Genomic DNA, 56047 nt, shown 5'->3' with positions numbered 1-56047 from the left:
GATGATGACGTACAGCCCGGCGGCCGTGAGCGCGACCTTATCCACGGCGCCTCACCGCTCCCCCGCCACGGGCCGCCGCGACGGGTACGCGGCCGAGTCCGGTCTCCATGCCTCACCTGCATCCGCTGCCGGGCCCGTCCCCGGGGCGGGCCGACTCCGTTTCCGTGACGGAGCGCCGCCACGTCCGTGTCCGTACGGGCAGGGCACCTCGGCGGGACCGCCCGTACCGGCCAGGTTATGCGAACGTCCGTATCGCGCGGTGACCAGCCCCGGCCCCGGGCGCCCGGCGCCGGGTCCGGGCGCAGGGGGGAGGCTCCGGTCACCGGACGTCCGTGATGCGGTGCGACGTAGGATCGTTGCCTGGTTTCCCGGCCGACCGGAAAGGCGTGAGAGGCTCGATGCCCGAGCAGGAACTTACTAATAAATCGGTCCTCAAGGGGGCAATGCTCCTGCGGGAACTCGCGCGGCACGATTCCGGGGCCACCGTGACGGAACTGGCCGGCGCCGTCGGCCTTTCCCGGCCCACCGCCTTCCGCATCCTCAACAGCCTGGAACAGACCGGATTCGTCGACCGCACGGACGCGAAATACTCATTGGGCTGGGAGTTCTCCCGGCTCGCCCGGCGCGCAGATCCGTACGGGCGTCTGGTGGTCCGCATCCAGCCGATCCTCGACGAACTCGCGGAGACAGCGCAGGAGACGGTCACCCTCTCGGTGCCCACACCCGGCGGCGACCTCGACCTGATAGCGGCGGCCAAGGGTTCCCACGTCGTGGGGGTGTCGGTGAGTTCGCTGATCGGTCAGCGCTGGGCTCTGCACGCCAGTTCCACGGGAAAGATCCTGCTCGCTGACATGACGCCCGAGCAACTGCGGGAGCAGCTCCCCGAAACGCTGGAGCGCTTCACCCCGGACACCATCACCGACCGCAAGGCGCTGTTCAAGGAGCTCCAAGAGGTACGCGAGCAGGAATACTCCATCCTCGACAACGAGTTGGAGGAGGGGCTGCTCTCGCTTTCCCGGCCCATTCGCGATTCCGCGGGTTCCCTGGTGGCCATCCTCACCGTGGACGCGCCGCGTTACCGGTTCGGCAGGGACAGAATCCCCGCCACGCTCCAGCAGATGCAGGCCACCACGGAAAAGCTCATGCGGCTGATGTGGCCGGGGTGGGAAGAGCAGTGAGCGGTGCCCCGCGGGCCGTGACCCGGACAGCGGCTCAGGCCGCGGCGGCCGGAGCGCGGTAGCCGCCCAGCCGCCCCTTGTGGAAGACCAGGGGTTCGCCTGGCCCCGCGGCCATGCGCCGCACCCGGGCGATGACGATCACGTGGTCACCGCCGTCGAGTTCGTGCTCCCACCCGCAGTCGATCCAGGCCACGGCGCCGGCGATGCGCGGCGCGCCCTCCGGCGACCCGTGCCACTCCACTCCGGCGAACTTGTCGCCCGACTTACGCGACAGCGCCCGGCACACATGGTCCTGCCCCTCCGCCAGCACGCTGGCGCTGAACCCCGCGCCGGTGCGGATCCTGGGCCAGCTCCCCGAGGTCCGCGCGACGCTGAACGCGACGAGCGGCGGGTCCAGCGACAGGGACTGGAAGGTGCCGACGATCATCCCGGCGGGCGCCCCCGTGGCCGCCTCGGCGCCGGCCACCGCCACCACTCCGGTGGGCAGATGGGACATGACGTGCCGGAAGTCCGACGGGTCGATGTGAGAGAGCTGGGCGGATTGCTGCGGTGCCTGCTGTGCGGCGGCGACGGTCCTCATGAGAGAGCTCCCCTCGAAGTCGTACGGCATGAAGCGAAGTCGGGCGCGCGGCGCGGCACTCGGGCTCAGCCCCCCTTGGCGATGTCGCGGGACACCCGCAGCCCGCGCTCGATCGCGCCGTCCACGAAGCCGCCCCACAGGTCGGCGTTGTCGCTGCTGGCGAAGTGCAGCACCCCCTCGCTGCGCTGCATCCCGCGCAGGTAGGAGGTGAGCTGCCCCGGCCGGTGCATCATCCACGTCTCGCCCGCGTACGGATCGGCCATCCAGTCGTGCCCGGTCACCTCCAGCACCTCCAGGTCGTCCCGCCACACGCGCAGCGCCTCCCGGACGGCTGCCGTGTCGTGCGGGCCGATGCGGGTGTGGTCGGCGCCGAAGGAGACCAGCACGGCGTCGCGCGTACCGGCGTACTCGGTGCGGACCACGGACAGCGGGTGGTGGGCCGAGGAGTAGGCGAAGAAGGGGCGGACCGGGCCGCGTACGCGGATCCAGATCTTCACGCCCCGGGAGGCGGTCTTCTCCTTCGCGGCCGCCCGCTTCTCCTCGCACAGCGGCGGCGAGACCTCGATGCTGTCCAGCAGGTTCTGCGGCAGCGTGACGACGACGGCGTCCGCGGTGATCGCCGTGCCGTCTCCGAGGCGTACGAGGGCCTGCCGTTCGCCGTGCTCGACGGCGCGTACGGGGCTGCCGGTACGGATGTCGGCGCGGGCGTTCGCGGCGATCGCGGACACCAGGGCGCGGGTGCCGGCGGTGAGGCGGAAGACCGCCGACGCCTCGTGCATCAGATGCCAGTGCCCGGCGGCCGCGGCGGTCCAGCGCAGCGCGCCGGAGAAGCCGCCCTCGGTGAGCGGCGCGTTGAAGTGGCCGACCCAGGCGGCCTCGTTGGCGTGGTACTCCTCGGGCGGCAGCCGCAGCGCATCGAGCCTGTCCTGCACGCTCCAGGCGTCGGCGGCGGCCAACTCCGGGTTGCCCGCGGGGTCGTCGGGCCGCGGGATCCACTCCGTCGTGCCCTCCAGCATCCGCCGCATGCCCGGGTCGATGAGGTCCATGAACTCCTGCAGCGAGCCCTTGCGCACCTCGCCGCCCGCGAGCCAGTACGCCTCCTCGGGCCGCGGACCGCGGGTCACCTTCAGCCCGTAGCGGGTGACCTCGGACCACACGTGCGGCTGCGTCCAGTGCAGCCATGTGCCGCCCAACTCCAGGTCGCGGCCCAGGCGGCGGTCGGTCCACACCCTGCCGCCGAGCCGGTCGCGCGCCTCCAGCAGCACCACTCTGCGGCCCGTCGCGCCCAGTTCCCGCGCGGCGATCAGACCCGCCACTCCGCCGCCGACGATGACGACGTCAGCATGTTCGGCCATTGCGCTCGCTCCTCGTCTCTTCCGGGTCCCCCGGCGGTATCCCGGCGGGTGTCAGTGGGAAGCGGCGGCGGGGACCTGCTCGGCAGGTCCCGTCCCCGGATCGCGTACGAGGTCCGACCCCGCCCTCGCGCGCAGCTCCTCGCGCACCCGGCTCGCGGGGTGGTCGTCGAGGGTGCGGCGCCGGCCCGCGCCGTAGAAGGTCTCGCGCAGGGTGGCGGCGCCCTCGTCGTACTCCTCGCGCGCCAGGCCCCTGCGGCGCAGTTCGGGCAGGGCGAGTTCGATGAAGTCCTCCCAACTGCCGGGCTTGGTCCCATAGCTGAGGTTGAAGCCGTCGACCCCGGCCACGTCCCGCCACCTGCGCAGCTCGGCGGCCACCGTCGCCGGCGACCCGACGACCACCGCGCCGGTGCCGCCCACGCCGATGAACTCGGCGATCTGCCGGACGGTCCACGTACGCGAGGGGTCGGCCCTGGAGAACATCTCGACCATCGAGCGCGAGCCGTCCACCTCCACGTATTCCAGCGGGGTGTCCGGGTCGACGCCGCTGAGGTCGATGCCGGTCCAGCCGGCGAAGCGGGCCAGCGCGCCCTCGTAACTGACGTTGCGCACGTACCGCTCGCACTTCTCCTGCGCCTGCGCGTCGGTCGCCGCGACGACGACCGTGAGCAGGGCGAGGACCTTCACGCCGCGCGGGTCGCGCCCGGCCTCGGCGACCGCGGCGCGGATCCTCTCCACGCCGCGCCGGGTCGTCTCCGGGGTCATGGTGTTCACGAACACCGCCTCGGCGTTGCGCGCGGCGAACGTCAGGCCCCGCGAGGACGCGCCGGCCTGGAAGAGCATCGGGGTGCGCTGCGGCGAGGGCTCGCACAGGTGCATGCCGGGGACGTCGAAGTAGGTGCCGCGGTGTGCGATGCCGTGCACCCGGCGCGGATCGACATAGGCGGCGGCCGCCGCGTCCCTGATCACCGCGTCGTCCTGCCAGGAGCCCTCCCACAGCTTGTAGCAGACCTCCACGTACTCATCCGCCAGGTCATAGCGCCTGTCGTGCGGGATCTGGGCGCCGAGCCCGAGGTTGCGCGCGGCCGACTCGTTGTAGGAGGTCACGATGTTCCAGCCGACGCGGCCCGCCGTGAGGTGGTCCAGGGTGCTGAACTTCCGCGCCAGCGCGTACGGCTGCTCGTACGTCAGCGAGGCGGTGACGCCGAAGCCCAGGTGCCGGGTGGCGGCGGCCATCGCGGAGATCGCCAACGAGGGCTCGTTGATGGGGAATTGGGCGGCATCGCGCAGGGCGGCGTCGGGCGAGCCGCCGTACACGTCGTGGTAGCCGACCGTGTCGGCGAAGAAGATGCCGTCGAAGCGGGCTTCCTCCAGCATGCGGGCCGTGCCGGTCCAGTACGACAGGTCCGTGTAGCGCGGCCCCTCATCGAGGGCGTCCCGCCAGGAGCCCGCGGTCAGATGCCCCGGGGCGCACACGTCGAAGGCGAAGAACTTCAGGGGCTGGTTGCTCATGCTGCCCTCCTGATCAGAGTGGCGCTGTGCGGTGATCCAGGCTGCGTTCACCTAGCGAACGTAACGTTCATATTCAGAGCGCCTTGAGGGCATGTCAAGGGGTCACCATTCGGCACTCCTCCGTGGCGGCAAACCGCCCAATTACCCACTCAGCACCCACTCTTGACGGCCTCGCACCCCGTCCGTAGCTTGACTGGCTCCCGCTCATTGAACGTGCCGTTCTCATAGTGAACGGCACCGGAGGGAGAGTGCCGAATGCCGTCGCAGCTCAGCGGTGTGCTCACCGCCCTGCCCACCCCGTTCACGCGGGACGGGACGATCGACACGCACACGCTCGACCGGGTCGTCGACCGCGCCCTCGACGGCGGGGTCGACGGCCTCGTCGTGTGCGGATCCACGGGCGAGTTCGCCGCCATGACCGCGGCGGAGCGCCGCCTCGCCGTCGAGACCGTCGTCGAACGGGCGGCGGGCCGCGTCCCGGTCGTCGCGCAGACCGGCGCGGTGAGCACGACCGAGGCCATCGGCCTCTCACGCCACGCGCAGGACGCCGGGGCCTCGGTGCTGATGCTGGTCACGCCGTACTACGAACCGCTCACCGAGGACGAGACCCTGCACTACCTGCGCACCGTCGCGGACAAGGTCGACATCCCGGTGATGCTCTACAACCTGCCCAGCGCCACCGGGGTCAGCCTGGCGCCCGACACGGTGGGCCGGCTCGCGCGCGAGGTCGAGAACATCCAGTACATCAAGGACACCAGAGCCGACATGTCGCAGGTGCGCCAACTCATCCACCACCACGGCGACGCCGTCTCCACCTTCGGCGGCTGGGACACCCTGATGCTGGCCACCCTCACCGAGGGCGCCGCCGGCATGGTGGCGGGCAGCGCCAACCTGATACCCGCCGAACTCGTGTCGATCCAGCGCGCGTTGAGCGCGGGCGAGCTGGAGCGGGCGCGCCGCGAGTGGTCCCGCGTCTATCCCCTGCTGGACACCCTGATGTCCGTCCCCTTCATCCCCGCGGTCAAGTCCGTACTCACCGCCCTCGGCCTGCCCATGGGCGGTCCGCGCAAGCCGCTGCTCGACCTCGATCCGGCGACGGCGGAGAAGGTCACCTCGCAGGCGCGCGAGGTGCTGTCGGGGACGCCGGAGCCACTGGCCGTCGCCTCGACTTCCCCCGCGGCATGCTCGGTTCGCCGCCGCTCCGCGGGCGCGCGCCCGCTGTTCGCCGAGGCGGACCTGCCCCCGGCCCGGCACTTCATCGACGGGCGGTACGCCGACTCCTCCTCGGCGCAGGTGCTCGACGTGGTCGATCCCTGTACGGAGAAGGTCCTGTGCCACGCGCCCGACGGCACGGCGGCCGACGTGGACCGCGCGGTCACGGCGGCGAAGGCCGCCAAGGAGGCGTGGGCCAAGCGCACCCCCAAGGACCGCTCCGACCTGCTGCACGCTGTCGCCGACCGGGTCGCCGAGCACGCCGGGCTGCTCGCCGGACTGGAATCGGCGAACACCGGCAAGCCGCTGGACGTCTCGCGCGACGACCTCGCCGGGACCGTCGACACGTTCCGCTTCATGGCCGGCGCCGTCCGCGCGACCACGTCCATGGCCGGCGGCGACTACTTCGAGGACCACCTGTCGGTCATCCAGCGCGAACCACTCGGCGTGGTGGGTGTGGTCACGCCCTGGAACTACCCGCTGATGATGGCCGCCTGGAAGATCGCCCCGATCCTCGCCGCCGGCAACACGCTCGTCCTCAAGCCCTCCGAGCAGACCCCGGTGACCACCCTGAAGTTCGCCGAGCTCGTCGCCGACCTGCTGCCGCCCGGGGTGCTGAACATCGTCACGGGACGCGGCGACGTGGTCGGCGCGCGGCTGTCCTCGCACCCCGACATCGACATGATCGCGCTGACCGGTTCGGTGCCCAGCGGCCGCGCCGTGGCGCGCGCCGCCGCCGAGGACCTCAAGCGCGTACACCTCGAGCTGGGCGGCAAGGCCCCGGTTCTGGTCTTCGAGGACGCCGACCTGGCGGCGGCGGCCGGGGCGCTGCGGGTGGCCGGCTACTGGAACTCGGGCCAGGAGTGCGGCGCCGGCTGCCGCGTACTGGTCCACGAGTCAGTTGCCGAGCGCTTCACCGAGCACCTGGTGCGCGAGGTCGGCACGCTGGTCGCCGGTGAACCCGGCGCCGACGGCGTGGAGCTGGGCCCCGTCGTCTCCAAGGCGCATTACGAGCGCGTGCTCGGCCACCTGGAACGGGCACGCCGCGCGGGCGCCCGGGCCGCACTGGGCGGCGGAGCGCTCGACGGGCCCGGCTACTTCGTGGCCCCGACCGTGCTCACCGGGGTGCCGGAGGGCGCGGAGATCACCCGCGAGGAGGTGTTCGGCCCGGTCGTCACCGTGGAGACCTTCCGCGACGAGGAGGAGGCGGTCCGCCGCGCCAACGCGGTGCCGTACGGCCTCTCGGCCTCGGTGTGGACGGAGGACGCCCGCCGTTCGCACGCCGTTCCCGCGCGCATCGACGCCGGCACGGTCTGGGTGAACGCGCACCTGGTGCTCGCCAACGAGGTCCCCTGGGGCGGCTTCAAGGGCTCGGGCTACGGCCGCGACCTGTCCCTCTACGCCCTGGACGACTACTCCCGTACGAAGCACGTGATGCACAACCACGCCCGCTGAGATCCCGTACGCCGCGAGGGGAGGCGCGAGGGGTGAGGGGCAGTCGCGTACTCCCCTCGCCCCGCCCCGGGGCCGGCCGGGCCACGGCAGGGCCCACGCGGCCGTCGGCAGTCCCCTCCCCCCCCCGGCAGCCCCTGGCCGTCACCCCGCCGCGGCCCCGGCGCCGCCGTCCCCACTCGTGGAGCTCCGGCCCGTGCCGCAGCATGGTGGGGCACGGCGTAGTCGTACGCGGGACAGGGCACAGGTCAGGCACAGGGCGTGCTCGTACGCAGGGCCTTCGGCACCGCTGCGGAGGGAGCTGGAGGATGGTCGACAACGGTTCGCCTCCAGCGGAGGGAGCGGACGGGGCGGAGGGCGCTGATCCGCCCGGGCCGCCCGTGCCGCCCGGCGGCCTGCTCGACCTGCTGAGCGTGTCCGCCGTGGTGCTGGACTCGGACGGGCGGATCGTGTTCTGGAGCCCGCAGGCCAACGACGTGTTCGGTTACACCGCCGAGGAGGCGCTGGGCCGCCCCGCGGCAACGCTGCTCGTGCACGAGGAACACCGCGCGCTGGTCAGGCGCCTGTTCGACGAGATGATGGCCAGCGAACGGGGCTGGGCCGGCGCCTTCCCCGTACGGCACAAGGACGGCAGCACGCGGCTGGTGGAGTTCCGCAACATGCGGCTGCTGGACGACCTCGGCGACGTCTACGCGCTGGGCATCGCGGCCGACCGCGCCACCCTCCAGCGCGTGGAGACCAAGCTGGCGCTCACCGAGCACCTCGTCTCGCAGGAGCCCATCGGCGTCGCGCTGCTCGACACCGAGCTGCGCTATCTGATGGTCAACCCCGCGCTGGAGCGGATCAACGGCGTACCGGCTGCCGACCACCTCGGCCGCCGCCCGCACGAGGTGCTGCACCACCTCGACACCGACGCGATCGAGGCCACCCTGCGCGAGGTGCTGGCCACCGGTGAGCCGCAGATGGACCTGCACCACGTGGGCCGCACCGAGGCCGACCCGGACAACGAGCACGCCTGGTCGGTCTCCTTCTACCGCATCGAGGGCGCGGGCGGGCAGGTCATCGGCGTGGCCAACTCGGTCATGGACGTCACCGAGCGGCACCGCGCCACCGCAGAGGCCGAGCGCGCGCGCCGCCGCCTCTCACTCATAGCCGACGCCTCCGCACGGGTCGGCACGACGCTCGAAGTACGGCGCACCGCACGGGAGTTGGCGGAGGTCGCGGTGCCCGGTCTGGCGGACGTCACGACGGTGGACGTGCTGGACGCGGTGCTGGCCTGCCGCCGCTTCCCGCGCCGCGCGGAGGGGCCGGAGATCTTCCGGGCGCTCGCGGTGGCCGCCGCGCGCCCCACGGAGGTCACCTCGGCGGTCGACCCGGTGGGCGAGGTCGCCGCGTACAGCACGGACCGCCTGATCACCCAGTGCGTCCGTACGGGCCGCCCTGTCCTCGTACCGCATACCGGCGAGGACGATCTGCGGCACATCGCCCGCGACACGGAGGCGGCCGGAGCCCTCGCGCGCGCCGGGGTGCACTCCTATCTCGCCGTACCGCTGATCGCGCACGGCGAGGTGCTGGGCGCCTTCGGACTGCTGCGCTCCGGCAACGCGCTGCCCTTCGACGAGGACGACGCGCTGCTCGCGGGGGAGCTCGCCGCGCGCGCCGCCGTGGCCATCGACAACGCGCGCTGGCACGAGAGCGTCTCGAACGCGGCCGAGACCCTCCAGCGCAGCCTGCTGCCCTCCCCGCCGCCGCACCTCACGGGGCTGCGGGTCGCCTCGCTCTACCAGCCGGCGCAGGCGACCAGCGAGGTCGGCGGGGACTGGTACGACGTCATCCCGCTCACCGAGGACAAGACCGCGCTGGTGGTCGGCGACGTGATGGGCAACGGCATCGCGGCGGCGGCGACCATGGGGCGGCTGCGCACCGCCACCCGCGCGTACGCGGACCTCGACCTGCCGCCCGAGGAGGTGCTGCGGCACCTCGACAGGATCACCCGCGGCCTGGACGACTACATCGCGACGGGCCTGTACGCGGTGTACGACCCGCGCGGCGGGCGGTGCCGGATCGCCAACGCGGGCCATCTGCCGCCCGTGCTGCTGCGCCGCGGCCGGTCGCCCGCGCTCCTGGAGATGCCGCCGGCCGCGCCGCTCGGCGTCGGCGGCGTGGACTTCCGCACCGTCGCCTTCGACTTCGTACCCGGCGACCGCCTCGTCCTCTACACCGACGGCCTGGTCGAGACCCGCCAACACTCCATCGACGAGCGCCTCGACACGCTGCTGCACGCCCTGGACTGCCCGCAGCGCCCCTTGGAGACCACCTGCCAGCACCTCCTCCACACCCTGCGCGAGCCGGACGACCACGACGACGTCGCGCTGCTGGTGGCGGAGGCACAGGAGTTGGGCGTCGAGTTGGGCGTGGAGCTGCCCGGGGCTTAGCCCGTGTGCTCCTGTCTTCCGCGTCGCGGTTCGCTGCGTTCCGCGTCTCGGTTGGCGCAGCATCTCCCGTCCCGCGCGGGCCCGTTGAGGGTCGGGATCCGCGCGTGGGCAGCCGCCGCCGCGTTGTCAGAGCCTCCGCGTAGGGTTCTGAGGAACCGCAGCCGAGGACGGAGCACAGCACATGACCGGGACAGATGCGTTGGCGCAGCCCTTCGACGAGGCGTTCGCCGCGGCGCCGTACGAGGTGTACGGAAGGCTGCGCGAGGAGGCCCCGGTGCACCGCGTCGCGCTGCCCGACGGCTCACCGGTGTGGCTCGTGATGCGCGACGAGGACGTGCGCGCGGGCCTGGCGGACCCCAGGCTCTCGGTCAACAAGGCGCACTCCGCGACGGGTTACCGCGGCTTCTCCCTGCCGCCCGCGCTCGACGCGAACCTGCTCAACATCGACCACGAGGACCACATACGCCTCCGCCGCCTGGTCTCCCAGGGCTTCACGCCCCGCCACACCGAGAAGCTGCGCGCCAGGACGGAGGAGGTCGCGGAGGGCCTGGCCGACCGGCTGGCCGAGGAGTTCGCGCGGAGCGAGCGGGGTGGGCGGGCCGAGTGGGATGAGCAGGGTGAGAGGGGTGAGCCGGGCGCGGGGCGGTCCGTCGACCTCGTGGCGGAGTACGCGACCCCGCTCCCCCTCACCGTGATCGGCGACCTCTTCGCCGTGCCCGAGGCCGACCGCCGGCCCTTCGCCGGGTGGGTGCGCGCCATGCTCGCGATGGAGAGCGCCGCGCAGGTCGGCGAGGCGATCCAGCAGATGCACGGCTTCCTGCGGAATCTGGTGCGGGAGCGCAGGCAGTCCCCAGGCGACGACCTGCTCTCCGACCTGATCGCCGCGCGCGACGCGGAGGACCGGCTCACCGAGGACGAGCTCTGCTCGCTCGCCTTCCTCCTCCTCGGCGCCGGGATCGAGAACGTCCAGCACGTCATCGGCTCCGGCCTGCTCACCCTGCTCGACCACCCGGAGCAGCGCGCCGAACTCGCCGCCGACCCCGGGTTGCTGCCCGGCGCCGTGGAGGAGCTGCTGCGCTGCACCCACCCCAACCTCGCCGCGATACGCCGCTTCCCCACCGAGCCGGTGGACTTCGGCGGCGTACGGATTCCCGCGGGCGACACCGTGCTGCTGTGCCTCGCCTCCGCCAATCGGGACCCCGCGCGCCACGCCGACCCCGAGCGCTTCGACATCCACCGCGGCGACCCGACGCATCTCGCGCTGGGCCAGGGCATGCACTACTGCCTGGGCGCCCCGCTGGCCCGCATGGAGATAGGCATCGCGGTGGAGACCCTGCTGCGCCGCTTCCCCACCCTGCATCTCGCGGTGCCGGCAGGGGAGTTGGAGTGGCAGACCACGTTCCGCTCCCGGGGCCTGCGGAGCCTGCCCGTACGCCGCTGAGCCCCTCCCGCATCTCTCCACCTCTTCCGCCCCGCCCCTCAACCACCCATATACAGACGGGACATCGGCAGGTGGAATGGGCGCCTCACGATGCGGCTGCCGGGCACACGCACACCCCTCGCGTGCGCCCGGCAGCCACCCCCCACCACCATCGGAGCGCGCATGAGACACACAGGCACCGCCCTGGCAAGAGTCCCGGCGGTCGTGGCAGGGGCGTTCGGCCTGGTCCTGGCTCTGCCGGGCATCGCCCTCGCCGACCCGCCGCAGGCGCTGCCCGCGAAGGCGAGCGACCTGGAGAACACGTTCGAGCCCTCCTACGACTACGACACCGACGGCTGCTACGCCACGCCCGCCATCGGCCCGGACGGCACCGTCGCCCCCGGCCTCAAGCTCGGCGGCGACGTGAACGGCAACTGCCGCGACGCCTCCGACCTGGACAACGTCAACGTCTACTCCCGCAGCAAGTGCAACAACGACTGGTGCGCGGTCGTCTACGCCTCGTACTTCGAGAAGGACCAGGTCTCGCTCGGCCCGGGCAGCGCCGGGCACACCCACGACTGGGAGCACATCGTGGTCTGGGTACACGACGACAAGGCGGAGTACGTCTCCACGTCCCGGCACGGCGGGTTCGACGTGCACAAGAAGTCCGACCTGCCCTTCGAGGACTCCCACCCGAAGGTCGTCTACCACAAGGACGGCGGCAGCACCCACGCCTTCCGCGCCGCCAAGAACGACGGCGGCGACGAGCCCCCCGAGAACCACAAGGGCACCTGGCAACGCCCCGCCCTCATCGGCTGGGACGGCTGCCCCGACACCCTCCGCGACAAGCTGACCAGCGCAGACTTCGGCTCAGCGACCCTGGGCATCAAGGACGACACCTTCACCAAACACCTGACAGACGCAAAGCCGGACGGAATCCCCTTCGACCCGGCGGCATGAACAACGACGGCCCCGCGCACGCGAGGAAGCGTGGGCGGGGCCGTCGCGTGGAACAGGCGCTCACCGCGGCAAGTTGTCCGCCGTCTGCTGCAGGGAACCGAACGCGTCGGTCAGGGCCGCTGTTTCGTGGGCCACCGTGTTGGCCGGGCCCTGGGGGGAGGCCGTCACGGTCGGGATGTCGTCGGCGGCTGCCGCGCAGGCGCCGGTCAGGGCGGCTGCGACGGTGGCCGCCGCTGTCGCGAGGGTGGTCAAGATGTTGCGGATGCGCACGTTTCTCTCCTGTCGAACGGGGCCCCGCGCCGCGTGCCGTCGCCGGTCGCCCCTTGCCCACCAGGAGCAACGCCGCGGACTTCCGGCGGGTTACTCCGGCCCCGCCGCGGGCCGCGGATGCGCGGCGCCCTCCCCCATCGCACCCTGGGCAGCACGCACCCCGAGGGAAGGGGCTGGTCGTGGAGCACAGCGGCCCGTTCGACGAGCGGCACCACCGGAATCCGATGCGCCCGAACCCCGCCGCCCGCAGCGGCGGCCAGGCGCACACCCGCGCGGCCCTGTCGGGGATGCGGGCGCGGCGGCGGCTCAAGGACGTACCGGAGGTGAAGCGGCGGGAGCTGACGGACCGCAGCCTGGACCTCGGACTGACCGCGGCGCCCTCGGTCAACGACCGCGACATCTCGCTGTTCTCGCGGGGCCAGGACCCGATGTTCGCCGGCATGAACACGTTCCTGAAGTCCCCGTACGTGGAGAACGTCCGGGACATCGGGCGCTACGACGTCGCGGTCGTGGGCGCGCCGTTCGACATGGGCACCACGTACAGGCCGGGCGCCCGCTTCGGGCCGCAGGCGGTGCGGCGGATCTCGGCGCTGTACGACCAGTACAGCCCTGACCTCGGCATGGACCTGCTGGAAGAGATCACGATCGGCGACGCGGGCGACATCTTCGTGATCCCCGCCAACATCGAGAAGACCTTCGACCAGGTCGACCGGGGGATCTCGCACCTCCTCGACGCCGGCGCCTTCCCCGTGATCATCGGCGGCGACCACTGCATCGGCTACCCCGACGCCAAGGCGCTCGCCGCGCACATCGACGGCCGGCTCGGGATCATCCACTTCGACCGGCACATCGACACCGCCGTCACGACCATGGACGAGCGGATGCACACCACGCACTGGTCGCACGCCACGGACCTGCCCAACGTGCCCCCGGCGAACCTCGTGCAGATCGGCATCGGCGGCTGGATCGGCAACCACTCGGGCGTGCGGGTGGCCGAGGAGCGGGACACCACCGTGATCTCGATGTTCGACGTCGAGGAGCTGGGCGTCGCGCACGCCATGGAGATCGCGCTGGAGATCGCCTGGAAGGACGCCGACGCCGTCTACCTCTCCTTCGACATCGACGTGGTCGACCCCGGTTACGCGCCGGGCACCGGTACGCCGGAGCCGGGCGGCATGTCGCCGCGCGAGGCGCTGAAGGCCGTGCGCATGGCGGCGCAGGAGGGCCTGATCGGCATGGACCTGGTGGAGATCTCGCCCCCGTACGACAGCGCCGACACCACCTCGCAGCTCGGCGCCCGCGTGATCATGGACACCCTGGCCACGCTGGTCGAGAACGGGCACCTCGGTACGCGGCTGAGCGCGGAGGACCGCGCACGTGCCGAGGCGGAACGGGACCGCGCCGCCGGTCTCTGACCCGCCCCCCTCCGACCGCTCCGACCGCTCCCCGGCGTGGCGCCGCCCGTTCCAGGAATCGAACATTTATTCTGTCCGGGTGAGCGAACCCTCCTTCTCCTTCCCGGACGACCTCGTCGCCGCGCAGCGCGCGCTGCACCGGGCCCGCCATGAGCTCTCGGTCCACTACCGCTCGCTGCCCGCGCTCCCCCGCGAAGCCAGGCGCGAGCAGACCGCGCTGACCCGGGAGCTGGAGGCGCGGGTGGCGGAGCTCGCCGCCACCCTGTTCTCGCACGCGTACTGGTCGAGCCTCAGCGGCCCCGACCTCGTCCAGGCGCGCTCGGCGATCCAGCACATCGAGGAGACCGGCGCGGTGGACGCGGGGCCCGCCCCGGAGCCGGCGCCGAAACCGGACCCGGAGAGCCCATCGGAGGAGACGGCGTGACCCGATACCGCGTCACCCTCCGCTTCCACCCCGGCGGCCCGCCGGTCGTGGGCGAGTGGGACGTTCCCGGACCGGCGGAGCGCACGTACTCCCAGTGGGTCGGACTGCACGGCAGCAACCCGGAGGCGACCGTCGAGCTGGCCGAGGAGGGCGAAGGGGAGGCCCGCAAGGTGCTCAAGCGCTGGCCGCACAACGGCGGTTGACCACCCCGCGGACCCCGGACGCCCCGGGACTACGACGCCGCGCTCGGCACCCGCAGCCGTCCGTCGTACACCTCGGCGACCCGGTCCACCGCGTGCAGATGCGCGCGGTCGTGGGTGACCAGGACCGTCGCGGTCGCGCGCTGGTGGGTGAGCCGGGTGATCAGGTCGAGGACGGCGGCGCCGCGCTCGTGGTCCAGGGCGCTGGTGGGCTCGTCGATCAGGAGCACGCCGGGGTCGTTCATGAGCGCGCGGGCGATGTTCACGCGCTGGCGCTGCCCGCCGGAGAGCTGGTGGGGGCGGCGCCCGGCGTGATCGGCGAGGCCGACGGAATCGAGCAGTTCGAGGGCGCGGGGACGGGCCTTCGCCGGGGAGCGCCCGTCCAGGTGGGCCATGACCTGGAGCTGTTCGGCCGCGGTGAGCGCGGGGACGAGGTTCGGCTGCTGGAAGACGATGCCGGTCGTACGGCGGCGCAGCGCGGTCAGCTCGGCGCGGCTCATGCCGGTGGTGTCGGTTCCGTTCAGGGTGACCGTGCCGGAGTCTGGGGTGATCAGGGTCGCGGCGACGGCGAGCAGGCTGGACTTGCCGGAGCCCGAGGGCCCGATGACGGCGGTGAGGCTGCCGGCCGGCACGTCCAGGCTGACGCGGTCGAGTGCGGTCAGACGGCTGTCGCCGTCGGGGTAGGTCAGGGTGATGTCGCGCAGGCGCAGGCTCAACGGGTGCTCCCCAGGGCGGTCAGCGGGTCGACGGAGGTGATGCGGCGGATGGACAGGGCAGCGCCCGCGGCGCCGAGCACGATCATCACGGCGGCCGGTACGAGCACGGTCGCGGGCGTCAGCAGGAACGGCACGGCTCCCCCGGACAGCGCGGCGCCGATGCCCGCGGCGAGCGCGGTGCCCAGCAGGGTTCCGCCGCCCAGCAGCAATACGGCCTGGCCCAGCGCGTCGCGGAGCAGGTGCGGCGTGGAGGCGCCCAGCGCCTTGAGCACGGCCACGTCGCCGCTGCGCTGGATGGTCCACACGGTGAAGAAGGCGCCGATGACCAGCGCGGATATGGCGAACAGGAAGCCGCGCATGGTCTGCAGCGAACCGTTCTCCGAGCTGTAGGAGCCGATCGCGGACAGCGAGTCCGCCTTGGACACGGTCTCGGTGCCCGCGGCGGCGTCCGCTGCCCGTACCCCGGCGCCGGAGACGCCGGGGTCCGTACGGAGGGCGATCACGGTCGCGGTGTCGGACGCCCCCTTGGAGTCGCCGGTGGGCGGCGCCGTCTTCTGCCACGTCGCGAGGCTCGTGAAGACGACCGGCGTGTGGCTGAAGTAGGCGTCCCCGCTGACGGCGGCCACCGTCAGCCGCTGCCCGGCGAGCGTGAAGTCGTCCCCGGTACGCAGGCCGAGGTCCTCGGCGGCCGGGGCGGAGAGCACCGCGGAGCGGTCGTCGAGCTCACCGCCGTGCGGGGCCAGCGACGAGCCGGGCCGCACGCCGAAGGCAGAGACGCCGGTGCTGGTCTCCCCCGCCGCGGCCTTCGTCGTGGAGATGCCCAGCGGCTCGGCGCCGCGCACGCCCGGCGTCCGCGCCCAGTCCCGCCACTGCTCGCGGGTGACGGTGGAGTCCGCGTACGAGAGGTCCTGGCCCTTGCCCGGCGCGGCGAACGCGATCCGGTCCGCGCGCAGGCCGCTGATCGCGGAGATGTTCTGCTGCCCGAGCCCGCCGGTCAGGCCGGACAGCAGTCCGACCAGCAGCGTGATCAGCACGATCACGGTCCCCATCAGCGCGAATCGCCCCTTGGCGAAGCGCACGTCCCTCCAGGCGACGAACATGTCCTGGCCTGTCCTTTCTCACGACCGGATGCGGAAGGACTCCACGGTCGCCGCCGGGACCGGCCTAGGACATCGCGCCGGGGATGGCACTTCGCGCGGCGAAAGGGAGCCGCGCGCTTGTAACTTTCGGCTGATGCCGCGCCGGGTGCCGCTTCGTAGGCTTGGGTGATCGTGAACAAGCTGACCCCCACCCCCGCGGCCCTGGTCTGGTGCCTGCACCTGCTGGTGCTCGGCCTGCTCGCGCTGCCCGCCGTGCGCGCGGCGGCCGACGGCGCCCCGCACGCCGGGTGGGTGCTCGCGGCGGCCGCCGCGACGGCCCTGGTGTACGCGGCCGGGCCGCTGCTCCCCGCCGTACGGGGTTCCCGCGCGGCCTCCGCCTGGTGGCTGTCGGCGCTCGGGCTGGTGTGGCTGGCGCTGCTGGCCGTCTCCCCCGACGGGGTGTGGGCGGCCTTCCCGCTCTACTTCCTCCAGCTCCACCTGCTGCCGCGGCGCAGCGGGCTGGTCGCCGTGGTGGCCACGGCGCTCGCCGCGATCACCGCGTTCGCCGCGCACCAGGGCGCGCTCACCCCCGCGGTCGCCATCGGTCCGGCGCTGGGCGCGGCCGTCGCGGTCGCCGTGGTGTGGGGCTACCAGGCGCTGTACCGCGAGAGCGAGCACCGCAGGCGCCTGATCGAGGAGTTGAAGGACACCCGCGCCGACCTGGCCGAGGCCCAGCACACGGCGGGCGTGCTGGCCGAGCGCGAGCGGCTGGCCCGCGAGATCCACGACACCCTCGCGCAGGGGCTCTCCAGCATCCAACTGCTGCTGCGCGCCGCCGAACGCGCCCTGCCCGAGCGCACCGACGCCGCGCTCACACACGTCGGCCAGGCCCGGCAAGCCGCCGTCGACAACCTCGCCGAGGCGCGCCGCTTCGTCGCCGCGCTCGCGCCGCCGGCCCTGGAGGACACGAGCCTCGCCGGCGCGCTGGAGCGGCTGTGCGCGACCACCTCGGCGCGCCATCCGCTGACGGCGCGCTTCCACGAGACCGGCACGCCGGTGCCGCTGCCCACCTCGTACGAGGTCGCCCTGCTGCGCATCGCGCAGTCGGCGCTGGCCAACACGGTGCAGCACGCCGGAGCGACCAGCGCCGAGGTCACGCTCAGCTATCTCGGGGACCACGTGGCCGTGGACATCACCGACGACGGGCGGGGGGTCCCCGAGGAACAGCAGCCCACTGGGCCCGGCGCCGGCTCCGGCTCGGGCAGCCCTCGTACGGGCTTCGGGCTGGCCGCGATGCGGGCGAGGATGCAGGCGCTCGGGGGCACGTTCGCGGTGGAGTCGGCGCCGGGCGAGGGGACGGCTCTGGCCGCCCGGCTTCCCTTGGACGTACGCCCTGACCAGCGGGTTTCGGAGGCGGACCGTGACTGACGCGCCCCTGCGGCTGCTGCTCGCCGACGATCACCCCGTGGTGCGGGCCGGGCTGCGCGCCGTGCTGGAGACGGAGCCCGACCTGACCGTGGTCGCCGAGGCCGCCACCGCCGAGGAGGCCGTGGCGCGCGCCGCCGAGGGCGGGGTGGACGTGGTGCTCATGGACCTCCAGTTCGGCGCGGGCATGAACGGCGCGCAGGCCACCGCGGCCATCACCGCGCGGCCCGGAGCGCCGCGGGTGCTGGTGGTGACCACGTACGACAGCGACGCTGACACCGTTCCGGCCATCGAGGCCGGGGCGACCGGCTATCTGCTCAAGGACGCGCCGCCCGAGGATCTCGCCGCCGCCGTGCGCACCGCGGCCGCCGGGCGCACGACCCTGGCGCCCGCCGTCGCCGACCGCCTCATGCACCGCATGCGGGCCCCGCACACCGCGCTGACCCGCCGCGAGACGGAGGTGCTGATGCTGGTGGCCGACGGGTTGTCCAACCAGCGCATCGGGCAGCGCCTGCATCTGACCGAGGGCACCGTGAAATCACACCTGGCCCGCATCTACGCCAAGCTGGACGTGGAATCGCGCACCGCTGCGGTGGCCACGGCCACGACGCTGGGGCTCATCCGCAGGGCGGGAGGCACGCGGGGGCCCTGACCAGCGTCTCCCCCTCACACGGGGTCTGACCAGCGCGTTCCGCTCAGCGGAGCTCGGCGGCGTCAGGGCAGCTCGGAGCCGTCGGAGTAGCCCGGAGCCGTCAGGGCAGCTCGGACCCGTTGGCCGCGCCCGCCAGGCGCGGACGGGCCCAGTCCTGCTCGGGGATCGGGCCAGGGGCGTCCGGCTCGCAGGGGGCGAGGGTCGCCCACACCAGCTTGCCGCCGTCGTGGGCGTCGCAGCCCCACTCCCTGGCGACGGCCTCCACCAGGAACAGGCCGCGCCCGGACTCCGCGTCGACCCCGGGAACGTCGAAGGGCCCGGGGTGGAGCTGCCGGGATGAGGTGTCCTCGAGCGTGAGGGTCACCTCGCCGTCCGGCGTCACGGCGATCCCGCACATCGCGGTGTCGGCCCAGCGCAGAGCGTTGGTGGCCAGCTCGCTGGCGATGAGTGCGGCGTCATCGCGCAGCCCCTCCGGCACCATCTGCCGGACGCGGGCGCGTACCAGGGCTATGTCAGCGGGCGTACTCACGGGGATGTCACTGCGCATGGGCCTCGTCCTCTACGAGTGCAATGCATCCATTTCTTCACGCACCTGGCACACTATGCAACCCAACACAGTGCGATACCGCACACAGGTGCGCTGTGCTGGGGGATGCTGAGTACGGCAATACCGGGAGGGCAGGGCATGAGCCGACCCCGCAGCGGGCCCACAGCCGCGCTCCGGCTGGTCGCGCAGGCCCTGCGCGAGAGCCGCGAGGCGGCCGGGATGTCGATCGCGGCCGCAGCGGAGGCGCTGCACGTGCACACCATGACGATCTCCCGGATGGAGCGGGCGCAGACCGTCCCCAAGCGGGCGACCGTCGCGCTGCTGATGAGCCTCTACGACGTCGGCGAGTGGGAGCGCGACGCGCTGCAGGAGCAGCTCGACCGCGCGCTGGAACCGGGCTGGTGGCACCCCTACCGGCACCTGATCCCCTCCGACATGAACGGCCTGATGGACCTGGAGACCGAGGCCGAGCTGATCCGCGTCTACGCCCCCGCCGTCATCCCCGAGCCGCTGCGCGCCCCGGGCTACGCGCGCTGCCTGCTGGCCATGCGCCACCCGCACGCCGGCGCCGAGGAGATCGAGCAGCGCATAGAGCTGCTCCAGGAGCGGCAGCGGCATCGCTCGGGGCACCTGTGGGTACTGCTGGAGGAGGCGGCGCTGCACCGCCCCGTGGGCGGCAAGGAGATCATGGCCGAGCAGCGCGCCCTGCTGGAGCGGTACGCGGCGGGGCCGCAGCACGACGGGGTCACGCTCCAGTGGATCTCCGCGAAGGCCAGCCCGCACCCGCTGATGCTGTGCGGCCCCGTGGAGATCTACCGGCATCCGCACCCGCGCATCCCCGACCATCTGGTACTGCGGGGGCTGACCGAGCAGACCGTGACCGACAGCGCGGATACCGTGCTGACGCACACGGCCGCCATGGACACCGCCGCGGCCCATGCCGAAACACCCACCACGCCACTTCCCGGGAGCCCTGAATGAGCCTCCAGCCCCAGACACCCTCCAGCGCCGGATTCTGGAACGTCCTCCTCGGCGGCAAGTCCAACTACCCGGTCGACCGGGCGCTCGCGGAGGAGATGGAGCACTCGTATCCGGGTCTGTACGGACTGGCGCGCGCCTCGCGGCAGTTCCAGCAGGCGTCGATCGAGTTCCTGCTGGAGCGCGGCGTGGAGCAGTTCATCGACCTGGGCGCCGGACTGCCGCTCGCGAGCGGCAACACCCATGAGATCGCGCAGGAGATACAGCCCACCGCGCGGGTGGTGTACGTGGACAACGACCCGATCGTGCTGGCCCACGAGCGCGCCCTGCTGACCAGCCGCCCCGAGGGCCGCACCGCCTACCTGGACCTGGACTTCTACCAGCGCGAACAGGTGCTGGAGCAGGCGGGCCAGACCCTCGACCTGTCCAAGCCGGTGGGCGTGCTGTGGATGTCCACGCTCGGCCATGTGCCCGCGCAGAAGGCCCCGGCGCTGGTGCGCGACTACCTCGGCGCGCTGTCCTCGGGCAGCTATCTCGCGCTGTGCGACACGCTCTCCACCGACGGGACGATCGACACCGCGAACGAGGACTACGCGGCCAGCGGCACCCAGCCGTACACGGCCCGCAGGCGCGAGGACTTCGACGCGATCGTCGAGGGCCAGGAGGTCGTCTGGCCGCTGCACGCGCTGCCCGACCACGACGGTCAGCTCACCGAGCAGCACGGCCTGATCATCCGCACCTGACCGTCCTCCGCCCCGTCAGTGGGCGCCTCGCCCGGCAACGCCCCCGCCCCGCAACGCGACCGTCGTACGCCCGCAACACAGCGCGGGAATCGCGGCCGGTGCGGGGCGGTTGGCGTCTCACATGACGCTAGGAGTGGCACTCAACGCGAACGATCCCGTCAACCAGGTCGACGCCTCCGTGCGGCAGGCCGAGGAGGCGGCGGCAGCGGGGATCGGCTCGGTGTGGTTCGGGCAGACCTTCGGCGCCGACTCGCCCCAACTCGCGGCGCTGGTCGGCCGCGAGGTACCGGGCATCCAGGTCGGCACCTCGGCGATCCCGGTGTTCGGGCGGCATCCGCTGACCGTCTCGAGCCAGGCGCTGACCGCGCAGGCGGCCACGCACGGCCGCTACCACCTCGGCCTGGCGGTCGGCACCCGGCTGCTGGCCGAGACCGGGTACGGCATCCCCTTCGAGCGGCCCATCGGGAGGCTGCGCGAATTCCTCATCGCCCTGCGGCAGTTGACCACCACGGGGGAGGCCGACTTCCACGGCGAGCTGCTGACCGCGACCACGCCGGTCTCCGCGCGGGTGCCGGGCGCGGAGGACGGCGTTCCGCTGCTGGTCGCGGCGATGGGGCCGCAGGCGCTGCGGGCCAGCGGCGAACTGGCCGACGGCATCCTGCCCAACCTCGCAGGCCCGAAGGCGCTGGAGCAGCACATCGTCCCGGCCCTGACGGCGGCGGCCGAGGCGGCGGGCCGTCCCGCGCCGCGGGTCGTCGCGCTCGTACCCGGCGTGGTCACCGACAAGGTCGAGGAGGCCAGGGAGAGCTTCGCCCGGGACCTCGCCTTCTACGACCAGATCCCCTCGTACGCCCGCTCCGTCGAGCAGTCAGGCGGCACCCGCTCGGCCGACCTGGCGGTGGTCGGCGACGAAAAGCAGATCACCGAAGAGGTGCGCCGCTACCGCGACGCCGGAGCGACCGAGATCGTCTTCACCTACACCCACGCGGCCGGCGAAGCGGACAGGCTCCGCACGTGGGAGCTGCTGGGCGAGCTCGCGGGCTGACCGCTCGCCGACGGCGCGGGGCCGGGGCGCGGACGGCGTGAGGCCGGAAGGAGATGACGCAGGCGAAGGCGACCGCCCACACGGCCTTCGGCTGCCGGAACGGGCTCGCGCCCCGAGGGGCGGGGGAATCCACAACCCGCTTATGCATGCGCCCATGACGCGTTTACGTGTAGCACGAAACAAATGGTGTGCCCCGCGCGTGGCCCGCGCTCAGTCCCCGGCCAGGGTCTCGCCCAGGGCGGTGCGTTCGTAGCGTACGGACCGGCCTGTACGCGTCCCCGTGACCAGACCAGATGCGCGCAGCACCGCCAAGTGGCCGCCCACCGCGCCCAGGCTGAGCCCCAGTTGGCGGACGAGCTGCGTGGTCGTCGCCGGTACCGCGAGCGCCCGCAGCACCTGGGCGCGAGCCGGGCCGACCAGCCGCGCCAGCGCCGCCGCACCGCCCTGCGCGGGCGGCGGTCCGAGCAGGGCGGCGACGCCGCGCGCCGGATACACCAGGGCGTACGGCCAGGGCGGATCGACGTAGCTGATGAGCGTGCCGAAGACGGTCGGCATCAACAGGAGCCCCCTGCCGCCCAGTTGGTGCCGCTCCCACACGGTCCGGGAACCGGTGCGCACCTCGATCACGCCCTCGGCCCCCTCGGAGCGCCAGGCCACCCGCGGGTCGAGGTCGGAGAGCGCCGCGGCCCAGCCGTACATGGCGAGGTGCCCGGCACGGTGCACCAGATCGCGCTCCAGCACTGTACGCAGCCGCGGCCAGTCGGGCCCGACCAGCGCGTACCAGGTCGCCTCGACCGCGTCCGCGAGGCGGGTGCGCACGTCGGGAGCGTCCAGGATGCGCTGGACGCGGCGCGGCGGCGTACGCATCCCGGCCAGGTTGCGGGCGATCTCCGCGCGGACCTGGTGCGGCGGGGTGGCGCGCACCGCGGCGAGCTCGCCGGCGAAGTCGGCGTCGGGGCCCGAGGGCGGCGGGTGGACGAAGTCGGCGTTGTAGCCGCCGTGGCGGAACAGCGCCGTCAGCGCCTCGACCGCGGGCGTCTCGCGCAGCAGCCGTTCGTAGCGCGGCGCGATGCGGTCCGCCCAGGGGCGCAGCGCTCCCGCGGGCTGTTTGCCCGACGCGACGCGCAGCGCGTTCATCGCCTCGCCCAGCGGCGAGATCGCGTAGCGCGTGTGCGCCACGTCGACGGGACCCACCTCGATGGCAAGCATCTTTCGCCTCCGCGCGAAAGGTTAACGCCGCCGCGCGCGCCGCCCCGAAGCTGTCCGGCATGACGACCCCTCAGACGGAAGACCGGTCCGGACCTCCGGCGGCACCGGCGCGCGCCACCTACCGCGAGGTGTTCGCTGTACGCCAGTTCCGGGTGCTGTTCACCGGCTACGCGCTCTTCCTCGCCGGCGAGACGGTGAAGATGCTCGCGCTCTCGGTGACCGTCTACGCCGGCACCGGCTCGCCCCTGGTGGCCGCGCTCTCGTACGTCGCCGGCTTCCTCCCGTACGCGCTCGGCGGCACGCTGCTGCTCGCGTACGCCGACCGGTGGCCGCCGCGCGCCGTCATGGTGGGCTACGACCTGGTGCGCGCGGCGGTCGCCGCGGTGCTCGCCGCGGGGCTGCTCTCCCCCACCGCGACGCTGTTGCTGGTGTTCGTGACGGGCATCCCCAGCGCCGTCGCCTCGGGAGCGCGCAGCGCGCTGCTGCCCGAACTGCTCGACGGCGACCGCTACGTGCTCGGCCGCGCCGTGTTCTCCATGACCTCCGGCGGCACCCAGGTGCTCGGCTTCGCGATGGGCGGGACGCTGATCGCCGCGCTCGGCCCGCACGGCACGCTCTGGATCACCGCAGCGAGCTGCCTCCTGTCCGCCGCGCTGCTGCGGCTGCGGCTGGTCGGGCGCCCGGGGCGCGGGGCGGGCGGACGGCTCAGTCGCCGGGCGGCCGAGGAGCACGGGCGCGCGGCCGTCGGGAGTCACGGCGTGCGGGAGACCTGGCGTGTCAATCGGGAGCTGCTGCGCCGGCCGGCGATCCGTTCGCTGCTGCTGGCGCAGTGGCTGCCGCCCGCGCTCATCGTCGGTGCCGAGGGCGTGCTCGTCCCGTACGCCGCACGGGCCGGCATGCCGGACGCGGCCGGGCTGCTGTTCACCGCCGTGGCGCTCGGCATGCTGACCGGCGACCTCGCGGTCGGACGGCTGGCGCCCCCTGAACGGAGGGAGCGGCTGGCCGCGCCGCTGGCGCTGCTGCTCGGCGCGCCGCTGCTCGGCTTCGCGTTCGCGCCGGGGCCCGTCGTCGCGGCACTGCTGCTCGCCGCGTCAGGGTTCGGGGTCGCGTACCAGCTCGGGCTGGCCCGCCGCTTCCTGCACGCGGTGCCGGAGGCGCACCGGGGTCAGGCGTTCGGGCTGCAGTTGACCGGGACCATGACCTTGCAGGGGCTGTTCGCGGCCGGCGCCGGCGCACTGGGCGAGGCCGTGGCGCCGGGCCTGGTCGTCGGCGCGGCAGGCGCGGCGTCCCTGCTCGCCGTCGTCTGCCTCTGGCGGGTGCTCACGGCGCCACGCGGGACGTAATCGCACACGCGTTCGCTTCTGGGGTTAGAGTGGCCGCATGGCCGCACCACTCCAGGGCTCACCGCTCCAGGGCTCGCTGTTCGACCAGGACGAGGACATCCGCCTCGCGCCGCTCAGCGGCGTGCGGCGGACCGTGCTCGGCGCCGGCGCGTGGGTGGACCTGCTCCCCGGCTGGCTGCGCGGCGCCGACGCCCTCGCCGAGGAGCTGTACGCGTCCGTACCGTGGCGCGCCGAGCGGCGGCAGATGTACGAGCGCGAAGTGGACGTGCCCCGGCTGCTCGCCTTCTACCGGGAACGGGACGCGCTGCCGCACCCCGTGCTGGAGGAGGCCAGGAGCGCACTCGGCGCCCACTACGCCGACGAGCTCGGCGAACCGTTCACCACCGCCGGGCTCTGCCTCTACCGCGACGGCCGGGACAGCGTCGCCTGGCACGGGGACCGGAACGGCCGCTCCTCGCGCGAGGACACCATGGTCGCCATCCTCTCCGTCGGCACCCCGCGCGATCTCGCGCTGCGCCCCCGCGGCGGCGGCCCGGCGGCGATGCGGCTGCCCCTGGGACACGGCGACCTGCTCGTCATGGGCGGCTCGTGCCAGCGGACGTGGGAGCACGCGGTCCCCAAGTCGGGCCGGGCCGTCGGCCCGCGCATCAGCATCCAGTTCCGGCCGCGCGGGGTGAGCTGAGACGGCCCGCCCGGCGCACACCGCCCAACTGGTGCCGGTTTTACGGGTGTTGACACCACTCCCCTCACCCACGAGCCCGTATGTGCATCTATACATCGCATGTATAGCCGTGGTGTAGAGTGGCCGACGTTGTCCGTGAACGCGACGAAGGAGGGGTGCGGTGCACGCGGAGTTCTCCGACCGGCAGCTCGAGGCCCTGCTGCACCGGGCAGAGGCCGAGTCGCTGCACGCCCTGGCCGCCGTATGCGCCGGCGGCGAACCGGCCCTGCGAAGACTGCCGGACCTGCCGGCTCCGCCGGGCCTGCCGGGTCGCACGGCACGCTCGCACCGCACGCCGTTCCCGTACGCCGCTCCGGCACCGGACCCCTACGGCCCCGTCCTGCTGCCGCCCGGCGCGGGCCGCGGCGAGGGCGAAGAGCACCCGTTCTCCGGCATGACGCTGCTCGACCTCACGGTGCAGGCGCGGCGGCGGCTCTCCCCCGCGCGGCCCGAGGAGCTGGGCGCCGCGTTCCTCGACCACGACCTGCTCGGCCTCCGCCTCCTGGGATTGGAACGGGCCCTCGCGGCGCGCCGCCCCGGCAAGCTGCTGCTCACCTTCGCCGCCGCGGCGCGCTCCTCCGCACGCGCCGCCCTCCGCGCACTGCCGGTGGGCCAAAGCCCCGCACTGCGCGCCGAGTTGGAGTGGGTCGCCTCGGCCATGGACGCGGCGCACACCACCGTGCTGCTGAGCCTCCAGCCCCAGTAGAGCGCGCAGTGCCCGCGCCGTATGCGTACACCGCATTGCGGCTCCGTGAAGCCCGCGCCGATCACGCCCCCACCGGCGCTTTCCTGTGGTGGGCTGGAGTCATGGCCCTTCTCGTCGCCCGGCGCCACGTGGACTACGGGCGCCTCGCCAGCGCCGCGTGTCGCCCCGCGCGCTGACCAGCACACCGCGGCACTGATCCGCGTACGGTCGCGCTGACCTGCGTGTCGGCCGCGCCCACGCGCGGTACCGCAGCGCCGGCACACCGCGCGACCATCGCAGCCGCGCGCCGCATCCCGTGCGCCGTACACGGCACCGCACCCCGCACGCCGCATGCGGCATCCCGTACGCCTCCCGTACGAAGCCGCCCGCGCCACACGCCGTACGCGCACCCCGTACGCCACAAGCCGCCAGCCCACCCCACGTACCCCTCGAGCGCCAGGGAGCACCCCGTCATGCCCGAATCCAGCAGCCCGCAGCCCGTCGACGCCGTCAGCGCGGGGCACACGCCCGAGGCCGGCGAGGCCCAGGAGCCCACCCCCGCCTGGTCGTTCGAGACGCGGCAGATCCACGCCGGGGCCGAGCCCGACCCGACGACCGGGGCGCGGGCGACGCCCATCTACCAGACGACCTCGTTCGTCTTCCGGGACACCCAGCACGCGGCCGACCTGTTCTCGCTGGCCGAGCCGGGCAACATCTACACCCGTATCCACAATCCGACGCAGGACGTGTTCGAGCAGCGCATCGCCGCGCTGGAGGGCGGAGTGGCGGCGGTCGCGCTCTCCTCGGGGCAGGCGGCCGAGACCCTCGCGCTGCTCACCCTCGCGGGGAGCGGCGACCACGTGGTGTCCAGCACGTCGCTGTACGGGGGCACGTACAACCTCTTCCGGCACACGCTGCCCAGGTTCGGCATCGAGGTCAGCTTCGTGGAGGACCCCGACGACCTGGACGCCTGGCGTGCCGCGATCCGCCCGGAGACCAAGGCCCTGTTCGGCGAGACCCTGGGCAACCCGCGCGGCGACGTGCTCGACGTGCGGGGCGTGGCCGACATCGCGCACGAGGCGGGCGTGCCGCTGATCGTGGACAACACGGTGCCGACTCCGTACCTGCTGCGGCCCATCGAGCACGGCGCGGACGTCGTGGTGCACTCGGCGACCAAGTTCCTCGGCGGGCACGGCAACGCGATCGCCGGGGTCGTCGTGGACGGCGGCACCTTCGACTTCGGCGCGGGCGAACGGGCCGCGCGCTTCCCCGACTTCCACGAGCCCGACCCGAGCTACCACGGGCTGCGCTACTGGCCGGACCTCGGGCCCTCGGCGTACGCGGTCAAGCTGCGGGTGCAGTTGCTCCGCGACCTGGGCCCGGCGCTCTCGCCGCACAGCGCGTTCCTGCTGCTCCAGGGCGTGGAGACGCTGAGCCTGCGCATCGCGCGGCACTCGGCCAACGCGCAGGCCCTCGCCGAATGGCTGGAGCAGCGCGACGAGGTGGCCGCGGTCCACTATCCGGGACTGCCGTCCAGCCCCTGGTATCAGGTGGCCGACCAGTACCTGCCCCAGGGCGCGGGCGCCGTGCTCTCCTTCGAGCTGCGCGAGGGCGCGGAGGCGGGCAAGCGGTTCGTGGACGCGGTGCGGCTCTTCAGCCACCTGGCCAACATCGGCGACGTCCGCAGCCTCATCATCCACCCCGCCTCCACCACCCACAGCCAACTCGACGAGGAGCAACTGGCCGCCACGGGCGCGAGCCCCGGGCTGGTCCGGCTGTCGGCCGGTCTCGAACACATCGAGGACCTCAAGGCCGACCTGGAGTCCGGTTTCCGCGCGGCGAAGGGAGCCGCGTCCTGACGGCCTCGCCGCCCGTCGCCACTCCCCTCCCGCCCGCCACCGGCGCCTGGCGGGAGGGGGACCCGGCGGGCCGCCGCCGCTGGTACGACCGCCGTACGCCGCTGCCGCTGGAGGCCGGCGGCGAACTGCCCGCGCTGCGCCTGGCGTACGAGACCTGGGGTCGGCTCGCCCCTGACGGCTCCAACGCGGTGCTGGTCGAACACGCGCTGACCGGCGACAGCCACGCGGCTGGTGCGACAGGCCCCGGCCACCCCTCGTCCGGCTGGTGGGACGGGCTGATCGGCCCTGGAAAGGCTCTGGACACGGACGAGTTGTTCGTCGTGGTGCCCAACGTGCTGGGCGGCTGCCAGGGGTCGACGGGACCCGCCTCGCCGCGCCCGGACGGGCGGCGCGCATGGGGCGGCGACTTCCCCTTTCTCACCCAGCGAGACCAGGTGTCCGCCGAAGCGGGACTGGCCGACGCGCTGGGCATCGAGCGCTGGGCGCTGGTGGTGGGCGGCTCCATGGGCGGAATGCGCGCGCTGGAGTGGGCGGTCACCTTCCCATCCCGTACAGGCGCGCTCCTGGTACTGGCAGCACCTGCCGCCACGGGAGCCGAGCAACTAGCCTTGGCATCGGTGCAGTTGCACGCCATCCGCTCCGACCCGTACTGGCGCGGCGGCCACTACCACGCGGCACCCGGCGGGCAGGGCCCGCACGCAGGGCTCGGCCTGGCCCGGCGCCTTGCCCACCTCAGCTACCGCAGCGGGCCCGAGCTCCAGGCCCGCTTCGGCCGCGCGCCGCAGGGTGCCGAGGACCCCTGGCGCGGCGGCCGTTACGCGGTGGAGTCCTACCTCGACCACCACGCGGAGAAGCTGGTGCGCCGTTTCGACGCGGCCAGCTATGCGCTGCTCACCGAGGCGATGAACGCGCACGACATCGGGCGCGGGAGGGGCGGAACGGCCGCCGCGCTGCGCCGCTTCACCGGCCCGGCGCTGGTCGCCGGCGTCGACTCGGACCGCCTCTACCCGCCGCACCAGCAGGCGGAGCTCGCCGCGGCCCTCCCCGGCGCCGACGCTCACCGGGTGATCGAATCGCCGTACGGGCACGACGGGTTTCTGATCGAGACCGATCACGTGGGCGCACTCGTACGGGAGTTGCTGTGGTGAGGGCAGCCAGGAGCGCGCCGTGCGCGTCCACCCCGGTCCCGTTCAGCGGACAGGCCGTCTCATATTTCGGGAACGCATTGTCTTGGGCAGCCCCGTGGTCCACTCTTTCCCCATGCCGCGTCATCAGCACTTCTCCGAACACGTCAGCTTCCGGCTGGCGTTGATCGGCGTGCACGCACACGCGGTGTCCGACATCCACTGTCGCTGAACCGCCCGGCTCCGTACGGGCGTTCCCGCCGCGCCCGCGTCTCCCGCGGGCCCGCGGCCTCTCCCACGCCACCCTCGTCGGTGCGCCGTTCCGCGGTTCAGCTCCCGTGTCCCACGCCCGAAGGCGCCCGCCCCGCGCGGGCTCCTCCGGCCGTCGCGGCCCGTGCGGCTGCCTGCCCAGGACGGCGCATCCCGTCCGAAAGGCACCTTTCATGCGCGTCCCCCTCCCGATACCCAGACCGTCTGCGTCCGGCCGCCGTACGATGCGGACCACGGCCACCCTCGGCGCCACCCTGGCCCTGCTCGCCGGGGTCGCCGGATGCGCCGGGCCGCAGGACGCGGCCGACGGCGCCTCGGGCAAGCCGGCCAAGGGCGGGAAGCTGACCGTGCTCAACACCGAGCCGCAGTCCGACTTCGACCCGGCGCGGCTCTACACCTCGGGCGGCGGCAACGTGCCCTCGCTGGTGTTCCGCACCCTCACCACCCGCAAGCGCGCGGACGGTGCGGCGGGCACCAAGGTGGTGCCCGACCTGGCCACGGACACCGGCTCGCCCAGCAAGGGCGCCACAGTGTGGACGTACCATCTCAAGAAGGGCCTGACCTACGAGGACGGCTCCCCCATCACCGCGGCCGACATCAAGTACGGGGTGGAGCGCTCCTTCTCGCCCGAACTCTCCGGCGGCCCGCCGTACTTGCGGGAGTGGCTGGTCGGCGGCGACACATACCAGGGCCCCTTCGGAAAGAAGGGCAAGGGAAGCGGCAGGAAGTCGCTCGACTCGATCGAGACGCCGGACGCGCACACCATCCGCTTCCAGCTCAAGAAGCCGGTCGGTGACTTCCCCTACCTCGCGACCCTGACGCAGTTCGCCCCCGTACCGGCAAAGAAGGACACCGGAACCGAGTACGAGAAGCACCCGGTTTCGTCAGGCCCGTACAAGGTGGTGTCCAACAGCAACGACGGCGAGCGGCTGCGACTGGACCGCAATCCGCACTGGTCGGCGAAGAACGACGATCAGCGCAAGGCGTACCCGGACACCGTCGACGTGCGCTCGGGCCTGGACGCGGCGGTCATCAACCAGCGCCTGTCGACCAGTTCGGGCGAGGACGCCAAGGCCGTGACCACCGACACCAACCTGGGCCCGGCCGAGCTCGCGCAGATCGGCTCGGACCCGGCGCTCAAGAAGCGCGTCGGCGTGGGCCACTTCGGCTACACCAACTACCTGGCGTTCAACCCGAAGGTGAAGCCCTTCGACAAGCCGGAGGTGCGGAAGGCGGTCTCGTACGCGATCGGGCGCCGCAGCGTGATCAACGCGGCGGGCGGCTCCTCGCTCGCCGAGCCCGCGACCACGTTCCTGCCGAACCAGAAGGCGCTGGGCTACAAGCCGTACGACCACTTCCCGGCCGGCGAGAACGGGAATCCGGGCAAGGCCGAGGAGCAGCTCAAGAAGGCGGGTTACGCGCACGGGCTGAGCATCACGCTCACGCACTCCACCGAGGAGGGCGAGACCGGGCCGAAGATCGCGACCGCGGTGCAGCAGTCGCTGGCCAAGGCCGGGATCAAGGTGAAGCTCAAGGGGCTGGAGAACAACGCCTTCGACGAGAAGCGGCAGGACGCGGACGACTCGCCCGGCTTCTTCCTGAGCCGCTGGGGCGCTGACTGGCCCGCCGGTTACCCGTTCCTCGCGCCGATCTACGACGGGCGGCAGATCGTCAGGGACGGCGCCAACTTCAACCACGCGCAGCTCGACGACCCGTCCGTGAACAGGCAGTTCGACGCGATCAGCAAGCGCACCGACCTGGCGGAGGCCGCGAAGCAGTGGGGCGCCCTCGACTCGAAGATCGGCGAACAGGCCCTGGCCGTGCCGCTGTTCCACCCCGTCTACCAGCGGCTCGTCGGCAAGGACGTCAAGAACGTGGTGATCAGCGACTGGACCGGCGTGCTGGACGTGGCGCAGGTGGCGGTGCGCTGATGGCGGAGGACGTCCTCACCCCCGGGGCGGCGGGCACCCGCGCCGCCCCGGCCCGGGCCCCGGGAGCCGGCGGCCTGCTGCGGCGGCTGCGCGGGCGGCCCGCGGCCGTGGCCTCGGCCGCCGTCCTGGCCGTGCTCGTGCTCGCTGCGCTGGCCGCGCCGCTGCTCAACGCGCTGACCGGTCAGGATCCGTACACGTACCACGACGGGCTCATCGACTCGGCGCGCGGCGGCGCGCCCACCGGCGCCTTCGGCGGTGCGAGCGCCGAGCACTGGCTCGGCGTCGAACCGGGCACCGGGCGCGACCTGCTGGCCAGGCTGCTGTCGGGGGCGCGCATCTCGCTGCTGGTGGCGGCCGGCGCGACCGCGCTGCAACTCGCGGTCGGACTGATCGTGGGCCTGGCCGCCGGGCTCGGCGCGCGCTGGGCCGACCAGGTGCTGGGCCGGATCACCGACGTGATGGTGGCACTGCCGATGCTGGTACTGGCCATCGCGCTGACCACCGTCGTCCCCGACTCCTTTCCCAGACCATTGCTGCTGGTGCTGGTCATGGGCCTGCTCAACTGGGGCGGCACGGCCCGCATCGTGCGCGCCCAGTCGCTCTCGCTGCGCGGTCTCGACTTCGTCGCGGCGGCCAGGCTGGGCGGTTCGCATCCGCTGCGGGTCGTACGGAGGGAGCTGCTGCCCTCGCTGGCCGCGCCGGTGATCACGTACGCGGCGATCCTGCTCCCGGCCAACATCGTGCTGGAAGCGTCCCTGTCCTACCTGGGCATCGGGGTGCAGCCGCCCACCCCGTCGTGGGGGCAGATGCTGTCGACGGCGACGACGTGGTTCCGCGCCGACCCGATGTACGTGCTGCTGCCGGCCGGGCTGCTGTTCGCCACCGTGCTCGCGTTCACGGTGCTGGGCGACGCGGTGCGCACCGCGCTGGACCCGCGCGAGGCCGCCCGGCTGCGGGTGGGCACGCGCAAGGAGAAGAAGAACCGTGACTGACCAACTCACCTACGCAGAACCGGAGTTGAGCAGCTCCGAGACGCCGGACAGGCCCCGCGCCGCACGGTCCGCGCTGTCCGTGCTCTCCGTTCCGCCCGGCCCGCGCTTCGCCGCGAAGCGACTGCTCGGCGCTGTCCTGGTACTGCTGGTGCTGTCCCTCGCGCTGTACGCGCTCTTCTACCTGCTGCCGGGCAACCCCGCGCAGCTCGCCTGCGGTGAGCGGTGCAGCCCGCAGCAGGTGGCGCAGGTGCGCGAGCGGCTGGGCCTCGACGAGCCGGTGTACGCACAGTATCTGCACTTCCTCCAGGGCCTGTTCGCCGGGCGCGACTACTCCGCCGGCACCGGGCTGCGGCACTGCGCCGCGCCCTGCCTGGGCCTCTCGCACCAGAACGACGAGGAGGTCACCGCGCTGATCCTGGAGGGGCTGCCCACCACCGTCTCGCTCGCCGCGGGCGCGCTGGTGGTATGGACGGTGCTGGGCATCGGCACCGGGCTGCTCTCCGCGCTGCGCCGCGGCGGGCTCACCGAACGCGCGCTGACCGTCCTGACCTTGGCCGGGACCGGCACGCCCGTGTTCATCCTGGGCCTGCTCCTGCTCATGGCCGTGTGCGCCTACCTCCAGTGGCTGCCCTTCCCGTCCTATGTCCCGCTGTCCCAGGATCCCGAGCAGTGGGCCTGGAACATGCTGCTGCCGTGGCTGACGCTGGGGCTCTTCGAGAGCGCCAAGTACGCGCGGATCACCCGCTCCTCCACGCTGGAGGTGCTGGCCGAGGACCACATCCGCACCTTCCGCGCGTACGGGCTGAGCGAACGGGCCGTCGTCTCCCGGCACGCGCTGCGCGGCGCGCTGCCCCCGGTCCTCGCGCTCTCGGCGCTGGACGTCGGCACCATGCTCGGCGGCGCGATGCTCACCGAGCAGCTCTTCGGCCTGCCCGGGCTCGGCAAGCTGCTCATCGACAGCGTCCACAAGGTGGACCTGCCGGTGGTCGTCGGCGTCATCCTCGTCATCGGTACGGCCGTGGTGCTCGCCAACACCGTCGCCGACCTCCTCACCGCACTGGCCGACCGGAGGGTGGTCCTCTCGTGAACGCGCACACCACGGGCACACCAGGGCCGGGGGAGCCCCTCGTCGAGGTCTCGCAGTTGACCGTCGACTTCCCGGCCGGCGAGGAGTACGTACGCGCAGTCGACGGGCTCTCGTTCCGCGTCGCCGCAGGTCAGGCACTGGGCATCGTCGGCGAGTCGGGCTCGGGCAAGAGCACGGCGGCCGCCGCGCTGCTCGGCCTGCACCGGGGCACCGGCGCGCGGGTCACCGGAACGGTACGGGTCGGCGGCACCGATGTGGGTGACGCGCCGGCCCGCGAGCTGCGGCGGCTGCGGGGGCCCGGTGCGGCGATGGTGTTCCAGGACCCGTTGTCCTCGCTCGACCCGTACCTGGCTGTGGGCGACCAGATCGCCGAGGTCTACCGGGCGCACACGCCGGGCGCCTCGCGCCGGGCCGCGCGGGAACGCGCCGTCCGGGTCCTGGAGCGGGTCGGCATTCCGGACGCGGCACGCCGTGCGAGGTCGCGGCCGCACGAGTTCAGCGGAGGGATGCGGCAGCGCGCCGTGCTGGCCATGGCGCTGGCCTGCGAGCCGCGGCTGCTGGTGGCCGACGAGCCGACGACCGCGCTGGACGTGACCGTGCAGGCGCAGATCCTCGACCTGCTGCACGAGCTGCGCGCCGAGACGGGTATGGGCCTGGTCCTGGTATCCCACGACCTGGGAGTGGTCGCGGGCAGCGTGGAGGAGACGCTGGTGCTGCGCGAGGGCCGCGCGGTCGAACACGGCCCGGTGGCACGGGTGCTGGGCGAGCCCGAGCACCCCTATACGCGCGCGCTGCTGGCGGCGGTGCCGAGGGTGGAGTCGGCGGGTGTGCGGGAAGCGTCGCCCCGGGTGCGGGAGGGGGTGTCGTACGAGGGCCGTGAGCCATCGCGCGAGGGCGGCCCGCTGCTCGAAGCCGCCGGGCTGCGGCGGGAGTTCGGGCGGCGTGCCCGGCGTACCGTCGCCGTCGACGGGGTCTCGCTCACCGTCGCGCCGGGCGAGACGCTGGGCGTGGTCGGCGAATCCGGCAGCGGCAAGACCACCCTGGGCCGCATGCTGGTCCGGCTGCTGGAGCCCTCCGAGGGCACGGTCGGCTATCGCGGACACGAGCTGACCGGGGTGCGCAGCGATGTGCAGATGGTCTTCCAGGATCCGGTCTCCTCGCTCAACCCCCGCCGCAGCGTGGGCGAGTCCATCGCCGACCCGCTCCGCGCCGCCGGGCGGCTGGGCGACGCGGAGATCCGCGCCCGTGCCCGGGAGCTGATGGAGCGGGTCGGCCTGGATCCGGGGCGCTACGACGCCTATCCGCACGAGTTCAGCGGCGGGCAGCGGCAGCGCGTGGGCATCGCCCGCGCGCTGGCACCCTCACCGCGGCTCCTGGTGTGCGACGAACCGGTCTCAGCCCTCGACGTCACCACCCAGGCCCAGGTCCTCGACCTGCTCGACGGCCTGCGCCGCGACCTGGGCCTGGCCCTCGTACTGATCTCGCACGACCTGGCGGTGGTACGTCAGGCGGCGGACCGGGTGCTGGTGATGCGGGGAGGGCGTGTCGTGGAGGAGGGGCCGGCCGAGCGCGTATACGGGGACCCGCAACACCCCTACACCCAGTCCCTGTTGGCGGCCGTACCCGTACTGGACCCGTCGGTCGCGGCCGACCGCCGCGCGGCCCGCCGCGAGCGCGGGGGTGAGCGGCGGCCGGTGCCGGTGGGCTAGTGGCCGGCGCGGACCCGGCGCCCCGCTCGGCCTCGACGCTGCCGAGCGCCCCGGGTCCGCCGGCCATCGCCCCGTACGCCACCTGCCTCGCACCTCGTACGGAGGTACGCCGCGAGGCCCCGGCGTGGGCGGTCATCTGCGACGCGCGGGGCCCCGGCGGAGCCCGGGTGTCCGCCGGGGGCCGTGGTTGACTGCTGGCGTCTCCCCCACTCCTCCCCTTGCCCCCCTTGGAGCAGCAGCATGGCCATCCCCGCCGACCAGCTCTCAGACCCCGCCGTCCGCGCCCTGGTCACCGCGCTGAACGCCAACGACCAGCAGGCTTTCTACGCGGCACTGACGCCGGACGCGAGCATGTCCGACGACGGTTCGGAACGCGATCTGCGCCAGTGGGCCGACCGCGAGATCTTCTCCTCCAACGGCCGCATGGACGTGGAGTCGGAGTCCGACGACGGCCGGACCCTGGTCGCGGACTACAGCAACGACACCTGGGGAGCCATGCGCACGCGCTGGCAGTTCTCGGTCGCCGACGGGAAGGTCAGCCGCTTCGAGACCGGCCAGGCGTAAGGGTCACGGCGCCTCAGACGGCTGCGCGCGCCGACTGCCGCTCCGCCGCCTCGACCGTCTGCGTCAGCAGGGTGGCGATGGTCATGGGACCGACGCCACCCGGTACGGGGGTGATGAGCCCGGCCCGTTCGCGGGCGGTCTCGAAGTCCACGTCGCCGACGTTGCCCGGGTTGGACCCCGCGTCGATCACGACGGCGCCCGGCTTCACGTCCGCACCGGCGATGAAGCGCGGGCGCCCGACCGCCGCGATCAGCACGTCGGCCTGCCTCACCTGCGCGGACAGGTCGCGGGTGCGCGAGTGGCAGTACGTCACCGTGGCGTTGCGCTCCAGGAGCAGCATGCCGGCTGGCTTGCCCAGGATCGCGCTGCGGCCCACGACCACGGCGTGCTTGCCGGACAGCTCGACCTCGTACTCGTCCAGCAGGCGCATGATGCCGCCCGGCGTGCAGGACACGAAGCCCGGCAGGCCGAAGCTCATCGCGGCGAACGAGCTCAGGGTGACCCCGTCCACGTCCTTCTCCGGCGCGATCGCCTCGAACGCGGCCCGCTCGTCGATGTGGTCGCCGACCGGATGCTGGAGCAGGATGCCGTGCACGCCCGGGTCCTGCGAGAGCTCGGTGATCTTCTCGACCAGCCCGGCGGTGGTGATCGAGGCGGGCAGCGGCACGTGGCGGGACTCGATGCCGGCCTTCGCGCAGCGGTTGCGCTTCATCCGCACGTACTTCTCGGAGGCCGGGTCGTCGCCGACCAGCACGGTGGCCAGGCAGGGCGCGGTGCCGGTGGCTTCGCGTACGCGGGCCGCTCCGGCTCCGGCCTCCTCGACGAGGCGCTGCGCGAGCGCCTTCCCGTCCATCAGCCGGGCTCCGTCGGTCGCCTCGGTCGCGCCTGTCGTCGTCGCGGTCATGCACTGCTCCCAAGCGTTCACGGTGGATCGCCCAGGCGCACGGCATTCGACAACTGCAGTCAGACCGCTCCCCGGTGGTACTCCACCTCGACGCGCCAGTCACGGCCCGGGGGAAGTCTAACGGAGGGGGTACGGAGGGGCCCGAGCGGGCGTTCGCCCCAGCCGTCCCCCCTCCCCGTAGGCACGCCGTCATGCCGGGGACGGCGCCCGGCGGCGGTGTCTCACGCCTCCCCCCGTGCCATCGCCAGGAGGTGGTCCAGTACGGAGGGGTCGGCTCGGACTCCGTCGTGGGCGTGGGCGTTGGTGATCCAGGGGCGCAGGCCGCGTATCCGGGAGGCCGTTTCGAGGGACTGCTCGCGGTCCACGAACATGTCGTCGTAGTAGACGGCGGCGGCCACCGGCACCTCGTTGGCGGCGAGCCGGTCCAGGTCGTACAGAGCCGGCCAGTCGGTGCGCCGGGCCAGCGCCTCGGCCGCCCCGCGCAGCGGCACCAGCGCGGGGTCCTCCTCGAACTGCCACGGGTAGATCATCTCGCCGGTGAAGCGCAGCGGCCCCCCGCCCTCCGCGTCGAACTCGGGGAACTCCGCGCGCACCCGGTGCGCCGACCACGCGGTGGCCCGGCCGCCCTGCGCGTAGATCGGCTCGTGCAGCACGGCGTACAGCGGGCGCGGCGCGCAGGAGAGCGCGGCGTCCACCCCGCGCAGGAAGGGGTCGGAGAGGCGCGGCCCTTCGGGGCCCTCTACGAAGGCGGTCTCCAGGAGGTAGTGGAGGCTGTCGAAGCCGGAGGAGGTGCCGAAGGTGATGCCCATGGTCTGGAAGCGGCGTACGGACAGCCGTTCCCCCGAGGGCATGCGCACGTCGTGCGCGGCGAGGTGCGCGGCCACAGCGTCGGCGAGTTCCTGGTCGCCGGGGTAGCGAGCGAAGTAGCGCTCGTTGTGGGCGAGAGCGCGCCGGTACGCGGCGCGGTAGACGTCGTCGGCGTGCCCGGTGAGGGTGGGCAATCCGCCCGTGATCAGGGCCTGTTCGAGCCCCTCCGGCGCGTGGCTGAGGTAGGTCACGGCGCAGAAGCCGCCGAAGCTCTGGCCGAGTACGGTCCAGGGGCGGTCGCCCTGGAGGGCCCGGCGCAGGAGTTCGGCGTCCCGCACGATGGCGTCGGCGCGGAAGTGCGCGAGGTAGTCGGCCGCGTCGGCGCGGCCCGCGAGGGTGGTGCGGTCGGCGGGCGCGGAACGGCCCGTTCCGCGCTGATCCATGAGCACGACCCGGTAGTCCTCGAGCGCCCTGCGCAGCCAGGCACCGGCCGCGTTGGGCCGCTCGGCGCGCCCGCCGGGCCCGCCCTGGAGCCACAACAGGCGGGGCAGCTCCCGGTGTTCGCTGCCCGCCGCGACGACCTCGCGCGCGAAGAGGGAGAGCTGCGGGCCGTCGGGCTGCGCGTGATCGAGGGGTACGGGGAGCGTGTGATCGGTGCAGACGAGGCCGCTGTGGCGGTAGGTGCGGCCGACCGTGGAGGCGGCGGTGGAAGTGGTCATGTGTGCTCCGTTGCTCGGCGGTCATGAGGGGGCCGCGCCCCGCGTGTAAGGGACAGTGACGGGGCGCGGCCGGACAAGCGGTCAGCGTCCCCTCAGTACCCCGCGACCCCCAACTCGCGGCAGATCTTCACCAGTTCGGGATGCACGTACACCCCGTCCTTCTCGACGCACTCGCCGTCCAGGTAGATCGACGGGCCGACCACCGAGCCGTCGGTGTGCGCGGCGGCCACCCACGGCTCGCCGCCGATCCAGGCGCCCTTGGTGCCGATGCCGAGTTCGACGCAGCCGAAGACGCGCTCGTCCTCCACGATGCGTCCGGTGGGCGCGGGCACCCCGGGGTTGAAGCCGAGCGACCAGTGGGCGATGCGGTACATGTTCGGGTCGTCCCAGGACTCCATCCAGCTCCGGAACACGTCCGCGTCCTGGCCGCCCTCGATCGCGGTCACCACGCCCCGCTCGACCGTCAGCCGCACCGGCGAACGCAGCAGGCCGAGCTGGTCCGGCGGCCACAGCGCGCCGTCGAAGACGAGGACGCCGTCCTGGGTCTCCTCCAGGGGGTTCCAGGAGATCTGGCCGGAGAGCATGACCGTCTCGCCGGGCTTCTCGGCCGGCTTGCCGCGCAGGTTGACCGGGCGGTCGCCGTTGCGGCCCACGATGTCGGTGCCGTTGGGCGAGGTGATGCGCACCTCCTCGGCCTGCTCCAGGAGCCTGACCAGCGCCTTTCCGAGCCGCATCACGCCCTGGAAGTCGGGGCGTCCGACGGTGGCGACGAGCATGTGCACGTCCATGGCGGTGAGGTTGGTGTAGCGGCAGCCGTTGGCCATGGCCGCGCGGAAGGCGTCGGAGTGCATGAGGTACGAGACGGCGAACTCGATCCACACGTCCGCGTCCGCGATCGCCCCGGCGACAGGCCGCGGCGGTTCCATGGAGGAACTCGGCAGGGTCTCGGACCACACCACCACCGGGTGCGCCCCGGCGGCGGCGACGGCCTGCGCGGTCGCGTCGACCACGCGCCGGTCGCTGCTGGTGTCGCCGGTCAGCACGACGTGCTCACCGGGCTTGACCAGCATGACCTCCTCTACCAGCTTGCGGGCGGCCAGCGCGAGTTCGAACCCCAGGTACTCGGGGCGGGGTTCGAGGCGGCTGAACATCTCCATGGTGCTTCTCTCCTTGTGCGGGTTGCTTGTACGGAGTTCGGGTTGTACGGGTCGCTTGTGCGGAATTACGGGTTGCACGGGTCGCTTGTGCGGGGTGCGCCCCTCACCCCGCCTTGAGGATCTGCGCCGAATCGCCCAGCGAGCCGCCCGCGATGAGCCCGGCGCCGACGAGGTTGAGCTCCTCGTCGGCCCGCGCGCCGCGCCATCTGCGGTAGCCGACCCGTACGCACAGCGCGGCGATGACCAGCCAGCACGCGTGCGGGGTGGCGACCAGCAGCCCGGTCGCGAGCATCACGCCCATCTGCCGCCGGGAGCCGCCCAGCAGTTGGATCAGGGCGCCGGGCACGGCCCAGAGCAGCAGGTTGGCGAGGACGCCTGGCTGGTCGAGGCCGTGCTTGAGGGTGTCCGCGTACACCTTGGCGATGGGCGGGAACATGCCCTGCCGGAAGTACGACTGCCACAGCACCGCGACCACCACCAGCGCCGCGGCGAAGCCGATCAGCGCGGCCTTGAACTGCTCGCGCCGCCCGGCCCGTTCGTACGGGTCCCACGGCCTGTGGTCCCTGCGCAGCAGCCAGCCCGCCTTGAGGTCGTAGCCCATGTCGGCGAAGGCGGGCCCGGTGGCCGACACGTACCCGACCAGCAGCGCCAGCGGCACCGAGGGGATGCCCAGCAGCAGGCCCGCGATCAGGAAGATCAGCGTGACGGCGAAGGACGGGAACCACCCCGACTGCATCGCAGCGAGCCCCACGATCAGCTCGTGCACCAGCGCCGCGAACGCCGCGAACAGCACCCAGCCGACGACAGCGAGCGGGCTCATCTCCCCCAGCACCCCGCCGAGCAGCGCCATCAGGACGGCACCGGCGGCGAAGAGCGCGTACCCGCGCACCAACGTGCGGCGCAGCGCGCGCTCGTCGACGGTGGGCCGGGCGGTCGGATCGCCCGCGGGTGCGGCCTCCTCTCGTGCGCCGCCCTCATCACGTACGGCTTCTTCCCCGCGTACGCCGCCTTCTTCGCGTACGTCGCCCCGCACCCCCTCCGCCGTACGGGGGCCGCGGCGCAGCAGCAGGCGCAGGGCCTGGCCCAGGGCCACGACGCCCGCGCCGACCATGACGCCGTGCGGGATGAACTCGCCCGCCAGGTCGACGCCGAGGAGCCCGGGCGCGTACTCGGCGATCCCGAGGCCGACGCCGAACATCAGCAGCGCCCACACGTTCCCCAGGAAGGCCACGCCGGCGGCGGACAGCGGGAGGCTGAACAGGGTGCCGCCCAGGCCGACCAGGGTGCCGCCACCCAGTACGAGGGCGCGCTTGCCGCCCTTGTCCCCCGCCTTGATCGTCTCGGCCGCCGCCGCGCCGGGCGGCCAGGCGGCGTCGGCCGGCAGCAGCCGGGAGCCGAAGGAGCGGTAGAGCACCCAGGCGTCGATGAGCAGTCCGGCCACCGCGCCGGCCAGCATGGGCCACACCAGGTCGCCGCGCCCGAACACGTACGGGACCGCGACCGAGGTCAGCAGGACGTTCGCCGAGGCGAAGGTGGCGGCGGAGATGGCGCTCTGCGCGAGGTTCTGACGGTGCACCGAGCGCATGCGGCGCAGCCCGGCGAGCGGGATGCGGCCGACGAGCATGGCGATCAGCGCGCCGACCACCGAGGTGTTGGCCGAGATGCCGAGCTTGGCGACGAGGTCGGCGCCGATGACCGCGCCCACCACCGACAGCACGGCCAGGAGCACGAACACCATGGGTTCGCGCACACGCGGATGGGCGGCGGCGCGCTCCCGCGCCGCGGATTCCTCCGGGAACTGCGGGGCCCGGCCGACGGGTTCTGGCCCGGCGGCTGACGGCGGCTGAGGTGACACGGCGGCACCCCTTTCGGCGGGAACGGATCGTGGGAGGGGAGGATCGGAGGGTCGGAGGACCGATCGGGCTGTGGCCGCGCCAGGGCAGGACGGGGCACGCCGACGCGCGCGGGCTCTGCGCGTGGCTTCGCGGGGGGGGTGTATGCGGGGGCGGGTTTACGGGTGTGCGCCGGCGAAGAAGCTGGGATCGCCAACTCCGCGCCGCGGCAAGGGCTTCGGCACCCTCGCGGCTACTGGCCGAAGGCCGCCGTGGCCTCCGCCGCCGCGTTCCTGACGGTCACCCGGAGGCCGTCCGCCGCGCGGGAGACGCGGTGCGCGGGCCCGATGACGGTGAGCGAGGCGGCGATGCTCCCGGCCTGGAAGACCGGTGCGGACACGGCGGTCACGGCCTCGTCGTACTCGCCGTGGCTGACGCTCACCCCGTCCTCGCGCACCCGTGCGTAGCGTTCCAGCAGGGCGTCGAAGTCGGTGATCGTGTGGTCGTTGAAGCGCTGGAGCGGGCTGGCGCCGAAGAGTTGGCGCAGCTCGGCCTCCGAATAGTGGGCGAAGATCACATGCCCGGATGCCCCGGCGTGCCCGGGCATCAGGGCGCCGATGATCGCGGTGTAGCGCACGGGTCCCGTGCCGTCGACCGCGGCGGCGCAGCGGTAGCCGCTGCCGTGCGGAACGTTGAGCACCACGCTCTCGCCGGTCTCCCGCAGCAGCCGCGCGAGCAGCGGCCGCACCAGCGAGGGCAGGACGCCGCTGTGCTCGCCGACCCGCGCCAGCCGGGAGACCGAGGGGCCGAGCCGGTAGCGGCGCGAGGTCTCGTCGCACATCAGGAAGCCGCGCGCGGTGAGCGTGGTGAGGAGCCGCTGTGCGACGGCCTTGTCCCACCCGTGCTCGCGGGCCAGTTCGCTGACGCCCCATTCGGGGCGCCGCTCGGTGAAGGAGAGCAGCGCGGTCAGCGCACGGTCCACGCTCTGCAGCGCCCCTTTGGGGGCCTCCGCGTCCGCCATCGTCCCGCTCCTCGCCTCGCACTCTCCGGTGCGCTCAACGCAACGCCGTTGCGCTGAGCGGCGAGAACCTTCCGCCACCCGCACCCCGGGTGTCAAGACCCCGGCGGCACCCCGCCTCTGTCGGCGAAACGGCGGAAGAAGGTACGCGCCTTGAGCCCGGCGCGCCCGGCGACCGCCTCCGCGGTGTTCTGCTCGAAGCCGGCATCACCCGCTCTCACCTTGACCACCTGGAGTTCTCACATGCGCGTATTCGTCACAGGGGCCTCGGGCTGGATCGGCTCGGCCGTCGTACCCGACCTCCTCGCCGGCGGCCACCGGGTCGTCGGGCTGGCCCGCTCCGACGCCTCGGCCGCCGCGCTCGCCGCCGCAGGGGCCGAGGTGGCCCGCGGTTCGCTCGACGACCCGGACTCCCTGCGGGAGGCGGCGGGCGCGACGGACGGCGCCATCCACCTCGCCTTCAAGCACGACACCGCCTTCACCGGGGACTTCGAGGGCGCCGTCGAGGCGGACCGGCGCGCGGTCGAGGCCATCGGGGAGGCGTTCGCCGGTTCGGACCGGCCGTTCGCCGTCGCCTCGGGAACGCCCGTCGAGCCGGGGCGGCCCGCCACCGAACGCGACGGCCACGACATCGACCCGGCCACCGCCGCGGGCCCGCAGGCCCGGCAGCTCACCGACCAGCGGGTTCTCGCCCTCGCCTCGCGCGGGGTGCGCTCCTCGGTCGTACGCCTGCCCCGTACGAACCATGGCGAGGGCGACAAGGGCTTCCTCGCCACCCTGGTCGCGCTCGCGCGCGAGAAGGGGTTCTCCGGGTACGTCGGCGACGGCGCCCAGCGCTGGCCCGCCGTGCACCGGCTGGACTCGGCGCACCTGTTCCGCGTCGCGCTGGAGCAGGCGCCCGCGGGCTCCACGCTGCACGCCGTCGCGGACGAGGGCGTGCCCGTACGGGAGATCGCCGAGGTCATCGGCCGCCATCTGGACGTGCCGACGGGCTCGGTCGCGCCCGAGGAGGCGGCGGCGCACTTCGGCTTCCTGGGCGGCGTCCTCGCCGTGGACCAGCCCGCGTCCAGCACCCTGACCCGCGAACTTCTGGAGTGGCGGCCGCGGCAGCCCGGCGTGCTCCAGGACCTGGACGAGGGGCACTACTACCGGGCGGTTGCGGGGTCGGGTGCGTGAGGGCGTACACCGGCTCAACTGCCTGTGTACGCAGGTGAGGTGAGGGTGCAGGGGGCGGCGCTTCGTGGGCCGTGGCTCCTGAGCCGTGGCCGCTCTGCCACCCGCGGCGGCCGGGTTCCGCGCGGCCGTCCCCTCACTCCTCCTGCAGGTCCACGACCACCTTCACCTCGTCCTGGCCCTTGTGCAGCGCGTCCGCGAAGCCGCTCATCGGGACCCGGCGGGTGATCATGCGCTCCAGCCAGCCGCGGTCGGCGCGGGCCAGGTCGGCCGCGGCCTGTTCGTAGTTGCGGCGGGCGGCGTTGACCGAGCCGAACACGACGGTGTTGTCCAGCACCATCTCCTTGTTCAGCTCGTCGAGCCCGGCCGGGACCTTCTTCTTGCCCGAGGAGATGCCGGTCAGGCAGATGACCGCGCCGGGCGCCGCCACCTCGGTGAGCGAGAAGGCCAGCGGCCCGTGCCCGGTGCACTCCATGACCACGTCGGGCGCGACGCCGATGCTGTCCGGGGTACCGGTGTGGAAGGTCGCGCCGAGGTCGGCGACCAGCCCGGGCTTGGGCCCGCGCTTGTTCAGGTCCAGTACGTGGACCTCGTACCCCCTCTGCACGCCCAGCAACGCCGCGAACAGGCCGACGGGCCCGGCGCCCGTCACCAGCACGACGCAGGGGTGCAGCGTGGTGCGGGCGAGGATGCGCTCGGTCTGCTCCCACGCCTTGGCCAGCACCGACACCGGTTCGATGAACACTCCGCAGTCGCCGAGCTCGGGGTCGACCCGTACGGCGTACTCGGGCGGAACGCGCCAGCGCTGCGACCCGTAACCGTGCAGGCCCTGGATGCCGCGCTCGGTGTAGCGGCCGTTGAGGCAGAAATCCCACTGGCCGTCGGCGCAGGCCGCGCACGGTTCGGGGTCGGGCCGGCGCACGATGCCCGCGACCCGGTCGCCAGCGGAGAAGCCCGAGCCCTCCGGGGCCTCCAGCACCGTGCCCAGCGACTCGTGGCCGATGCGCAGCCGCTCCTCCCCCGGCGGCGGCGCCCCGTACCCCTTCTCGACGATGTCGGCGTCCGTACCGCAGACGCCGAGCAGGTCCCCGCGCACCAGCAACGAGCCCTCGGACGGATCGGGTTCGGGCAGCTCCTCCACCCGTACGCCGTCGGGAGCCCCCGGCACCACGCCAATCCCCAGCATGCGTCCGCCTTCCCTCACTCACGACCCCGCTCATGGCTGCTCATCGTGGTGCCCCTCGGGGGCGGCGGCAATCGCAGCGGGGGCGCTCAGCGGGCGCTCCCTCGTATGGGTGGCTCACACCGTGACCTACGTCCAAGGCGACGGCGAGCGGGTCGAGGACGACGAAGGAACAACGGGCAGGGGCTGAGGCGCCCAGTCGTACGCGGTCACCGCGCCCCGGCGGCGGGGCGGACGGTCAGTTCGTTCACGTCCACGTGCGGTGGCTGCGCCACGGCGTAGCCGATGGCGTCGGCGATCGCCGAGGCGGGCAGCGCCACGGAACGGTAGCTGCGCATGGCCTCCCTGGCGGCGGGGTCGGATATGCCGTCCGGGAGCTCGGACTCGGTCACGCCCGGCGAGACCAGCGTGACGCGGATGTCCCCGCCGGTCTCCTGCCGCAGCCCCTCGGAGAGCGCGCGCACGGCGAACTTGGTCGCCGAATACACCGCGGACGTCGGCACCACCTCGTACGCGCCGACCGACGCGATGTTCACGAAGTGCCCGCCGCCCGCCGCGCGCATCACGGGCAGCGCGGCCGCGACGCCGTGCAGCACGCCGCGCAGGTTCACGTCGATCATGCGGTCCCACTCCTCGGTACGCAGGGCCTCCAGCGGTGATAGCGGCATCACGCCCGCGTTGTTGACCAGGACGTCGAGGCGTCCGTGGCACCCGTGCGCGGCGGCCACGAAGGCCGCGGTGTCGGCGGGGTCCGTGACGTCCAGCCGCTGGTAGGCGACGCTGCCGCCCGCCGCCTCCAGTTCTCCTGCCAGCGCCTTGAGACGGTCGGTGCGCCGCGCGCCCAGGAACACGTGGTGGCCGTCGGCCGCCAGGCGGCGCGCGGTCGCCTCGCCGATACCGCTGCTCGCTCCGGTGACCGCCACGACCTTGGCTGCCGTATCCATCGCCATCAGGGGTTCCTCCATCCGTCGTCCGCCGTCCGTGCCCGTGTCCGTATCCGTACGGCTCGATCTGCCTTCCGGATCGAGACTGGAGCGGCCGCGGTACGCGAACCAGGGCGGCGTGCTCCTGGGTGCGGCACACCCAGGAGATGCTCGACGCCGTGGCGAGCGCGCCGGACCAGCACCACGCCCCGGGCCAGAACCCCAGGTCAGAGCCCCAGCCACACAGGTGCTACACGTGGAGTGCCGGCGCACGTCCCCACGGCGCCGACCGCTCCGGACCCCCACCCCGAACAGGAGACACAGCCTCGATGCGCGCGATCGTCTGCTCGCAGCCGGACCCCACGCTGGCCACCACCCGGCTCACCACGGCCGAGGTGCCGACTCCCGCGGCCGACGAGGTGCGGGTCGCGGTGCACGCGGCCTCGCTCAATCCGGTCGACTGGAAGCTCGCCACCGGCGACGCGCCGTGGTGGGAGGGCCCGCACATCGCCGGGCTCGACGGCGCGGGCGTCGTCGACGCTGTCGGTTCCGAGGTGCACGACTGGCAGGTCGGCGACCGCGTGGTCTGGCACGCCGACCTCCAACGGGACGGCGTGCTCGCCGACTACGCGCTCGCCCCGCGCCACGTGCTCGCCGCCGTCCCCGAGGGCGTCGGCTTCGCCGAGGCGGCCGCGCTCCCGTGCGCCGGGCTGACCGCGTACCAGGCGCTGATCCGCAAGGCCCGCATCGAGCCGGGCGACAACGTGCTGGTCCAGGGCGCCAGCGGCGGGGTCGGCGGCTTCGGCGTGCAGATCGCGCGGGAGTTCGGCGCGACCGTGCTCGCACTGACGCGCCCCGAGCACGCCGAACGGGTACGCGCCCTGGGCGCCGACCACGTACTCGACCGGCGCGATCCGGAACTTCCGCTGCGGGTCCGGGAGTTGACCGGAGGGTACGGCGCCGACGCGATGCTGGAGGTGGTCAATCCCGGGGACGCCCGTACCTCCCTGGACCTGGTGCGCTACAACGGCCACCTGCTGTGCGTCGACCCGCTGCCCGACCTCGGCGAGGTCCCCTCGTACACGTACGCCGTCTCGCTGCACGAGATCGCCGTGGGCGGTGCGTACGCGGCCGGGCACCGTCCCACCCAGGAGGACTTCCCGGTCATGCTCGGCCATCTGCTGGACCTGCTCGCGGCGGGCAGGCTCGACCCGATGATCGAGCGGACCGTCGGCCTGGAGGAAGCGCCGGCCGCGCTCGGAGCGCTGCGCGAGGGGACGTACGCGGGGAAGACGGTGGTCAGCGTGCGCTGAGCACCGCCCGCCGGAGCTGTGCGTTACGGCTCCCGGCGCGTCGGCGTCTCGTAGCCCGGAGTCTCGTAGCCCGAAGTCTCGTAGCCGGGCGACTGGGGTCCGTGCGGCGTGGGCCGGAACGTGCCTCCGTACATGGGCAGTTCGATGTCCTCGCCGTAGCGGGCGAGCTGCGCCCAGGGGCGGTTGAGGCCCGTGGCGCCGTACATGCGCACCCGGTCGACGGCGTCCAGGTCGAGGACGTCGACGAGGATCTCCTCGCCGGTGCCTGCCTGCTGGCGGACGATGCCCTCGGGGTCGACGACGGCGCTGCTCCCGACGCCTGACGGGTCGGCGGCGTTGACGTTGAGGACGTAGACCTGGCTGGTCCAGGCGTTGGCGCGGGCGCAGACGAGTTCCATCTCGCGGTCCCTGGTGGTGGTCAGGGTGGGCTGGATGACGACCTCGGCGCCGAGCCAGGCCAGCTGCCGCACGGTCTCGGGGAACGAGCCGTCGTAGCAGATCGCGAGCCCGGCGCGGCCAATGCCCGGCAGGTCGAAGACCACGAACTCGCTGCCCGGGGTGGTCTGTTCGTAGGGCTGCCAGGGGAAGACCTTGCGGTAGGTGGCCGCGAGCTCCCCGTCGGGCGAGAGGGCGAGCGCGGTGTTGTAGGGGGCGCCGTCCGGGTTCTCCTCGTACACGGTGCCCGGCACCAGCCACAGCCCGGTCTCGCGGGCCAGCGCGCCCAGCCGCTCGGTGAACGGTCCCGGCACGGGAATGCTCGCCAGCCGTGCCCAGTCGCCGCGCGCCTGGAGGAACGGCGCCTCCGCCGCGAGCAGCAACTCGGGCGCCACCACCATCTGCACGTGCGGGAACGCCGCGCGCACCGCCCGCACTTGGTGGGCGAAGCGCTGCCAGGTGGCGTCCAGGTCGTGGGGCACGGGGGTGGTCTGAATACCGGCGACGGCAAGGGTACGCATGCGGTTCTCGTCTCCGTAGCGGTCGGGCTCTTGCGGGTGGCTCGTGTGGGCGGGGGGCTTGGGACGTTTGAGGGAGCGCTTTTGCGAGCTTCCGTACGCGGGTCAGGTCTCCGTCACGGACACGGCGGCGACGGCGGTGCGGCCCTCGCGGAAGAAGCGGGCGTGCCGGGGCCGGACGAGGCACAGCATGACGAGGGCGCCGAGCAGGATCGAGCCGATGCCGAGCAGGAACACGCCGCCGACGCCGCCGAGCGAGGTGTGCCCGTACGAGGGGTCCGCCATGTCGTAGGCGGTGCGCCCGAACGCCGCCAGCATCAGCAGCCCGCCCAGCGCCGGGCACACGCCCTTGACCAGCACGTTCCTTAGAGAATCCGTGAGTTCGCGCCGGAAGTGCCAGGCGCAGGCGAGGCCCGTGATGCCGTAGTAGAAGGCGATCAGGAGGCCGATCGAGAGGACCGCGTCGCCGAGGAAGTCGGCGGAGAGCAGGGTGAGCAGGGTGAGCAGGGTCAGCACGACGGCGGCGGCGCAGCCGAAGAAGACGGTGCCGAACGCCGGCGTACGGAAGCGCGGGTGCATCCGCGCGAAGGCGGCGGGCAGGGCGCCGTGCGCGCTCATCGAGAGCGTGGTGCGCGGGGTGGCTGCCGTGCACGTCAGCAGCGCGCCGACGGCCGACACGCCGATGGCCAACTGCACGAGCCTGGCGGGGAGTTCGCCGAGCACGGCCGGGGCGAGTCCCGTGAGGACGTCGGCCGCCGTGTCCGGGTCGCCGAGCCCGCGCCCCGTACGGCCCGTCCCGGCGAAGGAGATCGTCGCGAACGCGGTGAACAGGTACGTCACCAGCAGCACCACGGTCGATATCAGGGCCGCCCTCCCCGGTGTGCGGGTGCGGTCGACCGACTCCTCGTTGAAGGTGATCAGCGCGTCCCAGCCCCAGTAGATGAACAGGCACAGCAGCACCGCCTCGGCGAACGGCCCGAAACCGTCGACCGCGAACGGGTTCAGCCAGCTCAGCGACACAGTCGCGGCACCGTTCCGCACGAGCGCCGCGACACCGAAGGCGAGCAGCGCGAACAGTTGCAGCCCGATCATCAAATACTGGACGTACGCCGCGAGTTGAATCCCTCGGTACGCGATCGCCGTGGCCAGCGCCAGCAGCAGCACGGCGCAGGCGGTAACGGCCAAGGTGCCGGGCCCGTCCAGCCCGAACAGCCGCAGGAACGCGGCGGCCCCGACCCTCGCCAGCGCCGTCAGCGCGACGACGGCCGCGCTGAGCAGCGTCCAGCCGCCCACGACCCAGCCGACGACGGGACCGAACACCCGGGTGTTCCACACGAAGGTGGTGCCGCAGTCCGGCATCTCCCGATTCAGCTCGCGGAAGGCGAACGCCGTGAGCAGTACGGGGACGAAGCCGAGCAGCAGGGCGGACGGGGCGAGTTCGCCGATCACCAGGGTCACCAGGCCAAGCGTCACGGCGATGCTGTACGCGGGGGCCACGTTGGCGAGGCCGAGCGCGACCGTGGCGAGCAGCCCGACGGAGTCGCCGCGCAGGCCCTTGGCGGGTGGGGAGTCCTCGGACATGGCGGCCTCCAGGTGGGGCGGGCGGCATGTGGCTGGCTTCCGGGGCGGGCGTGCTCCCCCTTTCGCTAAACAGCGATTTAAGGAAACGGTGATGCCTCCGTCAACACCTGGGCAGGTATCTTTTCCCGCGGCTTCAGGGATTCGTCAGCACACGACCGGGGGTGGGGCAGCGCGTGGCACGGCGCAAGGACCAGGGGGCACGGCGGGCCCAGTTGGGCGAGGCCGCCGAACGCGCGCTGCTCAGCCGCGGACTCGAAGGGCTGCGACTGCGGGACGTCGCCCAGGAGGCCGGGGTCACGCCCGCCGCGGTCCTCTACTACTACGACGACCTCGACGCCCTCGTGTACGAGACGCTCCAGCAGGCCATCGAGCGCTTCTGCCGCGACCGCGAGGCGGCGGCCGAACAGCACGCGGACGCCCGCGAACAGCTCCGCACCTGCATCGCCTCGGGCGTCGCCGAGGGGCCGCGCGACCGGCTGCCGCGGCTGCTGTTCGAGTTCTGGCCGCGCACCCTGCGCGACCCCCAGGCCGCGGCCCTCGACAGCACCCTGACCGAGCGCCAAGTGGCCGTCTACCAGCGCATTCTGGTGCTCGGTCAGGCACAGGACCACTTCACCCTGCACGACCCGGCACGGCTCGTCGCGGCCAACTTCCTCGCCCTGGAAGACGGCTACCAGATGGGCGTACTCTCCGGCCGCCGCTCACGCGCCGAGGTCCTGACGGCCCTCCACGCTTATGCGCGGGCGGCGACGGGGTGCGACTTGGAGGTATGAGGCGGGCCGAGGCGCAACTCGCCTTCCGTGCGGGTGCCGCAGGGTCAGTCTCTCTTGGGAGTACCCGTGCGGCCTCGGGTCAGGGTGCGGGCGCACCAGCCGATCAGGGTGGCGTTGACCAGGGCGCCGAGGGTCACGGCCACGTACAGCATGGACGCGTGCTCCGGCAGGGCCAGCAGGATCAGGCTCACCGGTGCGGTGGCGAACAGCGGGATCACTCCGGCCATGGAGGCGTCCGGCTGCTCGACGGAACTCACCGCCACCGCCCAGATCAGCAGTCCCGCGCAGATGGCCAGGTAGACGAGGGCGAAGACGCTGGTCAGCGCACTGCGGACGGTCTGCGGAACGGTGCGGGGAGAGTCGGTCATCTCGGCGTGCTCCTGGTGGGGGGTGGTGCCCATGGGGCGATGTCCTTTCGCTGTGGGGGGGGCGCCGACCGGACGCGGGCGCGGCAAGGCATGCCGGGGCGCGGTTGGGCCGTGCGGCTGTCGGGCGTCTTAGGTGGTCAGGTGGTCGAGCAGGGGCGGCCTGGCTTCACGCATCCGCCTCCGGAGGGTTGGCGCGGGCCAGGCCCAGGTCGTACGCGAGGATCGTCGCCTGCACGCGGTCGCGGAGCTCCAACTTCCGCAGCAGCGCGTTCACATGGGACTTCACGGTGCCGACGGTGATGTCGAGCTCCTCGGCAATCTCCGTGTTGTTGAGCCCGGCCGCGATCAGGGTGAGGACGAACCGCTCCCGCTCGGTCAGCCGCTCCAGCACCCCGGCGTCCGGGCCCGTGCGGGGTGCGGCGTGCGGGCCCTCGGCGTAGTGGCCGATAAGCCGACGCGTCGCCGAGGGGGCGAGGATGCTCTCGCCGGACGCCACGACCCTGATGCCGTGCAGGAGTTCGGCCGCCCGTACGTCCTTGAGCAGAAAGCCCGAGGCGCCCGCGCGCAGCGCCCCGAACACGTACGAGTCGAGGTCGAAGGTCGTCAGCACCAGAACGCGCGGCGCGTCCTCCCTCCCCGTGAGGATGCGGGTGGCGGCGATCCCGTCCAGCTCGGGCATCCGTACGTCCATGACGATCACGTCGGGCGCGAGCTCTTCGGCGAGGCGCACCGCACTCGCCCCGTCGCCCGCCTCCGCGACGACGGTCATGTCCTCCTCGGCGTCGATGACGGCGGCGAAGCCCGCGCGGACGACTCTCTGGTCGTCGACGACCAGCACCTTGAGGCTCATCGGGGCTCCTTCCCCACGTGCGCGCCGGCGCTGGGCGCGAGGCGATACGGCCCGGGCTCCAGGGGCAGGCGCAGCAGCACCGTGCCCGGCCGGTCGGTGGTCAGGCTGCCGCCCAGCGCTTCGGCGCGCGCGGCTATCCGCTCGTCCGCGGCACGGCGCGCGGCGCGGGACACCCCGGTCGCGGTGAGCGTCAACTCGTCTCCCCCTGCGTCGATTTCAAGGTGTGCGGGCTCTTCGCCGCCGGCCTCCAGCACGGTCTCGGCCGCGCGGTACGCGGTGAGGTCCACCTCGGTGGGCAGCCGCTCCGGCACCCGGTCGGTGCGCCGTGCCTCCACCTCGCGGCCGGTGGCTCTGCACTGCTGTATGAGCAGGTCCAGGGCGTGGAGCGTGGGCTGCGGGCGCAGCTCGGGGTCCGCTTCGCCGCCTCGTACGGTCTCCAGCAGGGCGCGCATGGCGGCCAGCGCCTCGCGGGCACGCTCGGCGGTCTCCTCCAGGCGGCCCGCCTCCGCCTCGGTGACCACCTCGGCGGTGCGCTCCAGAACGGTGGTCTCCAACCCTGCGGTGATGCGGCGGCGTTCGGCCCATGCGTCCCGCACGGCTTCCTCGGTCCAGGCCGCGATCCGGTGCTCGCTCGCAGCGCGGGCAGCGTGCTTGCGCTTGCCGTACATGAGCCCGCTCCCCCAGGCCACGGCCGCCGCCAGTGCTGCCCCGGCGGTCGCGACACCGATGACCGCCGAGGCGGGTGCGGTGCCGCCGCGGGCGAGCACGGCCCATGTCGCGGTGGCGGCGTGGACGAGGGCTGCGACGAGGGGCGGCACCAGCAGCGGTGACTCGGTGATCCAACTCGGCCCTCTCGTGAGCCCGTTCGCGTGCTGCGCGTCGATCTGCGTGTGGGGCCCGTTCGCCTCGGAGGCTGTGCCGCCGCGTGAGGGTGCGGACTCCTCTGCCGTGCGGGCTGCGGTCACCACGAGGGCCGCGCAGGTCGCGAGCATGCTCAGCGACGGGGGCAGGGCTGCCGGGCCCGCATACCCGCTCGCGCTCATCGCCGCAGGCCAGAGGGCTGCGAGCACGAGGAGTGCGGCGAACGCCATGCGCGGGGCGCGCCGCGTCCACAGCAGGGCGAGCGCCTGGCCGGTGGCCAGCAGCGCGAAGAGCACGCCGGCGGACACCCCGGAGCCGGGGGTCTCCGCGTTCTGCCGGATCACCAGCAGGGGCAGCAGCGGCTGGAGGCACAGGCCGACGGCCGCGATGAGTTGCGCGAACCGGTACGAGCGGGGCACCGACACCGACCGCGTCCCCGCCGCCGCCCGTCCCGGCAGCACCGCGCGGACCTCCCAACCCCCGTCCGAGATCGGGCCGCTGGTCAGCGTGCCGCCCGCCTCACGTGCACGGCCGCGCAGGAGGTGCTGGCCGCGCCCGCCGCCTAGGCCCGCGCCGCGCGCCGTGCGGTTGCTGCCACGGCTACCGCTGCCGTCGCCGCCAACGTCGCCGCCGCCGGTCTCGACCCCGTCGTCGCCCTCGACCGAGGCGTTCGGAGGCGCGTTGCGTACCAGGACCTCGATGGTCTCGCCGCTTTCGTCCGCGTACGCGCAGCGCACGGTCGTCGCGGTGCCGGAGGCGTGGCGCACGGCGTTGGTCAGCGCCTCGCGGACGATGCCGTACGCGGCGTCTCCCGCAGCACCCTCGGGCAGGGCCCGGATGTCGCAGGTCACCGGCTGCCCCAGGGTGCGGAAGCCCGCCACGAGCTCGGACAGGCGCTCCTCCGGCGCGGGCGCTTCCTCAGCGGAGGGCTCGGGCGCCCGCACCGCGCTGAGCGCCCTGGTCACCTCGCGTCCCGTCTCCGCGGCGAACTTCACGGCCTCGGCGGCCATTTCCGGCCTCCGGTCGCGGAGCCCGAGCGCCGCCTCGACCGTGACCACCACGCCCGTCAGGTGGTGCGCGCTGACGTCGTGCAACTCGCGCTCCATGCGGCGCCGTTCGGCCGCCGGGAGGCGGTGGCGTTCGGCCTCGGCGCGGTGCAGCCGCCGCTCGGTCGACCGCCGCGTGAGCCGGCGTCGGCGCCGGTGCATGCCTATTCCGGTGGCGGCCGCATACAGCAAGGCCGTCAGTACGAGGTCGAGGCCCTGGGGGTCGCCGAGGCCGTGCAGGCTCAGGCCGTGTATCGCCTGCCAGGCCGCGAGCGTGGTGACGCACAGGAGCGCTGTCCAGGTCTCCCGCTCGGCAGCCACCGTGTAAAGGGCCAGGGCGACGCCCGCCGTGCCCACTATCGCCGTGGCTCCCACCGGCAGCGGGCCGGCGCCGAGCGCGCAGGTCGCCGCGACCAGGGCCAGCACCGGCACCGGGCAGGTGCGGCGGACCGCCAGGGCCACGGTCACCAGCCCGTACACCAGGGCGGCGGCGAGCACCTCGGCGCCCGTCGGCGCGGCGCCGCGCAACAGTGCGGCGCCGGGCCACACCGCAGCCTGGACGCCGAGCAGCAGGACCGGGAACAGCCGGTCGTCAATGCGTTCCATGATGCTTCTCAGGCTATGGCCCCGCGCAGGTCACAGGCATCGGACCACGGGTTGATCAGGGCCTCTAACCAGGGGTGGAGAAGGGCGGGGAGGAGAGGCGGCGCGGGTGGAGAACAAGGGTGGAGAGAGGTGGAGACGGGTTGAGGAGCCGGGTGGAGGCGGGTGGAGAGACGGGGTGGAGAAGGGCGGAGACGGGTGGAGAGCGAGGCGACAAGGGGTGGGGCGGGACCGGAACGAGCCGCAGGGGTGGCCTCTGACCCCCGAGTCGACTTCCGGGCCACTCACCTCACCTCACCACTCCAATGTTTTCCCATTGGCCCTTTTCCCATGGCCAATGGGTCAACAGACTCATGATCGGCGGGACTTGGCTTGGTCCTGAGGCGCGGGAGGGGTGCGTGATGGCGGAGTACGGACGGGTGGTCGTAGGGGTCAGTGGGTCGCTGGCCAGTCTTGCTGCGCTGCGCCGCGGGGTACGGGAAGCCCGTCGCGACGGGCGGACGCTGGTGGCCGTCGCCGCCTGGGAACCACCCGAAGGCGAGGCCCTGCACGCGCGCTGGCCCGACGCGTCATGGGCCGGGCACTGGAGGCACACGGCCCGGAACCGGCTGCACCGCGCCTTCGACGAAGCGCTCGGCGGAACGCCGAGGGGGCTGCGCGTGGTGCGCACCGTGGCCAGGGACGCGCCGGGCGCCGCGCTCTGCACCCTCGCGCACCGCCCCGACGACCTGCTGATCATCGGTGCCGCGCGGCAGGAGGGGCTGCGGGCGCGGCTTCACCGTTGCCCGGTGCGCCGGTACGTGCTGGCCCATGCGGAGTGCGCGGTACTGGCCGTCCCCGGGCCGCACCTCTCCAGCGAGGCGCGCGCCTTCCGCCGAGCGCTGGCGGCACGCTCGTCGGCGCTGGCTTCGTACGCCGCGTGCGCCGCTCCCTGCACGGGCGGCACGGGTGGCGGGCGGCCCGAACAGGCGCCGTGACCAGCGCCGTGACCAGCTCGATTGGCCGCGCGACGGGAGTCGTTCAGCGCTGCCGTTCAGCGTCGCGCATTGTGCACGCACGCGGTGCGCGACGACCGCCCGCTCAGCCACCCGCACGCCCCCAACGAGCGCCGACGAGCGCCGACGAGTGGCGCCTGCTCGGCGGCTCGGGGGCACTCCGCACCCGCCATCCCCGAACCCCTCGCAACCGCGCGGACCGGGGATGCTACTTTCCTCGACACCCCCGCTCAGCCGCCGCAGCGGCCCGACCTCGTACGAGACAGCACATGATCTTTCCACTGTGGCATCGGCGCAGCACCCGGCGACCGGTTCCGGAGCCGCTGCCCAGTCCCGTCGTATGGGCGGGGGCGACGGCGGGATCGATCGCGGTGCTGCTGGGAGTGGGACTGCTCGGCGAACCGCTGCGGCAAGTGGTCGCGCTGGTGGTCTTCTGCCTGTTGGCGGCGGCGCTGGGACTGCGCGGCCGCGCACTCGCGGCGCCCGGGACCGCGACCGTGTGCTGGGGGTTCTACAACAGCTTCCTCGTGGTCCCGCTGGGCGAGTTGAGCTGGAGCGGGCTCGAGGACGCACGTCGGCTGGGCCTGCTGCTGGTGCTCTCGCTGCTCGGTACGTGCATCGCCCGCGCCGCCCACGCGGCGGCCGCCTACCGGCAGTTGCGCCCGTACGGCCTGCCGGGTCGCGGCCAGGACCCGCGCCGCTAGCGCCAGTTGGGCGGTACCGCCGTGCCGCCGTCACGCCGCATTCGTACGGCGGTGCTTGCGATCGGGAACCTCTCCGCCTGCGCAGTGCTGCGGGTTACCCTGTGCGCTCAGGTCATCGACAGGTCAAGGGGTGACCATGCAAGGGCAAAACAAGAGGCCATGGGGGACGGTGCAGACGAGGACACGACAAGCTCTCGGGCAAGTGAGTCCGAACCCGTTCAAGCCGGGGTGGCGCGCCCCCGGAGAGGGGTGAGCAATGCGCGGGGAACGCCGGTTTCTGCTCATCGGCGGGGCCGGGCTGCTGGTGCTGTGCGCCGTGGCGGCGTATGTCTTCGCGTTTCCCTCGGATCAGCAGAAGAAGGAACTGGAGGCCCTGTGCGGCGGCCTCGCCGAGACCCGGCATCTGGACTCGGTGCTGGAGACCGACGAGGTACGCGCCGGGCACCCCGAGAACGAGGGCGGCGACTCGGGCGAACTGGAGGAATGCGAGGCCCGGGGACCCGACCAGCGCCGGGGCCGGGTGACGTTCCAGATCGGGGACGAGACCGACGCCGGGGCGCTGCTGCGCGAGATCGGGCACCGCGACATCTCCGTCCCGTCCACCACCTCGGCACCCCTGGGCGGCGGCTGGCCGGGCATGGTGACGCTCCAGGGCGACCGGCGGGCGCATGCCACGGTGCTGCTGCCCTGCGAGGAGGACCACCCCGAGGGCCGGGTGGCGGTGAACGTCACCGCCGACGTGCGCGGAGCCGACTTCTCCGAGGGCCGGGTGCAGACCGCGGCGCTGGCACGTACGGCCTCCGGGACGGCGGAGAAGGTCGCGCGCGAGAAGGGGTGCGGGAACACCCCCGAGGAGCGGACCGGCGTCATCGCGCAGACCCCCAGCTGGACCGAGGGGATCGCGGCGACCAGGGCGTCCCGGAGCTGCCGCGCGGTACGCGATGTCGCGGCCGAGGCCAAGAAGTGGGGCATCACCCAGGTCGCCGAGACCCGCAGCGACCGGGACACGCCCGTGGAGGAGTGCCTGCTGCTGGACTCCCGCGGCAGGACCGTCTACCGGCTGACGGCACTGCACGACGTGTTCGCCGACGCGTTCCGCGGAGCGAGCCTGCTCCGCGAGGTCTCAGGCCCCGCGGGGCGCGATGAACGCGAGGGCGGCTGGGCCTGGGGCAGCGCGAAGTGTGCGGAGGGCGCG

50 protein-coding genes, 1 pseudogene and 1 riboswitch (2 of these 52 cut by a window edge) are annotated in these 56047 nt (G+C 73.2%); of the genes and pseudogenes, 30 read left to right on the top strand and 21 right to left on the bottom strand.

Translation table 11 applies throughout. The features are described 5' to 3' along the window. A pseudogene (locus ABEE00_RS28905) lies at positions 1-45 on the bottom strand (DedA family protein); its annotated part reaches 402 nt to the left of the window's first position; the annotation flags it as partial. Between the two features lie 353 nt (positions 46-398). On the opposite strand from ABEE00_RS28905, the gene ABEE00_RS28900 reads away from it, so the two are divergent. Next, positions 399-1178 (top strand): IclR family transcriptional regulator, encoded by a 780-nt coding sequence (locus ABEE00_RS28900; RefSeq protein WP_345748665.1) that lies wholly within the window; start codon positions 399-401, stop codon positions 1176-1178. 34 nt (positions 1179-1212) lie between these two features. Here ABEE00_RS28900 and ABEE00_RS28895 read toward each other — a convergent pair whose 3' ends face one another. The 3 genes from ABEE00_RS28895 to ABEE00_RS28885 all read right to left on the bottom strand — a co-directional run bounded on the left by ABEE00_RS28895 (position 1213) and on the right by ABEE00_RS28885 (position 4622). Continuing rightward, entirely contained in the window at positions 1213-1758 is a 546-nt protein-coding gene (locus ABEE00_RS28895; protein WP_345748664.1) for a flavin reductase family protein, read from the bottom strand. Positions 1759-1823: 65 nt separating this feature from the next. Beyond that, positions 1824-3113 (bottom strand): flavin monoamine oxidase family protein, encoded by a 1290-nt coding sequence (locus ABEE00_RS28890; RefSeq protein ID WP_345748663.1) that lies wholly within the window; start codon positions 3111-3113, stop codon positions 1824-1826. Positions 3114-3164: 51 nt separating this feature from the next. Then, positions 3165-4622: an LLM class flavin-dependent oxidoreductase gene (locus ABEE00_RS28885; protein ID WP_345748662.1), complete on the bottom strand. Its 1458-nt coding sequence runs from the start codon at positions 4620-4622 to the stop codon at positions 3165-3167. Positions 4623-4877: 255 nt separating this feature from the next. Here ABEE00_RS28885 and ABEE00_RS28880 point away from each other — a divergent pair, with 255 nt between their 5' ends. The 4 genes from ABEE00_RS28880 (at position 4878) to ABEE00_RS28865 (ending at position 12101) form a co-directional block, all read left to right on the top strand. Further along, positions 4878-7289, top strand: a complete 2412-nt coding sequence (locus ABEE00_RS28880) for an aminobutyraldehyde dehydrogenase (protein WP_345748661.1) — start codon at positions 4878-4880, stop codon at positions 7287-7289. A gap of 305 nt (positions 7290-7594) precedes the next feature. After that, the gene (locus tag ABEE00_RS28875; protein ID WP_345748660.1) at positions 7595-9721 is read left to right on the top strand and encodes a SpoIIE family protein phosphatase; all 2127 of its coding nucleotides are present in this window, start codon (positions 7595-7597) and stop codon (positions 9719-9721) included. A 181-nt stretch (positions 9722-9902) separates the two neighbouring features. Further along, entirely contained in the window at positions 9903-11162 is a 1260-nt protein-coding gene (locus ABEE00_RS28870; RefSeq protein ID WP_345748659.1) for a cytochrome P450 family protein, read from the top strand. Between the two features lie 162 nt (positions 11163-11324). After that, positions 11325-12101 (top strand): NPP1 family protein, encoded by a 777-nt coding sequence (locus ABEE00_RS28865; RefSeq protein WP_345748658.1) that lies wholly within the window; start codon positions 11325-11327, stop codon positions 12099-12101. A 60-nt stretch (positions 12102-12161) separates the two neighbouring features. Here ABEE00_RS28865 and ABEE00_RS28860 read toward each other — a convergent pair whose 3' ends face one another. Further along, complete coding sequence (locus tag ABEE00_RS28860) at positions 12162-12371, bottom strand: hypothetical protein (protein WP_345748657.1); 210 nt, start codon at positions 12369-12371, stop codon at positions 12162-12164. 179 nt (positions 12372-12550) lie between these two features. Between ABEE00_RS28860 and speB the strand changes: the two genes are divergently transcribed. From speB to ABEE00_RS28845, 3 genes are all read left to right on the top strand, one after another. Continuing rightward, on the top strand, positions 12551-13786 hold the full coding sequence (gene speB / locus ABEE00_RS28855; protein ID WP_345748656.1) for an agmatinase: 1236 nt from the start codon (positions 12551-12553) through the stop codon (positions 13784-13786). 79 nt (positions 13787-13865) lie between these two features. Next, complete coding sequence (locus ABEE00_RS28850) at positions 13866-14210, top strand: hypothetical protein (RefSeq protein ID WP_345748655.1); 345 nt, start codon at positions 13866-13868, stop codon at positions 14208-14210. Continuing rightward, positions 14207-14413, top strand: a complete 207-nt coding sequence (locus ABEE00_RS28845; RefSeq protein WP_345748654.1) for a hypothetical protein — start codon at positions 14207-14209, stop codon at positions 14411-14413. Before ABEE00_RS28850 ends, ABEE00_RS28845 begins: the two co-directional genes overlap by 4 nt. Positions 14414-14442: 29 nt before the next feature. Here ABEE00_RS28845 and ABEE00_RS28840 read toward each other — a convergent pair whose 3' ends face one another. Together ABEE00_RS28840 and ABEE00_RS28835 are read right to left on the bottom strand one after the other, a co-directional pair. Next, positions 14443-15126, bottom strand: coding sequence for an ABC transporter ATP-binding protein (locus ABEE00_RS28840; protein ID WP_345748653.1), 684 nt, complete (start codon positions 15124-15126; stop codon positions 14443-14445). Continuing rightward, on the bottom strand, positions 15123-16226 hold the full coding sequence (locus ABEE00_RS28835; RefSeq protein WP_345748652.1) for an ABC transporter permease: 1104 nt from the start codon (positions 16224-16226) through the stop codon (positions 15123-15125). The genes ABEE00_RS28840 and ABEE00_RS28835 overlap by 4 nt, the downstream gene beginning before the upstream one ends. Before the next feature lie 171 nt (positions 16227-16397). On the opposite strand from ABEE00_RS28835, the gene ABEE00_RS28830 reads away from it, so the two are divergent. After that, positions 16398-17633, top strand: coding sequence for a sensor histidine kinase (locus ABEE00_RS28830; protein ID WP_345748651.1), 1236 nt, complete (start codon positions 16398-16400; stop codon positions 17631-17633). After that, positions 17626-18282, top strand: a complete 657-nt coding sequence (locus ABEE00_RS28825) for a response regulator transcription factor (protein WP_345748650.1) — start codon at positions 17626-17628, stop codon at positions 18280-18282. Before ABEE00_RS28830 ends, ABEE00_RS28825 begins: the two co-directional genes overlap by 8 nt. 100 nt (positions 18283-18382) lie before the next feature. On the opposite strand, the gene ABEE00_RS28820 is transcribed toward ABEE00_RS28825, so the two are convergent. Beyond that, positions 18383-18829: an ATP-binding protein gene (locus tag ABEE00_RS28820; protein ID WP_345748649.1), complete on the bottom strand. Its 447-nt coding sequence runs from the start codon at positions 18827-18829 to the stop codon at positions 18383-18385. A 138-nt stretch (positions 18830-18967) separates the two neighbouring features. Between ABEE00_RS28820 and ABEE00_RS28815 the strand changes: the two genes are divergently transcribed. From ABEE00_RS28815 to ABEE00_RS28805, 3 genes are all read left to right on the top strand, one after another. After that, the gene (locus ABEE00_RS28815) at positions 18968-19810 is read left to right on the top strand and encodes a DUF5753 domain-containing protein (protein ID WP_345748648.1); all 843 of its coding nucleotides are present in this window, start codon (positions 18968-18970) and stop codon (positions 19808-19810) included. Then, positions 19807-20550, top strand: a complete 744-nt coding sequence (locus ABEE00_RS28810; protein WP_345748647.1) for an SAM-dependent methyltransferase — start codon at positions 19807-19809, stop codon at positions 20548-20550. Before ABEE00_RS28815 ends, ABEE00_RS28810 begins: the two co-directional genes overlap by 4 nt. Before the next feature lie 121 nt (positions 20551-20671). Then, entirely contained in the window at positions 20672-21595 is a 924-nt protein-coding gene (locus tag ABEE00_RS28805; protein ID WP_345748646.1) for a TIGR03564 family F420-dependent LLM class oxidoreductase, read from the top strand. A 210-nt stretch (positions 21596-21805) separates the two neighbouring features. On the opposite strand, the gene ABEE00_RS28800 is transcribed toward ABEE00_RS28805, so the two are convergent. Then, complete coding sequence (locus ABEE00_RS28800) at positions 21806-22804, bottom strand: ArsR/SmtB family transcription factor (protein ID WP_345748645.1); 999 nt, start codon at positions 22802-22804, stop codon at positions 21806-21808. Positions 22805-22863: 59 nt separating this feature from the next. Here ABEE00_RS28800 and ABEE00_RS28795 point away from each other — a divergent pair, with 59 nt between their 5' ends. The 11 genes from ABEE00_RS28795 (at position 22864) to ABEE00_RS28745 (ending at position 35089) form a co-directional block, all read left to right on the top strand. Beyond that, positions 22864-24147 carry an MFS transporter gene (locus ABEE00_RS28795; RefSeq protein ID WP_345748644.1) on the top strand — a complete coding sequence of 428 codons (1284 nt, stop codon included), beginning with the start codon at positions 22864-22866 and terminating at the stop codon, positions 24145-24147. A 37-nt stretch (positions 24148-24184) separates the two neighbouring features. Beyond that, entirely contained in the window at positions 24185-24829 is a 645-nt protein-coding gene (locus ABEE00_RS28790; protein ID WP_345748643.1) for an alpha-ketoglutarate-dependent dioxygenase AlkB, read from the top strand. A 160-nt stretch (positions 24830-24989) separates the two neighbouring features. Continuing rightward, complete coding sequence (locus ABEE00_RS28785) at positions 24990-25574, top strand: hypothetical protein (protein WP_345748642.1); 585 nt, start codon at positions 24990-24992, stop codon at positions 25572-25574. Positions 25575-26026: 452 nt separating this feature from the next. Then, positions 26027-27412 carry a bifunctional o-acetylhomoserine/o-acetylserine sulfhydrylase gene (locus tag ABEE00_RS28780; RefSeq protein WP_345748641.1) on the top strand — a complete coding sequence of 462 codons (1386 nt, stop codon included), beginning with the start codon at positions 26027-26029 and terminating at the stop codon, positions 27410-27412. Further along, positions 27409-28560 carry a homoserine O-acetyltransferase MetX gene (metX, locus tag ABEE00_RS28775; protein WP_345748761.1) on the top strand — a complete coding sequence of 384 codons (1152 nt, stop codon included), beginning with the start codon at positions 27409-27411 and terminating at the stop codon, positions 28558-28560. Before ABEE00_RS28780 ends, metX begins: the two co-directional genes overlap by 4 nt. 112 nt (positions 28561-28672) lie before the next feature. Continuing rightward, the gene (locus tag ABEE00_RS28770; protein WP_345748640.1) at positions 28673-28768 is read left to right on the top strand and encodes an Ms4533A family Cys-rich leader peptide; all 96 of its coding nucleotides are present in this window, start codon (positions 28673-28675) and stop codon (positions 28766-28768) included. 262 nt (positions 28769-29030) lie between these two features. Then, a complete protein-coding gene (locus ABEE00_RS28765) occupies positions 29031-30737 on the top strand; it encodes an ABC transporter substrate-binding protein (RefSeq protein WP_345748639.1) in 1707 nt (568 codons plus the stop codon). Next, positions 30737-31729 (top strand): ABC transporter permease, encoded by a 993-nt coding sequence (locus ABEE00_RS28760; protein WP_345748638.1) that lies wholly within the window; start codon positions 30737-30739, stop codon positions 31727-31729. The genes ABEE00_RS28765 and ABEE00_RS28760 overlap by 1 nt, the downstream gene beginning before the upstream one ends. A gap of 79 nt (positions 31730-31808) precedes the next feature. After that, positions 31809-32816, top strand: a complete 1008-nt coding sequence (locus ABEE00_RS28755; RefSeq protein ID WP_451918691.1) for an ABC transporter permease — start codon at positions 31809-31811, stop codon at positions 32814-32816. Then, complete coding sequence (locus tag ABEE00_RS28750; protein ID WP_345748637.1) at positions 32813-34525, top strand: ABC transporter ATP-binding protein; 1713 nt, start codon at positions 32813-32815, stop codon at positions 34523-34525. The genes ABEE00_RS28755 and ABEE00_RS28750 overlap by 4 nt, the downstream gene beginning before the upstream one ends. Positions 34526-34765: 240 nt before the next feature. Beyond that, positions 34766-35089, top strand: coding sequence for a nuclear transport factor 2 family protein (locus ABEE00_RS28745; RefSeq protein ID WP_345748636.1), 324 nt, complete (start codon positions 34766-34768; stop codon positions 35087-35089). A 13-nt stretch (positions 35090-35102) separates the two neighbouring features. Here the strand turns inward: ABEE00_RS28745 and ABEE00_RS28740 are convergent, their stop codons facing one another. The 5 genes from ABEE00_RS28740 to ABEE00_RS28720 all read right to left on the bottom strand — a co-directional run bounded on the left by ABEE00_RS28740 (position 35103) and on the right by ABEE00_RS28720 (position 41529). Continuing rightward, positions 35103-35993 carry a bifunctional 5,10-methylenetetrahydrofolate dehydrogenase/5,10-methenyltetrahydrofolate cyclohydrolase gene (locus ABEE00_RS28740; RefSeq protein WP_345748635.1) on the bottom strand — a complete coding sequence of 297 codons (891 nt, stop codon included), beginning with the start codon at positions 35991-35993 and terminating at the stop codon, positions 35103-35105. Positions 35994-36015: 22 nt separating this feature from the next. Beyond that, a riboswitch (ZMP/ZTP riboswitch) is annotated at positions 36016-36106 on the bottom strand. A 108-nt stretch (positions 36107-36214) separates the two neighbouring features. Next, positions 36215-37519, bottom strand: coding sequence for an alpha/beta fold hydrolase (locus tag ABEE00_RS28735; RefSeq protein ID WP_345748634.1), 1305 nt, complete (start codon positions 37517-37519; stop codon positions 36215-36217). Positions 37520-37611: 92 nt separating this feature from the next. After that, positions 37612-38676, bottom strand: a complete 1065-nt coding sequence (locus tag ABEE00_RS28730; protein WP_345748633.1) for a 2,5-dihydroxypyridine 5,6-dioxygenase NicX family protein — start codon at positions 38674-38676, stop codon at positions 37612-37614. Positions 38677-38779: 103 nt separating this feature from the next. Next, positions 38780-40414 (bottom strand): OPT/YSL family transporter, encoded by a 1635-nt coding sequence (locus tag ABEE00_RS28725; protein ID WP_345748759.1) that lies wholly within the window; start codon positions 40412-40414, stop codon positions 38780-38782. A gap of 347 nt (positions 40415-40761) precedes the next feature. Beyond that, the gene (locus ABEE00_RS28720) at positions 40762-41529 is read right to left on the bottom strand and encodes an IclR family transcriptional regulator (RefSeq protein ID WP_345748632.1); all 768 of its coding nucleotides are present in this window, start codon (positions 41527-41529) and stop codon (positions 40762-40764) included. A gap of 240 nt (positions 41530-41769) precedes the next feature. Here ABEE00_RS28720 and ABEE00_RS28715 point away from each other — a divergent pair, with 240 nt between their 5' ends. Continuing rightward, on the top strand, positions 41770-42702 hold the full coding sequence (locus ABEE00_RS28715) for an SDR family oxidoreductase (protein ID WP_345748631.1): 933 nt from the start codon (positions 41770-41772) through the stop codon (positions 42700-42702). Positions 42703-42835: 133 nt separating this feature from the next. On the opposite strand, the gene ABEE00_RS28710 is transcribed toward ABEE00_RS28715, so the two are convergent. Continuing rightward, positions 42836-43885 (bottom strand): glucose 1-dehydrogenase, encoded by a 1050-nt coding sequence (locus ABEE00_RS28710; protein WP_345748630.1) that lies wholly within the window; start codon positions 43883-43885, stop codon positions 42836-42838. A 206-nt stretch (positions 43886-44091) separates the two neighbouring features. Then, on the bottom strand, positions 44092-44826 hold the full coding sequence (locus ABEE00_RS28705) for an SDR family oxidoreductase (RefSeq protein WP_345748758.1): 735 nt from the start codon (positions 44824-44826) through the stop codon (positions 44092-44094). Between the two features lie 308 nt (positions 44827-45134). Here ABEE00_RS28705 and ABEE00_RS28700 point away from each other — a divergent pair, with 308 nt between their 5' ends. Continuing rightward, a complete protein-coding gene (locus tag ABEE00_RS28700; protein ID WP_345748629.1) occupies positions 45135-46118 on the top strand; it encodes an alcohol dehydrogenase catalytic domain-containing protein in 984 nt (327 codons plus the stop codon). Between the two features lie 23 nt (positions 46119-46141). Here the strand turns inward: ABEE00_RS28700 and ABEE00_RS28695 are convergent, their stop codons facing one another. After that, positions 46142-47074: a carbon-nitrogen hydrolase family protein gene (locus ABEE00_RS28695; protein ID WP_345748628.1), complete on the bottom strand. Its 933-nt coding sequence runs from the start codon at positions 47072-47074 to the stop codon at positions 46142-46144. 102 nt (positions 47075-47176) lie between these two features. Further along, on the bottom strand, positions 47177-48652 hold the full coding sequence (locus tag ABEE00_RS28690) for an APC family permease (RefSeq protein ID WP_345748627.1): 1476 nt from the start codon (positions 48650-48652) through the stop codon (positions 47177-47179). Between the two features lie 173 nt (positions 48653-48825). Here ABEE00_RS28690 and ABEE00_RS28685 point away from each other — a divergent pair, with 173 nt between their 5' ends. Continuing rightward, entirely contained in the window at positions 48826-49425 is a 600-nt protein-coding gene (locus ABEE00_RS28685) for a TetR/AcrR family transcriptional regulator (RefSeq protein ID WP_345748626.1), read from the top strand. A 44-nt stretch (positions 49426-49469) separates the two neighbouring features. On the opposite strand, the gene ABEE00_RS28680 is transcribed toward ABEE00_RS28685, so the two are convergent. From ABEE00_RS28680 to ABEE00_RS28670, 3 genes are all read right to left on the bottom strand, one after another. Further along, a complete protein-coding gene (locus ABEE00_RS28680) occupies positions 49470-49826 on the bottom strand; it encodes an SCO4225 family membrane protein (protein ID WP_345748625.1) in 357 nt (118 codons plus the stop codon). 133 nt (positions 49827-49959) lie between these two features. Further along, complete coding sequence (locus ABEE00_RS28675; protein WP_345748624.1) at positions 49960-50643, bottom strand: response regulator transcription factor; 684 nt, start codon at positions 50641-50643, stop codon at positions 49960-49962. Then, the gene (locus tag ABEE00_RS28670) at positions 50640-53156 is read right to left on the bottom strand and encodes a sensor histidine kinase (protein WP_345748623.1); all 2517 of its coding nucleotides are present in this window, start codon (positions 53154-53156) and stop codon (positions 50640-50642) included. Before ABEE00_RS28670 ends, ABEE00_RS28675 begins: the two co-directional genes overlap by 4 nt. 398 nt (positions 53157-53554) lie before the next feature. Here ABEE00_RS28670 and ABEE00_RS28665 point away from each other — a divergent pair, with 398 nt between their 5' ends. From ABEE00_RS28665 to ABEE00_RS28655, 3 genes are all read left to right on the top strand, one after another. Then, on the top strand, positions 53555-54130 hold the full coding sequence (locus ABEE00_RS28665; RefSeq protein WP_345748622.1) for a universal stress protein: 576 nt from the start codon (positions 53555-53557) through the stop codon (positions 54128-54130). 287 nt (positions 54131-54417) lie between these two features. After that, complete coding sequence (locus tag ABEE00_RS28660) at positions 54418-54852, top strand: hypothetical protein (RefSeq protein ID WP_345748621.1); 435 nt, start codon at positions 54418-54420, stop codon at positions 54850-54852. Between the two features lie 256 nt (positions 54853-55108). Further along, positions 55109-56047 carry the 5' portion of a hypothetical protein gene (locus tag ABEE00_RS28655; RefSeq protein ID WP_345748620.1) on the top strand. The gene runs 147 nt beyond the window's last position, so the window shows 939 of its 1086 coding nt (coding positions 1-939); its start codon is at positions 55109-55111; its stop codon lies beyond the right edge, outside the window.

The organism is Streptomyces odontomachicola, assembly GCF_039605595.1.
Lineage (GTDB): Bacteria > Actinomycetota > Actinomycetes > Streptomycetales > Streptomycetaceae > Streptomyces.
Note: the sequence above shows the minus strand (reverse complement) of the source record. Positions and strands in the feature narration are given on the sequence as shown.

Excerpts from the sequence above, each read along its gene's own strand:
- ABEE00_RS28805 (WP_345748646.1), top strand. The coding sequence starts at position 20,672 with ATGACGCTAGGAGTGGCACTCAACGCGAACGATCCCGTCAACCAGGTC.
- ABEE00_RS28670 (WP_345748623.1), bottom strand. The coding sequence starts at position 53,156 with ATGGAACGCATTGACGACCGGCTGTTCCCGGTCCTGCTGCTCGGCGTC.
- ABEE00_RS28665 (WP_345748622.1), top strand. The coding sequence starts at position 53,555 with ATGGCGGAGTACGGACGGGTGGTCGTAGGGGTCAGTGGGTCGCTGGCC.
- ABEE00_RS28780 (WP_345748641.1), top strand. The coding sequence starts at position 26,027 with ATGCCCGAATCCAGCAGCCCGCAGCCCGTCGACGCCGTCAGCGCGGGG.
- ABEE00_RS28800 (WP_345748645.1), bottom strand. The coding sequence starts at position 22,804 with ATGCTTGCCATCGAGGTGGGTCCCGTCGACGTGGCGCACACGCGCTAC.
- ABEE00_RS28725 (WP_345748759.1), bottom strand. The coding sequence starts at position 40,414 with ATGGTGTTCGTGCTCCTGGCCGTGCTGTCGGTGGTGGGCGCGGTCATC.
- ABEE00_RS28700 (WP_345748629.1), top strand. The coding sequence starts at position 45,135 with ATGCGCGCGATCGTCTGCTCGCAGCCGGACCCCACGCTGGCCACCACC.
- ABEE00_RS28770 (WP_345748640.1), top strand. The coding sequence starts at position 28,673 with ATGCCGCGTCATCAGCACTTCTCCGAACACGTCAGCTTCCGGCTGGCG.
- ABEE00_RS28740 (WP_345748635.1), bottom strand. The coding sequence starts at position 35,993 with ATGACCGCGACGACGACAGGCGCGACCGAGGCGACCGACGGAGCCCGG.
- ABEE00_RS28880 (WP_345748661.1), top strand. The coding sequence starts at position 4,878 with ATGCCGTCGCAGCTCAGCGGTGTGCTCACCGCCCTGCCCACCCCGTTC.
- ABEE00_RS28720 (WP_345748632.1), bottom strand. The coding sequence starts at position 41,529 with ATGGCGGACGCGGAGGCCCCCAAAGGGGCGCTGCAGAGCGTGGACCGT.
- ABEE00_RS28675 (WP_345748624.1), bottom strand. The coding sequence starts at position 50,643 with ATGAGCCTCAAGGTGCTGGTCGTCGACGACCAGAGAGTCGTCCGCGCG.
- ABEE00_RS28660 (WP_345748621.1), top strand. The coding sequence starts at position 54,418 with ATGATCTTTCCACTGTGGCATCGGCGCAGCACCCGGCGACCGGTTCCG.
- ABEE00_RS28875 (WP_345748660.1), top strand. The coding sequence starts at position 7,595 with ATGGTCGACAACGGTTCGCCTCCAGCGGAGGGAGCGGACGGGGCGGAG.
- ABEE00_RS28715 (WP_345748631.1), top strand. The coding sequence starts at position 41,770 with ATGCGCGTATTCGTCACAGGGGCCTCGGGCTGGATCGGCTCGGCCGTC.
- ABEE00_RS28760 (WP_345748638.1), top strand. The coding sequence starts at position 30,737 with ATGGCGGAGGACGTCCTCACCCCCGGGGCGGCGGGCACCCGCGCCGCC.
- ABEE00_RS28765 (WP_345748639.1), top strand. The coding sequence starts at position 29,031 with ATGCGGACCACGGCCACCCTCGGCGCCACCCTGGCCCTGCTCGCCGGG.
- ABEE00_RS28680 (WP_345748625.1), bottom strand. The coding sequence starts at position 49,826 with ATGGGCACCACCCCCCACCAGGAGCACGCCGAGATGACCGACTCTCCC.
- ABEE00_RS28900 (WP_345748665.1), top strand. The coding sequence starts at position 399 with ATGCCCGAGCAGGAACTTACTAATAAATCGGTCCTCAAGGGGGCAATG.
- ABEE00_RS28870 (WP_345748659.1), top strand. The coding sequence starts at position 9,903 with ATGACCGGGACAGATGCGTTGGCGCAGCCCTTCGACGAGGCGTTCGCC.
- ABEE00_RS28695 (WP_345748628.1), bottom strand. The coding sequence starts at position 47,074 with ATGCGTACCCTTGCCGTCGCCGGTATTCAGACCACCCCCGTGCCCCAC.
- ABEE00_RS28895 (WP_345748664.1), bottom strand. The coding sequence starts at position 1,758 with ATGAGGACCGTCGCCGCCGCACAGCAGGCACCGCAGCAATCCGCCCAG.
- ABEE00_RS28690 (WP_345748627.1), bottom strand. The coding sequence starts at position 48,652 with ATGTCCGAGGACTCCCCACCCGCCAAGGGCCTGCGCGGCGACTCCGTC.
- ABEE00_RS28710 (WP_345748630.1), bottom strand. The coding sequence starts at position 43,885 with ATGCTGGGGATTGGCGTGGTGCCGGGGGCTCCCGACGGCGTACGGGTG.
- ABEE00_RS28705 (WP_345748758.1), bottom strand. The coding sequence starts at position 44,826 with ATGGATACGGCAGCCAAGGTCGTGGCGGTCACCGGAGCGAGCAGCGGT.
- ABEE00_RS28745 (WP_345748636.1), top strand. The coding sequence starts at position 34,766 with ATGGCCATCCCCGCCGACCAGCTCTCAGACCCCGCCGTCCGCGCCCTG.
- ABEE00_RS28865 (WP_345748658.1), top strand. The coding sequence starts at position 11,325 with ATGAGACACACAGGCACCGCCCTGGCAAGAGTCCCGGCGGTCGTGGCA.
- ABEE00_RS28730 (WP_345748633.1), bottom strand. The coding sequence starts at position 38,676 with ATGGAGATGTTCAGCCGCCTCGAACCCCGCCCCGAGTACCTGGGGTTC.
- ABEE00_RS28815 (WP_345748648.1), top strand. The coding sequence starts at position 18,968 with ATGAGCCGACCCCGCAGCGGGCCCACAGCCGCGCTCCGGCTGGTCGCG.
- ABEE00_RS28885 (WP_345748662.1), bottom strand. The coding sequence starts at position 4,622 with ATGAGCAACCAGCCCCTGAAGTTCTTCGCCTTCGACGTGTGCGCCCCG.
- ABEE00_RS28735 (WP_345748634.1), bottom strand. The coding sequence starts at position 37,519 with ATGACCACTTCCACCGCCGCCTCCACGGTCGGCCGCACCTACCGCCAC.
- ABEE00_RS28810 (WP_345748647.1), top strand. The coding sequence starts at position 19,807 with ATGAGCCTCCAGCCCCAGACACCCTCCAGCGCCGGATTCTGGAACGTC.
- ABEE00_RS28890 (WP_345748663.1), bottom strand. The coding sequence starts at position 3,113 with ATGGCCGAACATGCTGACGTCGTCATCGTCGGCGGCGGAGTGGCGGGT.
- ABEE00_RS28795 (WP_345748644.1), top strand. The coding sequence starts at position 22,864 with ATGACGACCCCTCAGACGGAAGACCGGTCCGGACCTCCGGCGGCACCG.
- ABEE00_RS28790 (WP_345748643.1), top strand. The coding sequence starts at position 24,185 with ATGGCCGCACCACTCCAGGGCTCACCGCTCCAGGGCTCGCTGTTCGAC.
- ABEE00_RS28820 (WP_345748649.1), bottom strand. The coding sequence starts at position 18,829 with ATGCGCAGTGACATCCCCGTGAGTACGCCCGCTGACATAGCCCTGGTA.
- ABEE00_RS28835 (WP_345748652.1), bottom strand. The coding sequence starts at position 16,226 with ATGTTCGTCGCCTGGAGGGACGTGCGCTTCGCCAAGGGGCGATTCGCG.